The 53,086-nt window shown below is 53.6% G+C and carries 48 protein-coding genes and 1 tRNA gene (1 of these 49 cut by a window edge); 22 read left to right on the forward strand and 27 right to left on the reverse strand.

Features of this window, described 5'->3' with window-relative positions:
* The 6 genes from ACHUEV_RS04410 to ACHUEV_RS04435 form a co-directional block, all read left to right on the forward strand.
* On the forward strand, positions 1-260 hold the end of the coding sequence (locus ACHUEV_RS04410) for a LysR family transcriptional regulator (protein WP_394177853.1). The gene continues 655 nt to the left of window position 1, outside the view; the window shows 260 of its 915 coding nt (coding positions 656-915); its start codon lies beyond the left edge, outside the window; the stop codon is at positions 258-260.
* Between the two features lie 546 nt (positions 261-806).
* The gene (gene purL / locus ACHUEV_RS04415; protein ID WP_394177854.1) at positions 807-2,966 is read left to right on the forward strand and encodes a phosphoribosylformylglycinamidine synthase subunit PurL; all 2,160 of its coding nucleotides are present in this window, start codon (positions 807-809) and stop codon (positions 2,964-2,966) included.
* Between the two features lie 97 nt (positions 2,967-3,063).
* Positions 3,064-3,294 (forward strand): BolA/IbaG family iron-sulfur metabolism protein, encoded by a 231-nt coding sequence (locus tag ACHUEV_RS04420; RefSeq protein ID WP_394177855.1) that lies wholly within the window; start codon positions 3,064-3,066, stop codon positions 3,292-3,294.
* Positions 3,295-3,304: 10 nt separating this feature from the next.
* Entirely contained in the window at positions 3,305-3,538 is a 234-nt protein-coding gene (locus ACHUEV_RS04425) for a hypothetical protein (RefSeq protein WP_394177856.1), read from the forward strand.
* A gap of 3 nt (positions 3,539-3,541) precedes the next feature.
* Positions 3,542-3,901 (forward strand): Grx4 family monothiol glutaredoxin, encoded by a 360-nt coding sequence (gene grxD, locus ACHUEV_RS04430; RefSeq protein ID WP_394177857.1) that lies wholly within the window; start codon positions 3,542-3,544, stop codon positions 3,899-3,901.
* A gap of 83 nt (positions 3,902-3,984) precedes the next feature.
* Positions 3,985-4,512: a hypothetical protein gene (locus ACHUEV_RS04435; RefSeq protein WP_394177858.1), complete on the forward strand. Its 528-nt coding sequence runs from the start codon at positions 3,985-3,987 to the stop codon at positions 4,510-4,512.
* Here ACHUEV_RS04435 and ACHUEV_RS04440 read toward each other — a convergent pair.
* Both ACHUEV_RS04440 and ACHUEV_RS04445 read right to left on the reverse strand, forming a co-directional pair.
* The gene (locus tag ACHUEV_RS04440) at positions 4,509-4,898 is read right to left on the reverse strand and encodes a cell division protein ZapA (RefSeq protein WP_394177859.1); all 390 of its coding nucleotides are present in this window, start codon (positions 4,896-4,898) and stop codon (positions 4,509-4,511) included. The two genes, ACHUEV_RS04435 and ACHUEV_RS04440, sit on opposite strands and share 4 nt — an antisense overlap.
* A complete protein-coding gene (locus ACHUEV_RS04445) occupies positions 4,885-5,352 on the reverse strand; it encodes a hypothetical protein (RefSeq protein WP_394177860.1) in 468 nt (155 codons plus the stop codon). Before ACHUEV_RS04445 ends, ACHUEV_RS04440 begins: the two co-directional genes overlap by 14 nt.
* Positions 5,353-5,637: 285 nt before the next feature.
* Between ACHUEV_RS04445 and tkt the strand changes: the two genes are divergently transcribed.
* Positions 5,638-7,656, forward strand: a complete 2,019-nt coding sequence (tkt, locus tag ACHUEV_RS04450) for a transketolase (protein ID WP_394178271.1) — start codon at positions 5,638-5,640, stop codon at positions 7,654-7,656.
* Positions 7,657-7,706: 50 nt separating this feature from the next.
* Here the strand turns inward: tkt and ACHUEV_RS04455 are convergent, their stop codons facing one another.
* Complete coding sequence (locus ACHUEV_RS04455; RefSeq protein ID WP_394177861.1) at positions 7,707-8,654, reverse strand: DUF808 domain-containing protein; 948 nt, start codon at positions 8,652-8,654, stop codon at positions 7,707-7,709.
* A gap of 193 nt (positions 8,655-8,847) precedes the next feature.
* Between ACHUEV_RS04455 and gap (ACHUEV_RS04460) the strand changes: the two genes are divergently transcribed.
* From gap (ACHUEV_RS04460) to ACHUEV_RS04480, 5 genes are all read left to right on the forward strand, one after another.
* Complete coding sequence (gene gap / locus ACHUEV_RS04460) at positions 8,848-9,849, forward strand: type I glyceraldehyde-3-phosphate dehydrogenase (protein WP_394177862.1); 1,002 nt, start codon at positions 8,848-8,850, stop codon at positions 9,847-9,849.
* 115 nt (positions 9,850-9,964) lie between these two features.
* Positions 9,965-10,108, forward strand: a complete 144-nt coding sequence (locus ACHUEV_RS04465; protein WP_394177863.1) for a hypothetical protein — start codon at positions 9,965-9,967, stop codon at positions 10,106-10,108.
* 74 nt (positions 10,109-10,182) lie between these two features.
* Complete coding sequence (gap, locus tag ACHUEV_RS04470) at positions 10,183-11,184, forward strand: type I glyceraldehyde-3-phosphate dehydrogenase (protein WP_106355702.1); 1,002 nt, start codon at positions 10,183-10,185, stop codon at positions 11,182-11,184.
* A 188-nt stretch (positions 11,185-11,372) separates the two neighbouring features.
* Positions 11,373-11,531: a hypothetical protein gene (locus tag ACHUEV_RS04475; RefSeq protein ID WP_394177864.1), complete on the forward strand. Its 159-nt coding sequence runs from the start codon at positions 11,373-11,375 to the stop codon at positions 11,529-11,531.
* A gap of 86 nt (positions 11,532-11,617) precedes the next feature.
* The gene (locus ACHUEV_RS04480) at positions 11,618-13,564 is read left to right on the forward strand and encodes an acyltransferase family protein (protein WP_394177865.1); all 1,947 of its coding nucleotides are present in this window, start codon (positions 11,618-11,620) and stop codon (positions 13,562-13,564) included.
* Here ACHUEV_RS04480 and ACHUEV_RS04485 read toward each other — a convergent pair.
* The 4 genes from ACHUEV_RS04485 to ACHUEV_RS04500 form a co-directional block, all read right to left on the reverse strand.
* A complete protein-coding gene (locus tag ACHUEV_RS04485) occupies positions 13,561-14,313 on the reverse strand; it encodes an alpha/beta hydrolase family protein (RefSeq protein WP_394177866.1) in 753 nt (250 codons plus the stop codon). The genes ACHUEV_RS04480 and ACHUEV_RS04485 overlap by 4 nt on opposite strands.
* 20 nt (positions 14,314-14,333) lie before the next feature.
* Complete coding sequence (gene coaD, locus ACHUEV_RS04490; RefSeq protein WP_394177867.1) at positions 14,334-14,828, reverse strand: pantetheine-phosphate adenylyltransferase; 495 nt, start codon at positions 14,826-14,828, stop codon at positions 14,334-14,336.
* A 66-nt stretch (positions 14,829-14,894) separates the two neighbouring features.
* Positions 14,895-15,329 carry a CBS domain-containing protein gene (locus tag ACHUEV_RS04495; protein WP_394177868.1) on the reverse strand — a complete coding sequence of 145 codons (435 nt, stop codon included), beginning with the start codon at positions 15,327-15,329 and terminating at the stop codon, positions 14,895-14,897.
* A gap of 37 nt (positions 15,330-15,366) precedes the next feature.
* Positions 15,367-16,269, reverse strand: coding sequence for a LysR family transcriptional regulator (locus tag ACHUEV_RS04500; RefSeq protein WP_394177869.1), 903 nt, complete (start codon positions 16,267-16,269; stop codon positions 15,367-15,369).
* A 95-nt stretch (positions 16,270-16,364) separates the two neighbouring features.
* Here ACHUEV_RS04500 and ACHUEV_RS04505 point away from each other — a divergent pair, with 95 nt between their 5' ends.
* The gene (locus ACHUEV_RS04505) at positions 16,365-17,864 is read left to right on the forward strand and encodes a CoA-acylating methylmalonate-semialdehyde dehydrogenase (protein WP_394177870.1); all 1,500 of its coding nucleotides are present in this window, start codon (positions 16,365-16,367) and stop codon (positions 17,862-17,864) included.
* Positions 17,865-17,990: 126 nt separating this feature from the next.
* Here the strand turns inward: ACHUEV_RS04505 and uvrA are convergent, their stop codons facing one another.
* From uvrA to ACHUEV_RS04540, 7 genes are all read right to left on the reverse strand, one after another.
* Positions 17,991-20,849, reverse strand: a complete 2,859-nt coding sequence (uvrA, locus tag ACHUEV_RS04510; RefSeq protein WP_394177871.1) for an excinuclease ABC subunit UvrA — start codon at positions 20,847-20,849, stop codon at positions 17,991-17,993.
* Between the two features lie 130 nt (positions 20,850-20,979).
* A complete protein-coding gene (locus tag ACHUEV_RS04515; protein ID WP_394177872.1) occupies positions 20,980-21,735 on the reverse strand; it encodes a DNA repair protein in 756 nt (251 codons plus the stop codon).
* 301 nt (positions 21,736-22,036) lie between these two features.
* Entirely contained in the window at positions 22,037-23,431 is a 1,395-nt protein-coding gene (lpdA, locus tag ACHUEV_RS04520) for a dihydrolipoyl dehydrogenase (RefSeq protein ID WP_106355722.1), read from the reverse strand.
* Positions 23,432-23,534: 103 nt separating this feature from the next.
* Positions 23,535-24,116 carry a DUF924 family protein gene (locus ACHUEV_RS04525; protein WP_394177873.1) on the reverse strand — a complete coding sequence of 194 codons (582 nt, stop codon included), beginning with the start codon at positions 24,114-24,116 and terminating at the stop codon, positions 23,535-23,537.
* 133 nt (positions 24,117-24,249) lie between these two features.
* A complete protein-coding gene (locus ACHUEV_RS04530; RefSeq protein ID WP_394177874.1) occupies positions 24,250-25,515 on the reverse strand; it encodes an MFS transporter in 1,266 nt (421 codons plus the stop codon).
* An 87-nt stretch (positions 25,516-25,602) separates the two neighbouring features.
* Complete coding sequence (gene queA / locus ACHUEV_RS04535) at positions 25,603-26,667, reverse strand: tRNA preQ1(34) S-adenosylmethionine ribosyltransferase-isomerase QueA (RefSeq protein ID WP_394177875.1); 1,065 nt, start codon at positions 26,665-26,667, stop codon at positions 25,603-25,605.
* Positions 26,667-29,957, reverse strand: coding sequence for a YhdP family protein (locus tag ACHUEV_RS04540; protein ID WP_394177876.1), 3,291 nt, complete (start codon positions 29,955-29,957; stop codon positions 26,667-26,669). The genes queA and ACHUEV_RS04540 overlap by 1 nt, the downstream gene beginning before the upstream one ends.
* An 84-nt stretch (positions 29,958-30,041) precedes the next feature.
* Here ACHUEV_RS04540 and bcp point away from each other — a divergent pair, with 84 nt between their 5' ends.
* From bcp to ACHUEV_RS04565, 5 genes are all read left to right on the forward strand, one after another.
* On the forward strand, positions 30,042-30,509 hold the full coding sequence (gene bcp, locus ACHUEV_RS04545; protein ID WP_394177877.1) for a thioredoxin-dependent thiol peroxidase: 468 nt from the start codon (positions 30,042-30,044) through the stop codon (positions 30,507-30,509).
* Positions 30,506-31,318 (forward strand): ferritin-like domain-containing protein, encoded by an 813-nt coding sequence (locus tag ACHUEV_RS04550; RefSeq protein WP_394177878.1) that lies wholly within the window; start codon positions 30,506-30,508, stop codon positions 31,316-31,318. The genes bcp and ACHUEV_RS04550 overlap by 4 nt, the downstream gene beginning before the upstream one ends.
* 161 nt (positions 31,319-31,479) lie before the next feature.
* The gene (locus tag ACHUEV_RS04555) at positions 31,480-32,787 is read left to right on the forward strand and encodes a DUF5930 domain-containing protein (protein ID WP_394178272.1); all 1,308 of its coding nucleotides are present in this window, start codon (positions 31,480-31,482) and stop codon (positions 32,785-32,787) included.
* Positions 32,777-33,277, forward strand: coding sequence for a bactofilin family protein (locus ACHUEV_RS04560; protein ID WP_394177879.1), 501 nt, complete (start codon positions 32,777-32,779; stop codon positions 33,275-33,277). Before ACHUEV_RS04555 ends, ACHUEV_RS04560 begins: the two co-directional genes overlap by 11 nt.
* Positions 33,278-33,498: 221 nt before the next feature.
* Positions 33,499-34,590: a LysM peptidoglycan-binding domain-containing protein gene (locus tag ACHUEV_RS04565; protein ID WP_394177880.1), complete on the forward strand. Its 1,092-nt coding sequence runs from the start codon at positions 33,499-33,501 to the stop codon at positions 34,588-34,590.
* 50 nt (positions 34,591-34,640) lie between these two features.
* Here ACHUEV_RS04565 and ACHUEV_RS04570 read toward each other — a convergent pair whose 3' ends face one another.
* The 5 genes from ACHUEV_RS04570 to ACHUEV_RS04590 form a co-directional block, all read right to left on the reverse strand.
* Positions 34,641-35,384: a DUF2189 domain-containing protein gene (locus ACHUEV_RS04570; protein ID WP_394177881.1), complete on the reverse strand. Its 744-nt coding sequence runs from the start codon at positions 35,382-35,384 to the stop codon at positions 34,641-34,643.
* Between the two features lie 72 nt (positions 35,385-35,456).
* Complete coding sequence (gene prfB / locus ACHUEV_RS04575) at positions 35,457-36,581, reverse strand: peptide chain release factor 2 (RefSeq protein WP_394177882.1); 1,125 nt, start codon at positions 36,579-36,581, stop codon at positions 35,457-35,459.
* A gap of 71 nt (positions 36,582-36,652) precedes the next feature.
* Complete coding sequence (locus ACHUEV_RS04580; protein WP_394177883.1) at positions 36,653-39,172, reverse strand: penicillin-binding protein 1A; 2,520 nt, start codon at positions 39,170-39,172, stop codon at positions 36,653-36,655.
* Positions 39,173-39,270: 98 nt separating this feature from the next.
* Entirely contained in the window at positions 39,271-40,413 is a 1,143-nt protein-coding gene (locus tag ACHUEV_RS04585) for an N-acetylmuramoyl-L-alanine amidase (RefSeq protein ID WP_394177884.1), read from the reverse strand.
* Complete coding sequence (locus ACHUEV_RS04590) at positions 40,410-41,555, reverse strand: pyridoxal phosphate-dependent aminotransferase (protein ID WP_394177885.1); 1,146 nt, start codon at positions 41,553-41,555, stop codon at positions 40,410-40,412. Before ACHUEV_RS04590 ends, ACHUEV_RS04585 begins: the two co-directional genes overlap by 4 nt.
* 125 nt (positions 41,556-41,680) lie before the next feature.
* Between ACHUEV_RS04590 and ACHUEV_RS04595 the strand changes: the two genes are divergently transcribed.
* Together ACHUEV_RS04595 and ACHUEV_RS04600 are read left to right on the forward strand one after the other, a co-directional pair.
* Positions 41,681-42,421 carry a DsbA family protein gene (locus ACHUEV_RS04595; protein ID WP_394177886.1) on the forward strand — a complete coding sequence of 247 codons (741 nt, stop codon included), beginning with the start codon at positions 41,681-41,683 and terminating at the stop codon, positions 42,419-42,421.
* A gap of 99 nt (positions 42,422-42,520) precedes the next feature.
* Positions 42,521-43,288, forward strand: a complete 768-nt coding sequence (locus ACHUEV_RS04600; RefSeq protein ID WP_394177887.1) for an MBL fold metallo-hydrolase — start codon at positions 42,521-42,523, stop codon at positions 43,286-43,288.
* A gap of 124 nt (positions 43,289-43,412) precedes the next feature.
* Here the strand turns inward: ACHUEV_RS04600 and ACHUEV_RS04605 are convergent, their stop codons facing one another.
* The 6 genes from ACHUEV_RS04605 to ACHUEV_RS04630 all read right to left on the reverse strand — a co-directional run bounded on the left by ACHUEV_RS04605 (position 43,413) and on the right by ACHUEV_RS04630 (position 48,968).
* Positions 43,413-43,862 carry a hypothetical protein gene (locus ACHUEV_RS04605; protein WP_394177888.1) on the reverse strand — a complete coding sequence of 150 codons (450 nt, stop codon included), beginning with the start codon at positions 43,860-43,862 and terminating at the stop codon, positions 43,413-43,415.
* 185 nt (positions 43,863-44,047) lie between these two features.
* Entirely contained in the window at positions 44,048-45,175 is a 1,128-nt protein-coding gene (gene ispG, locus ACHUEV_RS04610) for a flavodoxin-dependent (E)-4-hydroxy-3-methylbut-2-enyl-diphosphate synthase (protein ID WP_394177889.1), read from the reverse strand.
* Between the two features lie 77 nt (positions 45,176-45,252).
* Positions 45,253-46,446, reverse strand: coding sequence for a helix-turn-helix domain-containing protein (locus tag ACHUEV_RS04615; protein ID WP_394177890.1), 1,194 nt, complete (start codon positions 46,444-46,446; stop codon positions 45,253-45,255).
* 115 nt (positions 46,447-46,561) lie between these two features.
* Complete coding sequence (gene hemA / locus ACHUEV_RS04620) at positions 46,562-47,785, reverse strand: 5-aminolevulinate synthase (protein WP_394177891.1); 1,224 nt, start codon at positions 47,783-47,785, stop codon at positions 46,562-46,564.
* A 223-nt stretch (positions 47,786-48,008) separates the two neighbouring features.
* Positions 48,009-48,164, reverse strand: coding sequence for a hypothetical protein (locus ACHUEV_RS04625; RefSeq protein WP_394177892.1), 156 nt, complete (start codon positions 48,162-48,164; stop codon positions 48,009-48,011).
* Positions 48,165-48,194: 30 nt separating this feature from the next.
* Positions 48,195-48,968: a hypothetical protein gene (locus tag ACHUEV_RS04630; RefSeq protein ID WP_394177893.1), complete on the reverse strand. Its 774-nt coding sequence runs from the start codon at positions 48,966-48,968 to the stop codon at positions 48,195-48,197.
* A gap of 135 nt (positions 48,969-49,103) precedes the next feature.
* Here ACHUEV_RS04630 and ACHUEV_RS04635 point away from each other — a divergent pair, with 135 nt between their 5' ends.
* Entirely contained in the window at positions 49,104-50,477 is a 1,374-nt protein-coding gene (locus ACHUEV_RS04635) for a M20/M25/M40 family metallo-hydrolase (RefSeq protein ID WP_394177894.1), read from the forward strand.
* A 41-nt stretch (positions 50,478-50,518) separates the two neighbouring features.
* Here ACHUEV_RS04635 and ACHUEV_RS04640 read toward each other — a convergent pair whose 3' ends face one another.
* The gene (locus ACHUEV_RS04640) at positions 50,519-52,054 is read right to left on the reverse strand and encodes an alkaline phosphatase D family protein (RefSeq protein WP_394177895.1); all 1,536 of its coding nucleotides are present in this window, start codon (positions 52,052-52,054) and stop codon (positions 50,519-50,521) included.
* 209 nt (positions 52,055-52,263) lie between these two features.
* Between ACHUEV_RS04640 and ACHUEV_RS04645 the strand changes: the two genes are divergently transcribed.
* Complete coding sequence (locus tag ACHUEV_RS04645; RefSeq protein WP_394177896.1) at positions 52,264-52,812, forward strand: hypothetical protein; 549 nt, start codon at positions 52,264-52,266, stop codon at positions 52,810-52,812.
* Between the two features lie 94 nt (positions 52,813-52,906).
* On the opposite strand, the gene ACHUEV_RS04650 is transcribed toward ACHUEV_RS04645, so the two are convergent.
* A tRNA-Asp gene (locus tag ACHUEV_RS04650) sits at positions 52,907-52,983 on the reverse strand.
* Between the last annotated feature and the right edge of the window lie 103 nt (positions 52,984-53,086).

Genomic DNA, 53,086 nt, shown 5'->3' on the forward strand with positions numbered 1-53,086 from the left:
TGAACAACTATTTTGGAGTTCTCCAGGGCGTGGTGAACAACCTTGGGGTCGGCGTATTGCCGGACTACCTGATCGAAGACTTCCCTCATATGGTCAGAATTCTGCCTGATCTTGAAAGCGGCGAAGTGCCTGTGTTCCTCGCCTACCCCGAAGAACTGCGCCAATCCAAACGCATCAGCGCCTTCCGCGATTTTGTCCAAGAGGAAATCTTCGCTCACCGCCGCAAATTGCGTGAAGCAGGCGAAGGCCCGGCTGAATAGTTTCCAGCGCGGCCATGACCACGACGGGATCACTCCGGCATTTGGGTGAACGAACGCGAGCACTTCTATATCGGCACCTTGCCGTCGAACGACGATAGGGCAAGCCTTTTCAGCCATATTCATTCCAACCTCCCTGCCAGAGCGGGCCCACATTGACGAAAATGGCAACACGGTAAGCAACCCAGCGGACAAGCTTAGAGATACAATTTTGTGCGCCTCGCAAACGACCCATGCACATAGCGCATAGCGGAATTGCGTATTAATTTAGTATTTTTCCTTGAATGCTGAAAATATGAACCCTATCTCGATCCGTGAAGGCGAAGATGCTTATACGCTCATCGCTTTCACCTCCCTGTTGGACTTCGCCGGGCCTTGCGCCCGGCATTTTTTTTGCCCAGTGCAAACATCCGCGAACGCGACAACGCCCCGCGATGATCGTGCAAACTAATATCAACCGCGAACCAACCTAACAAATGACTATTTATTGACCCTTCCAACCAGCGCAACAAGGCCGTAAAAGGCCGCAACGCTGCTTGGGAGACGACCATGACCGAACCAAAGATCACCGATGAACTGATCGCTTCACACGGGCTATCGCCTGATGAGTACGAGCGCATCCTAGAGATCATCGGACGCGAGCCAACCTTCACAGAGCTCGGCATCTTTTCGGCCATGTGGAACGAGCACTGTTCTTACAAGTCTTCCAAGAAATGGCTACGTACCCTGCCAACCGAAGGTCCACAGGTTATTTGCGGCCCCGGTGAAAACGCGGGTATCGTTGATATCGGTGACGGTCAGGCCGTGGTTTTCAAGATGGAAAGCCACAACCACCCATCATACATCGAACCCTACCAAGGCGCCGCCACTGGCGTTGGCGGCATCCTGCGTGATGTCTTTACTATGGGTGCCCGCCCCATCGCTGCGATGAACTCGTTGTCGTTCGGTCAGCCTGATCACCCAAAGACACGCCAGTTGGTAAACGGCGTCGTTGCTGGTGTTGGTGGCTATGGCAACTGCTTTGGCGTTCCGACTGTCGGCGGCGAAGTACGCTTTGACCCTGCCTACAATGGCAACTGCCTTGTGAACGCATTTGCAGCTGGCTTGGCTGATACCGACAAGATTTTCTATTCCGCCGCTTCCGGCGTCGGAATGCCGGTTGTCTACCTTGGCGCAAAAACTGGTCGTGACGGCGTTGGCGGCGCGACAATGGCGTCTGCCGAATTCGACGACACAATCGAAGAAAAGCGGCCAACCGTACAGGTTGGTGACCCGTTCACTGAAAAACGCCTGATGGAAGCGACGCTGGAACTGATGGCAACCGGCGCTGTGATCTCGATCCAAGATATGGGCGCGGCTGGCCTGACATGTTCAGCCGTTGAAATGGGTGACAAAGGTGGGCTTGGTGTCACGCTACACCTTGAGAACGTTCCCCAGCGCGAAGAAAACATGACCGCCTATGAGATGATGTTGTCAGAATCTCAGGAACGTATGTTAATGGTTCTCAAGCCAGAGCTTGAAGCCGAAGCACGTGCTGTATTCGAAAAATGGGACCTCGATTTCGCAATCGTCGGTGAAACCATCGCCGAAGACCGGTTCATTATTTTGCACAACGGTGAAGTAAAAGCCGACCTGCCGCTGGCCACATTGTCTGGTTCTGCACCAGAATATGACCGCCCATGGGTCCCGACTCCAGCAGCCGAACCTTTGACTGATGTTCCCGGTGTTCTGCCAATCGATGGCCTAAAGGCCCTGATTAGCAGCCCGAACTACGCAGGCAAGCAGTGGGTTTATGAGCAATACGACCAGCAAGTCATGGGCGATACTGCACGCACACCCGGCGCAGGCTCAGGCATCGTGCGCGTCCACGGCACCGATAAATCGCTGGCCTTCACCAGCGACGTGACACCGCGCTACGTCAAAGCCAACCCTGTTGAAGGCGGCAAACAAGCCGTTGCCGAAGCATACCGCAACCTAACGGCTGTTGGCGCGACACCGCTTGCGACAACCGACAACATGAACTTTGGGAACCCAGAAAAGCCAGAAATCATGGGCCAATTCGTTGGCGCAATCCAAGGGATCGGCGAAGCAGTCAAAGCTTTGGATATGCCAATCGTATCCGGCAACGTGTCGCTCTACAACGAAACAGACGGCAAAGGGATCCTGCCAACCCCAACCATCGGTGCTGTCGGGATCATCCGCAACACAGCAGACATGATCAACGGACATATCCGCGAAGGTCACGTGCTGTTGCTTGTCGGTGAAACGGCCGGTCACCTCGGTCAGTCCGCCCTACTCGCCGAAGTGTACGGCCGTGTAGAAGGCGATGCACCGCATGTCGATCTGGCCGCAGAAAAGCGCAACGGCGACTTTATCCGTGCGAACCACGAAATGATCGCAGCCTGTACCGACCTAAGCGACGGCGGCCTTGCACTGGCGGCGTTTGAGCTGGCTGAAGCAGCGGGCGTTGGTGTCAGCATTGATGCCGAAGACACACCGACGCTATTTGGCGAAGACCAAGCGCGCTATCTGATTGGCTGTAACTTCGACATGGCCGAAGCACTGATGATCGCAGCATCTGAGGCGGGCGTTCCATTGACTATGGTTGGCAAAGTCGGGGGCGAAACGATCAGCTTTGGCCAATACGAGGCACCGCTTAGCGAACTTGCGCATACATTCAGAACATCCTTCGCCGACGCTGTCGCGTAAAAATTCTGATACCGCTAAAACTATTCAGCCGGGCGTGGCCTCTTGCCGCCCCGGTTTTGCGTGCCTAGATTATAGGTAACCGACCAAAGGACTTCTTATGCCGATCACAGCCAACGAAATCGAAACAATCCTTCGCGAGAAATTCCCGAATGCGTCCATCATTGTGCAAGGCGATGACGGTGCACATTTCGCGGCTGAGGTCATCGACGAAAGCTTTCGCGGCATGAATCGTATTCAACAGCAGCGCTCTGTAAATGCGGCGCTAAAAGAAAAGATCGACAGCGGAGAACTGCACGCGCTTGGGCTGACGACAAAGGCGCCGGAATAGGAAAGCAACGATGATCTGGGCTGCCTTATTCTACATGCTGGTAGCCTTGGCTCTCTTGGTAGCTGTCCCCTTCGCGATGATAGGGAAACGCAAGAAAAAGCAATACGACCCTCAGGAAGACTGGGAAAGACGCGTCATAGCCTTTCGTCAGACATCCAAGAGAAATACCGTAATGAAAAAGCCTCGTGCCACTTTTGGTGCGGCAAGGCATCGCCCCAAACGTTCAAACGACGACAGGACCTAAAAAATGACCGCAGAAACCAAAATCAAAGAAACCGTCACGAACAACAATGTCGTTCTGTTCATGAAGGGTACAAAATCTATGCCGCAGTGCGGGTTTTCATCGCGCGTTGCAGGCGTTTTGAACTTTATGGGCGTCGATTTTGCCGACGTTAACGTTCTGGCTGATGACGAAATTCGCCAAGGCATCAAAGACTATTCCGACTGGCCAACAATCCCTCAGCTTTACGTCAAAGGTGAATTCATCGGCGGTTGCGACATCATTACCGAAATGACCCTATCTGGCGAATTGGACACATTGTTCGCAGAAAACGGTGTAGCCTTCGACAAAGACGCCGCAGACAAAATCCGCGAAGCTAACGCTTAATGGAATATGAGGGTGCAACCCTTTTACGGTTTTTTCTAATCGGCGGCCTTTGCTACGCCGCCTTTTTTCTAGGCCGATCAATATTGCGCTCAATCCAACGCCTAGGATCAAGCGATCCTAGGATTGGAACCGAAGCAATCGACTATGTGGCGCTGAACCGTGAACGTCGGATGAGCGCTGTACGCGGCAACATGTTTGCCATGGGTGAACCCCAAAGTGGCCGAGATGACATCGACGCGACGTTTCCCCGTCATATAGATCCCCCCGAGCAAAAATATCCTGAGGGCTATGACGAAAAAGGAAGCGCGACGAACCTTGTACAAGGCATCGTGCGCGTGAACACAATCGTCGTTTTCATGCGGCGTATCGATGAATTCGATGGAACTAGCATTGATACAAAAATGCGCGAAATGCTGGACGCGACGGGCATACCCTATAAGGCAGTCGACGTCAGCAGAGACCCTACGATGCATCTGGCCTTCCCAGAAGACGGATCAGAAATTGCTTTGCCCGTGCTTTATGCGCACGGGCAAAAGATTGGGACATTTACAGAAGTAGATCAGCTATTCCGGAGCGGCTCCCTGAAAGGTGCCCTCGAGAAACCGCTTTAGCCCTGCCCGTCCACTTGATCGGCCAAAGCTTCAGCACGCGCTGCGATTTCCGCCAATGCTTCGGTAACGGACGCTGGTACAACGGGAACTTCTATCCGTTCCGGGGTTGGTGCAGGCTGCGACCGCAGGTTTTTCAGCTCTTTGCGAAGTGCTTCGACCTCAGTCTGTGCCTTAGAAAGCTTACTATCCATACCAACTGTCTTATCAGCCAACATTAAACCGGCCATAAGAAGCATACGCGCCTCTGGCATACGGCCCATTTGGTCAGCAAGATGGGACGCTTCGCTATCTAGCAACGCGGCGGCAGATTGCAGGAACTGTTCTTCGCCCGCCTGACACGCCACTTCAAAGCTGCGGCCCCCAATCGAAATCTCAACCTGCGGCATGGGATGCCTCCTCGACCAGTGGTTTTAGTTCAGACAAGATCGCATCGATCTCGGTTGCCTCGGCGCTACGTTGATCTTGCAAGGCTTGCAGCTCTGCCGCGACAGCTTCGTTGACCAACTCTGGCGACAAACCTTTGGTAACGGCGTCGCGCAGCTTAGTGTTCATTTCGCGCATTTGGGCATTTGACGCACGCAATGTTTGAAGCTGTGCATCATAGGCGGCAAGCTGCGCACGCTGCTTCTCAACACGCTCTGTCAGGCTCGCGACTTGGGTATCTTGGCGTTCTTTTAATGCCCGCACCCGTTCGACCAATTCAGCATTCGCCGCCCGCTCGCTTTGTAGCGCCGCATGCAGGGCAGGATCTGAATCGCCGCCCCCTTGGGCTTCGATCCCGCGTCGAATCCGGTCTAATGCCGTCGTAATGCGGCCCTCTAACGTACTAATATCACTCATCCGCTCGTCCTTTTCGGCCCAAACTCACCCTCGGCCTACATGCGCCGAGGCGTGCGCCCGCCATTGTGTTGATATGATCCAACCGACGCTGAATTTTTCATCCAGTCTTTCGATGTCGTGCCGAATCGTGCCTCTTGCCATTCAGACTATGCGATACGGCATGTCGCGGCAAATCACAGCAGCCTTGAAAATTGAATAGCTTAACCGTCGCGCTTGATCTTAGGGGTCACCCTGATATGACGCTGACAAGCAAGACATTCACCTTTGGAATAGGACGTGACCACCTTGGATATTAAAGCCCTGCGTACAGCCCACCCTGAACACTGGAACAAAGCTGCTGCTATTCGCACACTGACGCTCGATGCTGTCGCTGCTGCGAACTCTGGCCACTCTGGCATGCCTATGGGCATGGCCGACGTTGCCACCGTATTATTTGAAAAGCACCTTAAGTTCGACCCAAAGGCCCCTGCTTGGCCCGACCGCGACCGTTTCATCCTGTCTGCTGGCCACGGCTCTATGCTGCTTTATTCGCTGATGTACCTGACAGGCTACGAAGACATCACGCTTGATCAAATCAAGGACTTCCGCCAATGGGGCGCGAAAACCGCAGGTCACCCTGAATTCGGCCACGCACGTGGGATTGAAACAACCACTGGTCCGCTAGGCCAAGGTATCGCCAACTCTGTTGGTTTCGCGATTGCTGAGGAAATCCAGCGCGCAACTTGGGGCAAAAAGATCATTGATCACAACACTTATGTGATTGCTGGTGACGGTTGCCTGATGGAAGGCGTCAGCCAAGAGGCTATCGGTCTGGCTGGTATGCAAAAGCTAAGCCACCTTGTTGTCCTGTTTGACGACAACAACATTACCATCGACGGTACCGTTGATATGGCTGACATCACAGACCAACCTGCCCGCTTTGCGGCATCTGGCTGGCATGTTCAGTCAATTGATGGCCATGATCCAGAAGCAATTGATGTGGCAATCACAGCTGCCAAGGCTGACCCACGCCCATCTATGATCGCATGCAAAACCCACATCGCTTTGGGTCACGCGGCACAAGATACGTCTAAAGGTCACGGCGCACTTACTAACGCTGACCAATTGAAAGCCACCAAAGAGCTTTACGGCGCACCTTTGGGTGACTTCGAAGTCGCTGCTGACGTCAAAGCCCAGTGGGAAGCCATCGGCGCACGCGGTGCAGAAACCCGCGCAGCTTGGGAAGAACGCTTTGCGACCCTTTCCGGTACGAAGCAAGCCGAGTTCAACCGCGCCTACGCTGGCGAAGCACCGAAAAAGCTGTCAGCCACAATCCGTGCGCTGAAAAAGCAAGTCAGCGAAGACCAACCAAAAGTAGCGACACGCAAGTCGTCAGAACTGACACTGCAAGCTGTTAACCCGATCATGAATGAGACTATCGGCGGCTCTGCTGACTTGACGGGTTCAAACAACACGCTGACTGCGGACATGGGTATCTTCAACCCAGAGAACCGCAAAGGTCGCTACATTTACTACGGTGTGCGCGAACACGGTATGGCGGCGGCAATGAACGGCATGGCGCTGCATGGCGGCGCACGCCCTTACGGCGGTACATTCATGTGCTTTACTGACTATGCACGCGGCGCAATGCGCCTGTCAGCGCTGATGGGTATTCCGACAACCTATGTCATGACGCACGACAGCATCGGTCTTGGCGAAGATGGCCCAACCCACCAGCCGGTTGAACACCTTGCCATGATGCGCGCGACGCCAAACACCCACGTATTCCGCCCTGCGGATACCGTGGAAACGGCCGAAAGCTGGGAAATGGCCCTGACATCGACAAGCACACCTTCTGTGCTGTGCCTGTCACGTCAGAACCTGCCGACTGTCCGGACCGAGCACAAAACCAAGAACCTGACCGCCCAAGGCGCGTATGTTCTGGCCGAAGCAACCGGCAAGCGTCAAGCGATCTTGATGGCGACTGGGTCCGAAGTCGAAGTCGCACTTGCGGCACGCGAACTTCTAGAAGCTGAAGGCATCGGTACACGTGTCGTTTCAATGCCATGCTGGGAACTGTTCGAAGCCCAAGACGAATCCTACCGCAAGCGCGTCTTGCCTGCTGGCCCAGTGCGCGTGGCTATCGAAGCAGGCGTGCGCCTAGGTTGGGACAAATGGCTGATGGGCGAACGTGGCAACAACAAAAAGGCAGGCTTTGTTGGCATGCCTGGCTTTGGTGCCTCTGCCCCAGCAGAACGTCTGTTCGAAGAGTTCGGCATTACTGCCAAAGACACAGCTGATCTGGTTAAATCCCTAATCAAATAAGCTATCACCGCTCAGCCGAGGATTACCTTGGCTGAGCGGTACTTTGCTGATTATCCCGGCATTACCTTGCGCCAAATAGGTGCAATGATCTTGGTTCCCACGGGGATCAGCACGATCCCGAGCGCAAGACCAAACACCCCATCCATTCCGGCAGTTGCGAACCACTTAGTGGTAGCTTGGAACGATGCGGGCACTTGATGCGCTGCGATCTCTGCGCAGTCATGGATTTGATGGCCTAGCCACGAAAACCCTATTTCCTCTAGCCCGTGGACGATGATCGACCCGCCGACCCAAAGCATCGCAGCCGTACCAACCCACGTCAGAACCAATAGAAAAACCGGCATACCGTGAACGAGACCACGCCCCATAGCGCGGGTCGCGCCCAACCGGCCCTTACTTGCCATGGCTAGCCCAACGTCATCAGCTTTGACGATCAACGCAACTGCACCATAGACCAGCGCGGTAATCCCAAATGCGACAACAACTAATGTGCCCGCTTGCATCCAAATGCTTGGGCTATCAATCGCTGCCAGCGCAATCGTCATGATTTCAGCTGACAGAATGAAGTCTGTCTTGATGGCGCCTTGGACTTTTTCTTCTTCCAAATGCGCAGGATCGCCTACATCTTCATAACCGTCGTGGTGCGACGAAAACGCATGGGTGATCTTTTCAGCACCTTCAAAGCACAGATACCCCCCGCCCAACATCAACAGCAGTGGAATAAGCCAAGGCGCGAACGCTGACAGCAAAAGCCCCGCTGGCAGCAAAAACACCAGCTTGTTCTTAATCGACCCAAATGCAATGCGGCCAACGATTGGCAGCTCACGATCCGCAGAAAACCCGTGCACATATTTTGGGGTTACTGCGGCATCATCAATCACTGCGCCAGCGGCTTGCGCCCCTGCCTTTGTCGCCTGCCCGATCACATCATCAACCGATGCCGCCGCCACTTTGGCAATGGCCGCCACATCGTCCAGCAACGCAAGTAATCCGCTCATGTTCCGCCCCTAAGTTTGATTCGTCAGTCAATGTAGCGCAACCGCGCGATGCGCCAAGCCCTATACGTTAGCGAAAACAGTTAGCGCAACCATTAAAAGTTAACGCTAACATGTTGATTATATGACCTTTTTTCCTTTTCCAAACCCCATTCATTGCCTATGGAACCTTAACACCGCGATATGGAGCAAGAGCATGACAGTCACCATCGGTATCAATGGATTTGGGCGGATCGGCCGCTGTACGCTCGCGCATATCGCCGAAGCCGCGCGCAATGATGTTCAGGTTGTCAAAATCAATGCGACTGGCCCGATCGAGACAAATGCCCACCTTCTAAAATACGATAGCGTCCACGGTCGTTTCGGCAGCCCGATCAAGGTTGACGGGAATACACTTGATCTCGGACGTGGCCCGATTGACGTTATGTCGACGTACAATCCCGAAGAGCTTGATTGGTCAGGCGTCGATGTCGTTTTGGAATGCACTGGTAAATTCAACGACGGCGAAAAATCAAATATCCACTTAGAGCGCGGCGCAAAAAAGGTTCTGATTTCGGCACCGGCAACGAATGTTGACCGCACCGTCGTATATGGTGTGAACCACCGCGACCTATTGGCCAGCGAACGGATGGTATCGAACGGGTCGTGTACGACAAACTGTTTGGCTCCACTCGCCAAAGTCCTAAATGATGCCATCGGAATTGAACGCGGCATCATGACCACGATCCACAGCTACACTGGTGACCAACCCACTCTCGACCGCCGGCACAGCGATCTTTACCGCGCGCGCGCCGCAGCCATGGCAATGATCCCGACATCAACTGGTGCCGCCAAAGCATTGGGCGAAGTCCTACCAGAGCTGTCAGGCAAGCTAGACGGCACCGCAATGCGCGTCCCTACCCCCAACGTAAGCGCCGTAGACCTGACGTTTGAAGCTGGTAAATCCGTTTCAGTCGAAGACGTGAACGCAATCGTCGCGGAGGCCGCGAATGGTTACATGGGCATGGTCATGTCCTACGACGACGAAGCCAAAGTCAGCATCGACTTTAATCACACCACCCATAGCAGTATCTTTGCACCGGACCAAACAAAGGTCGTCGGCGGCAAAACTGTGCGCGTACTGGCATGGTACGACAACGAATGGGGCTTCTCGTCACGCATGGCTGATGTCGCCGCGACGATGGGACGTTTGAACTAAAGCGTTCACCTTTTCGAAACTTAAAATACGATAACACCTGTCTAGGCATCGGCTTTCCCGATCTTAACCTGAAACCAACTTTACGTTTCAGGCTCAAGCAAGCTAGACAGGTGGCATGACCAACACCGTTGCATTCATCCTTGCTGTACTCATCATGGGCTTTGTCGCCCTTGATCACTACGTGCTTGAGTGGGGCAGTGTTCCGTTCCTATTTCGTAAGCTAATCGATCTAATTGACTACATCGCAATCTGGCGCTGATACCGATCTACGGTTGACCTTTTCGGATAAATCGCAATGTTAGCGCCAACAGTCATCCTTTAGGAGATACCATCATGGCCGTCAAAGTCGCCATCAACGGATTTGGCCGTATTGGCCGTAACGTATTGCGTGCTATTATTGAAAGCGGACGCACCGATATTGAAGTTGTCGCAATCAACGACTTGGGACCAGTGGAAACAAACGCACACCTGCTGCGCTTTGATTCTGTTCATGGCCGCTTTCCTGCGACCGTGACCACCACAGAGACCACAATCGACGTTGGTCGCGGCCCGATGCAGGTGACTGCAATTCGCAACCCTGCTGACCTTCCGTGGTCAAATGTTGACGTTGTTCTGGAATGCACAGGTATCTTCACAAGCAAAGAAGCCTGCCAAGCGCACCTTGATAACGGTTCGAGCCGCGTTCTTATTTCTGCGCCGGGCAAAGACGCCGACAAAACAATCGTATTTGGCGTGAACGACGATGCCCTGACATCCGACGATATCGTCGTGTCTAACGCGTCTTGCACAACAAACTGCCTGTCCCCTGTTGCTAAAGTCCTGAACGATGCCATCGGCATTACCAAAGGCTTTATGACAACAATCCACAGCTACACCGGTGACCAGCCCACGCTGGATACAATGCACAAAGATCTGTACCGCGCACGCGCTGCTGCTTTGTCCATGATCCCGACATCAACAGGTGCAGCGAAAGCTGTGGGTCTGGTTCTACCAGAACTGAACGGCAAGCTGGACGGCGTTGCGATCCGCGTACCGACACCAAACGTTTCCGTTGTCGACCTGACATTCGAAGCCTCACGCGCGACAACCGTCGAAGAAGTGAACGCAGCAATCATCGCAGCCGCCGACGGCCCGCTAAAAGGCATCTTGGGCTACACCGATCTGCCCATGGTCAGCTCTGACTTTAACCATGATCCGCATTCGTCGATCTTCCACCTTGATCAAACCAAGGTTCTGGACGGCAACATGGTGCGTATCCTGACATGGTACGACAACGAATGGGGCTTCTCTAACCGGATGAGCGACACAGCCGTCGCCATGGGTAAACTGATCTAATCGACCTCAACACGATTACGAATTCGAAAGCCGGCCCTTCGGGGTCGGCTTTTTTTATGGAACGATGGCAATTGTGGGCATGCAATTCTCGCATACCGGGCCGAACTAACCGTCAGTTGTGACACAATGCAGTATCACTAACTATCAAGGACAAGATCATAATGCGCTGACTATCAAAGGAGCACGCAATGACCGCCCTAAACAACGTAATGTCCGCAGTCCAAAAACGCGTAGCATACTCACGCCTGAAATTTGAACTCCAAAACATGCCATACGAGACAGCAGTCGATCTTGGTATCTTCCGCGAAGACGCAGCAAAGATCGCGACAAAGGCAGTATACGGCTAAAATTCCGCGTCCATCGCTGGGCAAGTTGCCACAATGTGACGTGAGTGCTACGCATACTCAACTGAACAGCGACTAGGCCTTACGAATTGCAATATAGACACGATGTCGACGGACTACGCGCGCTTGCCGTTCTCTTAATACTGTTTTTTCATGCAGAGCTTGCCAATGTTCCTGGGGGATTCATCGGCGTAGACGTATTTTTCGTGATCAGCGGTTACCTAATCACAAAGCTTATTCGCCGCGAGCTTGAAACAGGCCAGTTTTCTTACAGCAATTTCTATCTACGGCGTCTACGCAGGCTTGCACCCGCCCTGCTTTTTACGCTCATTCACACACTAATTTTTGGTTGGGTTCTGCTGCCTCCAACACTCTATCAAGAAGCGGCACAATCATCGCTCGCAACGCTATTTTCAGTAAGCAACGTCTTCTTTTGGTGGCAAACTGGCTACTTCAACATTGAAGCTTACTACAAACCCCTACTGCACACGTGGTCACTGGCAGTTGAAGAACAGTTTTACCTAATCTGGCCTGCCTTTCTGGTATTGGCAGGCCGTAGGCTTTCGCAAGGAGGCTTGATGGGCGTCTTGTTAGTAATTTTTGCCGTTACTCTACTTGCCTCTCAAGGCATGCTTGCCGACCATAGCTCGGCCGCGTTCTTCCTAACACCATTCCGTATTTATGAATTCGCGATCGGCGCCATGCTGGCGATCAGTGGTATTCAGGCCCGAGGTCAAATTCTATCGAACACTGCCTCGATGATTGGCGTATTGATCATCTTTTATGCTGCGAGCATCTTCAGCGATGAAACGCCTTTCCCCGGTTTCACTGCGCTTGCCCCAACACTCGGTGCGGCACTACTCATCTTTGCGGGTCCCAGCGCTGGTATGAACCGCGCGCTTGCGCTCCCTCCAATCAGCTACATCGGGCGCATCAGCTATTCACTGTATCTCGTGCACTGGCCCGTACAGGTCTACTACCGACTAATGTACGGCCGCCCAGAAAGCTCAGCAGAGATATTGCTCGTACTGGCCATCTCAATCGTGTTTGGTGCCGCTATGTACCATCTTGTCGAAACGCCATTTCGGAAAAAGACTGGTCCGACCTTCAACATTCCATCAACCACATTGGTCCGGGGCAGCGCAATTTGTGTACTTGGCATCAGCCTCGCAAGCCTGAGCATCCACTTGTCACGTGGAGTACAAACACGGTTTTCGCCAGAAATCATTGCACTAATGGATGACCTCAGCAAAGCGATCGAACAACGGCACAATGAGGTAAGGGACTGGACCTGCAATGCCACGACAGGCTCAGTAAGCACCTATTTCGACGACTTCTCTTCGTGCCAACCAGACGAACAGGAAAACGTCATCGTCATATTGGGTGATAGCCACGCGGCGGATATCTATATGGGAATGCGCTCTGCCTACCCTAACCTCCCAATTGTGCAGCTCACTGGGAATGGGTGTCATCTAGGTAAAAGCATGCAGCACGACGACTTTTGCGTTCAATTCTTTGATCACTGGCAAAACTGGCTGCACAATAACCAAGAACGGCTTGCCGCCATCGTTTACGGTCAAAGCGGCGCGTCTATGATTACGCGCGGTGTCGGTGGAAAAGAACTCCCAGACGGTCGCATTCTCGGCCAGCTGATATCTAATCTCGATAACTTTACCCCCGGCGATGTCCCTTTCTTTTTCTGGGGTCCACGACCAGGGTTCAACCCAACAATAGATATCGCAATTGCACGTAGCGCTGATCGGGAAGACTTAAAACAGTACTATCCTAAAGCGACTTTCGAAACAGAGCGTCTGTTGGATAATTGGCTTACAAACCAATTTTCGGAAGGGCCAATCGCATATAGGTCATCAATCGAAACATTATGCAGCACCTACTGTCCTACTGTCACATCAGAGGGTGAACTCTTCGTCATCGATTACGCGCACTGGTCACCTGCAGGTGCAGAAAGCGCAGTCAGGCAAATGATCGCCGCAACGCCTGAATTGCAGGAAATTCTCGACCGCCTATCTAACTAATCCGCCGCTAACGTACTCAGAAAATCGGATATCTGCGCCGCGTATTCACGCTGGCTGGTAACGTTGTGATGGTTTGCGTTGTCTATAGATGCGAATGTGACTTCGATCTCTGCGCTCTGCATCGCGCGGACTAAACGCTTTCCCTCTGTGATCGGGATTAGGTCGTCGTCTGCCCCATGCATTACCAACACCGGTGCCTCTATATTGTCGACCAATGCCAGCGAATCCCATCGTTGGACACCCGGCAGGTAGCAGACCGGAAGCCAAGACGCGCGTGTCATGAGATTACACAATCGCGCGTATGGCGCAGTCAGGATGACACCATCTACGTCACGATTTGCTGCAACATATTGCGCCAAGCCCGTGCCCAATGAATACCCTTGGACGACGACCTGCCCGTCATGCTGTTCAGACAGCCAGTCGTATGCGTCAAGCGCTTGAGCCTTGAGCAGCGCCTCGGAAGGCGAACCGGGGATACCACCACCCCCGGGATACTCCATCGCGACGACCGTGCGGTCGGCGTCAGTGTGGACACGCAAGCTCGCCCCGAAATACGCAAGCGAACCGCCATTTCCCATAAAATACAAAATCGCTGGCTCACCAGGCGCGCCGTCTGACACCTGAAGGTGCACATTCGTTTCACCGTGTTGAACAGCCGAGAATGCGGGATCAGCAAAGCGATCATCGCCGAACGGATAAATGTACAGCGGGTGCGCAAATATCATGATGATGGCGTATAGCGCGTACATTCCGGCAGCCGCCCTAATGGTCACGTATCGAAACGCGCTTTCAAAGCGGCGTTTACCGATGGGGTAACAAATTTGGAGACGTCCCCCCCTAAGCGAGAGATCTCTTTCACTAGTTTGGATGCGATCGCTTGGTTCTTAGCGTCAGCCATCAAGAATACTGTCTCGATAGAATTATCCATTGAACGGTTCATGCCAACCATTTGAAATTCATATTCAAAATCTGCAACCGCGCGCAGACCACGGATAATGACACCCGCGCCAACTTCATGTGCGCAATCAATCAGCAGGTTCTCGAAGGGATGAACGACGACTTCGCAACCACGATCGCGCCCAAGCGGTACGCATTCCGCCTCGACCATCGCAACGCGCTCTTCCAAAGAAAACAGCGGGCTTTTGTCCCTATTGATTGCAACGCCAATGACAAGACGATCCACGAGTGAGCAAGCCCTGCGGATAATATCAATATGTCCATGCGTTACCGGGTCAAATGTACCGGGATAAAGTCCTACACGCATGGCGCACCTCGTTCTCTGCATTAGCTGCGCGCACGCAACAATATTACGCGTCAGATTGCAAGGGGCCTAGTGCCCCATAATCATACCTTCAAGGGCGTCTTTTTCCATCGACAGCTCAGCAAGCCGGCCTTTGACGACATCACCAATCGAAATGAGACCAATCATCGTTCCATTTTCCATGACAGGCATGTGACGAAAACGGCCTTTTGTCATCATTTCCAGGACATCAAGCGCGCTGTCGTCTGGGCTACAAGTGATTAACTTGGCAGTCATCATATCCGCAACTTTATCCGACAGGCAGGTTGCGCCGCGCTTGCCCATTTCACGGACAATGTCGCGTTCCGACAAAATACCATCAAGCGAAACGCCGTCAGCGGATACAACAACTGTCCCAATCCGTTTCTCGGACAGCAGACTTACGGCGGCAGCGACAGGATCACTTGGCTTGACTGACACAACGCCAGTGCTGTCTTTTGACTTAAGAATTTGGGAAACAATCATCGCGGGGTCCTTAATAGGGTTGCGGGTGTTAATGCTCTCAAATCAGGGGGCTATCTGTCAAGCACGCGATTTTCTCAAGACGCGATACTTCGGCCTGAATACCAGTGATTATTGCCGTTGCGATACGGTTCAGCCGATCAGATTGCCGGTCTGACGTGTGACGCACCAGATAGAATGATCGGGTCAGTGATATGTCATCCACCAAGACACGCCGCAACTCTGGCGCGAAAGGCAGCGCAAAATCATGAACAATTCCGATACCAGATTGTCGGATCATCTGTAACTGCACCGCGACAGAGTTCGATGCCATTTGAACGCCTTGCGCGCCTAAATCACCTAGATAGTCGAGCTCTTTGTCGAAAATCATGTCTGGAATATAGCCAACAATGGGCCGGTCACGCAGGTCATCGCGATCAGAAATCACGGGGGCATCATTGCGCGTGGCTAAGTGAAGTTTGTAGTCGGTGATCCTCTGCACCGTTAGCTTTCCTGCGGCAGGCGGGCTAACGGTGACAGCCATGTCTGCCTCGCGACGCGACAGGTTCACGACACGCGGCAGCGCGAGTATCTGAATTTCTAGTGCGGGGTTTTCTGCTTGGATGGCAGCACAAACCTGCGGAAGAAGAAAGTTCGCTGCACCATCAGGTGCACCAATCCGAATCTGTCCAGTTAACCGAGACGAACCACCCTGCCCCTCGTCTCGTGCCAATGCCAGCTGCGTTTCGGCGGCAATTGCGCGTTCACGCATCCGCTCACCCAAATCCGTAGGCGCATACCCTTGCGGCGATTTCACAAACAATGTCGCCCCAAGTGACCGCTCTAACCGGGCGATCCGGCGGCTTAGTGTGGCCGGGTCCATCTTGAGGATCGGCGCAGCCCCTGACAGGCTTTCTGCGCGAGCAACCGCAAGAAATACCCGGATGTCGTCCCAATTTTCCATCCCATACCTACATTTTTGCAAAATGGTTTTGGGATATTCGTTCTTTTACGACGAAAAACGCAAGCCTATAGTTCAGCCAACCAACGGAGGATACCATGCAAGAGCTTACCCATTACATTAACGGCGCGCATGTTAAGGGCACATCTGGCCGCTTTGCTGACGTCTACAACCCGGCAACTGGTGAAGTTCAGGCCAAAGTCCCGCTCGCGAACGCCGACGAAATGGCCCAAGCGGTTGAGATCGCGGCCAAAGCACAGATTGCATGGGCCGCCGTGAACCCACAGCGCCGCGCGCGTGTAATGATGAAATTCGTTGATCTGCTGAACCGCGACATGGACAAACTGGCAGAGGCCCTGTCGCGCGAGCACGGCAAGACCCTGCCGGACGCAGCAGGCGACGTTCAGCGCGGGCTAGAGGTCGTGGAATACTGCATCGGCGCGCCGCAAATGCTAAAGGGTGAATTCACTGACGCTGCAGGCCCCGGCATCGATATGTATTCGATGAAACAGCCTTTGGGCGTTTCAGCTGGTATTACACCGTTTAACTTCCCAGCAATGATCCCAATGTGGATGTTCGCCCCTGCCATCGTCTGCGGGAACGCCTTTATCCTTAAGCCATCTGAGCGCGACCCATCCGTCCCGCTGATGCTTGCCGAATTGATGGAAGAAGCAGGCCTTCCCAAAGGTATCCTTCAGGTCGTGAACGGGGACAAAGAAGCTGTTGATGCGATCCTTGATCACGACGTGATCCAGTCCATCGGGTTTGTCGGATCCACCCCAATTGCAGAATACATTTATGGTCGCGGCTGCTCGAACGGAAAGCGCGTGCAGTGTTTTGGTGGCGCGAAGAACCATATGATCATCATGCCAGACGCTGACATGGATCAAGCAGCGGATGCTTTAATCGGTGCGGGCTATGGTGCCGCAGGCGAACGCTGCATGGCGATCTCGGTCGCTGTGCCTGTAGGTGAGGAAACCGCTGATCGCCTGATTGAAAAGCTGGTTCCACGCATCGAAAAGCTAAAGGTTGGCCCCTACACGGGCGGCAATGATGTGGACTATGGCCCCGTCGTTACTGCGGCAGCGAAGGAAAACATCCTTGGGCTAATAGAGACAGGTATTGAGCAAGGCGCAGAACTTGTCGTTGATGGACGTGGGTTCAAGTTGCAGGGTTATGAAGACGGCTTCTTTGTCGGACCACACCTGTTTGATCGCGTGACCAAAGACATGGATATCTACAAAAAAGAAATCTTCGGACCTGTCCTGTCCTGCGTTCGTGCGCAAAGCTATGAAGAGGCAATCGGTCTTGCGATGGACCACGAATACGGCAACGGCACTGCGATCTTTACCCGTGACGGCGACGCAGCCCGCGATTTCGCGAGCCGGATCAACATCGGCATGGTCGGGATCAACGTACCGATCCCTGTTCCGCTAGCTTACCATACCTTTGGCGGCTGGAAGAAATCGGTCTTTGGTGACCTGAACCAACACGGACCCGACGCGTTCAAATTCTACACGCGCACCAAAACGGTCACGTCGCGCTGGCCGTCAGGCATCAAAGAAGGTGGCGAGTTCAACTTCAAACCAATGGACTAACGTATCCATCCTCAACACATTCCTTTGGCCGCCATTCAGGCGTCCAAAGGAATCAAGGCAACTCACTGCAGATTTCTCAGCGAAGAAATCCTTGCTAGCGATTACCGCCGATGCCCAGGCTCTTTGTTATTCCGCCGCGACTTTCTTAGGGCCCAGCATATCTTTCAGATATCTACCGGTGTGACTTTCGACGACCTCGGCCACCTCTTCTGGGGTTCCGGTTGCAACCACGCGACCACCGCCATCACCACCCTCTGGGCCGATGTCGATGATGTGGTCTGCAGTTTTCACGACATCAAGGTTGTGTTCGATCACAACAACAGAATTGCCCTGATCAACAAGCTCGTGCAGCACCTCAAGCAGTTTGCGAACGTCTTCGAAATGCAAACCAGTGGTCGGCTCATCTAAGATATACAACGTACGACCCGTAGATTGGCGCGCCAATTCTTTTGATAGTTTCACGCGTTGCGCTTCACCACCAGACAGGGTCGTCGCTTGTTGGCCGACTTTGATGTATCCCAACCCAACGCGCATCAGCGCATCCATTTTGGACCGGATCGACGGCACAGCGCTAAAGAACTCTTGCGCATCTTCTACCGTCATATCAAGCACATCGGCGATGGACTTGCCCTTAAACTTGATCTCAAGCGTCTCGCGGTTATAGCGCGCGCCCTTACACGTTTCACAGGTCACGTAGACGTCTGGCAGGAAGTGCATCTCGATCTTGATGACGCCATCGCCCTGACAGGCCTCGCAACGCCCGCCCTTCACGTTGAATGAAAAGCGGCCCGGTTTATAACCGCGCGCCTTGGATTCTGGCATGCCAGCGAACCAATCGCGGATCGGGGTAAACGCGCCCGTATAGGTCGCGGGGTTAGACCGAGGGGTTCGGCCAATTGGACGTTGATCAATGTCGATCACCTTATCCAGATGCTCGAACCCTTTGATGGTTTCACAAGGCGCTGGCCCCTGCCGCGAGCCGTTTAGCTTTTGCGACGCGTTCTTGAACAGCGTCTCAATCGTCAGGGTGGATTTCCCGCCGCCAGAAACGCCTGTCACACAAACAAACTGCCCCAGTGGGAAATCAACGGTAACGTTTTGCAGGTTGTTTCCTGTCGCCTTCACGACAGTCAGCTTCTTTTTGTTGCCCTTGCGGCGCTTGGCAGGCACGGCAATTTCGCGGGTACCCGTTAGATATTGTCCCGTAATCGATGCAGCGTTCGCCATGATTTCAGCGGGGGTACCTTTGGCCACCACCTGCCCGCCATGGACGCCCGCGCCTGGGCCAATGTCAAAGACATAGTCGGCCTCGCGAATGGCTTCCTCGTCATGTTCAACCACGATCACGGTATTGCCCTGATCGCGTAGGTTCTTCAGCGTCGTCAGCAGGCGGTCGTTATCACGCTGGTGCAGCCCGATCGACGGTTCATCCAACACATAGAGCACGCCTTGCAGGCCCGACCCGATCTGAGATGCCAACCTGATCCGCTGGCTTTCCCCCCCCGACAAAGTACCCGAATTTCGCGCGAGCGTCAGATACTCCAAACCAACGTTATTCAAGAACCCAAGACGTTCACGAATTTCCTTCAGGATCGCCCTGGCAATTTCGTTTTTTTGCGTGTTCAATTGATCAGGCACCGCAAGACACCAGTCATACGCGTCCTTGATTGACATCTGCACCACCTGACCGGCATGCAGACCACCGATCTTCACTGCCAATGCTTCTTGGCGCAGACGGTAACCGCCACAGGTGCCACAAGGCCGGTTGTTTTGGTACTGTTCAAAATCCTCGCGAATCCAGTTGCTGTCCGTCTCGCGATAGCGGCGTTCCATATTCGGGATCACGCCTTCAAACGCACGTTCAACCTGATAGACACGCCCGCCTTCGTCATAGCGGAACTTGATCTCTTCTTTACCTGATCCGTAGAGGAAAACGTTCTGCACCTTCGGATCCAGGTCTTTCCAGCGCGAATTCTTGTTGAAACCATAGTGCTTTGCGATGGCTTCGATGGTCTGCAAGAAATAAGGCGACTTTCCTTTGCGCCACGGTGCAATCGCACCATCAGCGATTTTCAACGTCACATCGGGCACACAAAGCCCCGCATCAAAGAACAGCTCTACGCCAAGACCGTCACAGCTTGGGCAGGCACCAAAAGGCGCATTGAACGAAAACAGACGCGGTTCGATCTCGGGGATCGTGAACCCCGAGACCGGACAGGCAAAGTTTTCGGAAAAGGTAATACGCTCTGGCTCGCCCTTAGATGGGGCGGTTTCCAGAACGGTGATACCATCAGCCAGATCAAGCGCGGTACGGAAACTATCAGCCAGCCGCGTTTCCAACCCTTCGCGTACAACGATCCGGTCAACGACCACATCGATGTTATGGCGGAACTTCTTATCCAACGTCGGCGGCTCGTCCAGTTCATAGAATTCGCCGTCGACCTTTACCCGCTGAAAACCCTGCTTGCGCAGCTCTAGGAATTCTTTGCGGTACTCGCCCTTACGGTCACGAATAATCGGGGCGAGCAGATACCCGCGTGTGCCTTCCTCTAGGCCCATGACACGGTCGACCATGTCTTGAACTTGCTGCGCCTCAATCGGCAGACCAGTCGCGGGGCTGAACGGCGTCCCTGCCCGCGCAAACAGCAAACGCATGTAGTCGTAAATTTCAGTGATCGTACCGACGGTCGAACGCGGGTTTTTCGACGTTGTCTTTTGTTCAATCGAAATCGCTGGCGACAAGCCACTAATGTGATCCACATCGGGCTTTTCCATCATATCAAGGAACTGCCGCGCATAGGCGGACAGGCTCTCGACATAGCGGCGTTGGCCTTCGGCATAGATCGTATCAAACGCCAGCGACGATTTCCCAGAACCAGACAGCCCGGTGATGACCACCAGCTGATCGCGTGGAATATCCACATCGATGTTTTTAAGGTTATGCTCGCGCGCGCCGCGCACTTCGATGTTCTTCAGCTCTGCCATAAGGCCCCCACGAGAAGTTCGATTAACAAATAGTGGAGACCGGCAAACTATCCAACCAAAAAGTGAGAACGTTACAAGAACATCACGGCGTAAATGAAAAAGGGCAGATCAATGTGATCTGCCCCGGGTATTATTCAGCGGCTGATAGCGGCTGGATCGGGTAAACGTTGTCGTTATGCTTGGGCAGACGCAAACCAAGTTTCTCACTAGCGATCTGGAGCCGTTCTTCTAGCTGACTAAACTGTGACGCCAAAACGCTTTCGTCCATATCAACAGCTTCGACCCATTTTTCCAGCTCGCGACAGTCATGCATCGCATCAGCAATACGTTGCTTTTGTTTTTCTACCTCTTGCTGGCGCTGGCGCAAAAACATCTTGGCCCGGCCGACATTTTCATCGGAATAGGTTTGTGCAAGCTGTTTTGCCTGCTGCGACATCTGGGCAGCGACCTCTAACACATCGGCCTCTAGGCTGCCCAAATCAGGATGGTCGCGCAAATAATTCAGACGTTCACGGACCGCGTCAAATTCAGACGCCATCGTAAATACACCTGAACGGTCGGCGGCATGGCAATAATAGTAGGCCTGCGCGATATCTTCCATTTTCAGGTGAAAGCTGCGGTGGCTCGCCTCAAGCGTGGCAACACGCGAGGTTGCGGGCAAGAATGACGCCAGCATAACAAGGACCACAGTCATTAGAATTTGCACAAACTGGCCAGCGTTCAGAAACGTAGTCTGCCCAAAGGTCGCTGAAAAACTCAACCAGGGTGCAAGGCCAACCGCACATAGAACCGCATAAACCACAGCAGCACCCGCCGCACATGCGACAAGAAACATACAAACAATATTCATTACTCTCGCGATTTCGCGAACTGATACCATATTCATCGTTAACCTCCAAAACACGGGGGTAAATATCTTTAAATATGTTGTTAATTTTATGTCTCGCACCCGCGAAATGTGGCAAAACCGTCTGTTTTTATAGGAAAATAAGCACCTAGGCGATAATTTTTGGGGATAATTCCGGTTAAAACGGCCACAATTGCCCACTAGCACAATTACAACCCTAAGAGATTCGCAAAGCAATTCGCTCTCAACCCATTCGGGTATTTAGATCGGTCATTGCTCTATAAACAAAAACGGGCAGCAACATCGTTACCGCCCGTTTTGAATTTCTTATCTCAACTTTTTAGATGTGAATGGCTTTACCATAAGCGGCCAACACACTCTCGTGCATCATCTCTGATAATGTGGGGTGCGGGAAGACTGTGTTCATCAAGTCTTCTTCGGTTGTTTCCAACTGACGACCCACGACGTAGCCTTGGATCAGCTCTGTCACTTCGGCGCCAACCATATGAGCGCCCAGTAATTCGCCGGTCTTGGCATCAAACACAGTTTTCACCATGCCTTCTGGCTCACCAAGCGCGACGGCCTTACCGTTACCGATGAATGGGAATTTACCGACCTTCACGTCGTAACCCAATTCTTTGGCTTTCGCCTCGGTGTAGCCGACGCTGGCCACCTGAGGATGGCAATATGTGCAGCCAGCGATGCTTTCCGGTTTCACGGGATGCGCGTGCTTACCTGCGATAACTTCTGCTACCATCACACCCTCATGGGATGCTTTGTGCGCAAGCCACGGTGCACCAGCAATATCGCCAATCGCATATAAACCATCAACACCAGTGCGGCAGAATTCATCTGTCACAACATGGGTGCGATCAATTTTGACACCCAAGCCTTCTAGGCCCAGACCTTCGACGTTACCAACTATGCCCACGGCACTAATAACAGTGTCGAATTCTTCTTTGATAACCTTGCCGCCCGTTTCGATGTGGGCTGTTACTTTGGTTTTTGTACGATCAAGCTGCTTGACCACGGATTTTTCCATGATCTTCATACCCTGCTTTTCGAACTGCTTTTTCGCGAAGGCACTGATTTCGGCGTCTTCTACGGGCAGCACACGGTCCATGACTTCGACCACAGTCGTATCAGCGCCTAGTGTGTTGTAAAAACTCGCGAATTCGATCCCGATCGCACCTGAGCCAATCACCAATAGCTTTTTCGGCTGGTGTGGTGGCACCAAGGCATGACGATAGGACCAAACACGTTCGCCATCGGCCTCAAGACCCGGCAGATTGCGGGCACGTGCGCCAGTTGCCAGAACGATGTTCTTGGCGGTCAGTTCTTCGGTACCGGCGTCAGATTTGACCGATACCTTACCTTTAGCCGGGATCGTGGCCTCGCCCATGATGACGGTGACCTTGTTCTTTTTCAAAAGGTGCTTCACGCCGCCTTCCATCTGCTTGGCAACACCGCGCGAACGTTTGACGACAGCATCCAAATCATAGCCAATGCCATCCGCCGACAGACCGAACTCTTTGGCACGGTGCATAAGATGAAACACCTCAGACGAACGCAGCAGCGCTTTCGTTGGGATACAGCCCCAATTCAGGCAGATACCGCCAAGGTTTTCACGCTCGATCACGGCGACGTTTAGGCCGAGTTGCGCGCCACGGATTGCAGCCACATAGCCACCCGGGCCAGCGCCGATTACGATCATGTCAAAGTTCTTCGCAGCCATGCGCTGATCCTCCAAATCTGAAATTAGTTGAACACTAAACTATTTCTCAGCGGACCTCTAGTGACCTTGGGTCATAACAGGCATTTGATCTGCGCAACGGGGGCTAAGCGACGCTTTCTAGTTGTGCCTGATAGGCCGCGCGGTAGCCGCCTGCATCCAAAAACTCTTGCTCCAACGCCGTAGTCTCACGACCTAATGCTTTGTTTCTGTATGGAAAACGGCCAAAGTCACGTATCACGGTGCGATGTGCACAGGCGTGATCAATGTTGCTTGCCCCACTAAGCGGCATTTGCGAATGGAACAACCGGACCGCGCGATCTTGGTCACTTAAACATTCAGAATGCATGAGCGGCAGATAGAAAAACTGTCGTGCAGGTTCGTCGATCTTCATATCCCAATTGCGGTCAATCGCCATTTTCGCCGCCGCGAGCGCGACACGGTCTGTTGCGAATGCCTTGCCTTCATCGCGGAACATGTTGCGCGGGAACTGATCGGTCAAGATGATGTAAGCAAGCGTGCCGCTCGGGTAAGTCAGCCAAAGCCCGCAAGCACCAGCATCCGCCTCCTCCCAGGTTTCTAGAAATCGTTCACGTATGAGCGCGTCAAACGCGGGATCCGATTTATACCAATCCGCGGGTGTGCACTCATCCAACCAAAACGCCAACACCTCTTCAGGGGTTACCATGGCTCCACTCCTCAACCAACATGTCGCTGGGTCAAGCCAAGCAGACAAGTGACGATCTGACAAGATGTTACAGACCACTATTGGTCACATGATCTTTCAGCATGTCACCAACAGTGTCGTTCTGGCATCAGAATTAGGCTGGCTCGATGGCCTCATCCTCTTCGCCAGCCTCGATATAGACCTCTTGCGCCACTTCTGCGACGATGGGCGTTGAAGCCGCTGAAACCGGCGCATAAGGCACGACCTCCATATCAAGATCAGCACGAGGACGCTGTGTCATCCGGTATAAACCGTAGCCCCCAATCGCGAGCATGAGCACCGCGGTGAACAACCAATATCCGCTGTTTCCGATCACATCCATCATCCGGCCAACGATCAGCGGGCCGGCAATTGCGCCTACCCCGTTCACGAACAAGAAACCGCCTGAACCGGCTGCCATGTCTTCTTTGTCGAGGTAATCGTTCGCATAGGCCAACAGCAGCGCATACAGCGGGTTTGACATCCCACCAACAACAGCGCCGCTAAATACGATGACCGCAAAATTATCAGTGATGAAGTATGCAACAAGCGACCCGGCGCCACCAATGAATGCAAGCCCAATGATCAGGAAACGGCGATCCATGCGATCAGACAGCCAACCGATGGGATACTGAAGAACCAGTGCACCGACATAGATAGCGGATACAAAGAATGAGATTTCTCCAACAGTCAGCCCCACCCGGTTGCCATAGACAGCGGACATGCCGAACTGGGCTGCAAACACGCCACCCAGCATAAACATCCCGAAACACGCCAGCGGAGAAGCAGCGATCAGGTCTTTGATTTTCATACGTTTTGTTGTTTCAAACGCGGGCATTGGACGCGCAGATAACAAAACCGGGGCAAACGCCAAGGACACCATCACTGACGGGATGATAAATAGCGTATAACCAGAAACATCACCGCGGCTGACGATCCACTGTGCAAAGACGATCCCTGCCATTTGAACGATCATATAGACGGACAGTGCCTTGCCACGGTTTTCGTTGGTCGCCGCATTATTCAGCCAGCTTTCTGCTGTGATATACACACCGCAAAAACAAAATCCGATGATAACCCGGCCAATCGTCCAGGCCCACGGCTCTAACAGTACGGGGTAACAGATCAAAACCGCCGAGATCAAAGACCCCATCGCGGCAAACACCCGAACATGCCCGACCCGGCGGATCAATTCTGGCGTGTAGCGTGACGAAAACAAAAAGCCCACGAAATAGGCGGACATGACAATGGACAGCGCAAGCGTACTGAACCCTTCTTGGTCACCACGCAGACCTAGCAATGTCCCCTGAAGGCCGTTTCCGACCATCAACATGAACATCCCAACAAACAAGGCCCATGAGCCAGTAAAAACCTGTAGCACCGTGCGCCCCTTTGCGATTTGGCAGATCGCTCCTATGGATGATTCTTTGCAAAGTTCATCATACGAAAACGACGCTGTCTTGTCTGTTCACGTCGCTTTCGGTTTAGGGGGCAAAAGAAGCGATGCATCGCCGTAGCTAAAGAACCGATAACCCGTTCCAATTGCATGAGAATAAATGTCCTTGATGCGCTGTACGCCCATCAGTGCAGACACCAACATCATGAGCGTCGATTTCGGCAAATGGAAGTTGGTCATGAGCCCATCAGTCACCTGAAATTGAAAACCGGGTGTGATGAAAATATCCGTTGGACCGACCCAAGGCTTTAACCCGCCATCACGCGCCGCAGTTTCGATCAACCGCAATGCAGTCGTCCCAACCGGAATGACTCGTCCACCCGCAGCTTTGGTTGCGTTGATTTCTGCGACAGCTTGCTCAGTAACCTCGCCCCATTCGGAATGCATTTTGTGGTCGCGCACGTCGTCTACTTTTACCGGCAGGAATGTTCCGGCCCCGACATGCAAGGTAACATGGGTGAAATCAACGCCGCGCGCCTTCAACGCATCCAGCAGCGGCCCGTCAAAATGGAGCGATGCTGTTGGTGCTGCGACTGCACCTGAATGCCGCGCCCAATAGGTTTGGTAATCTTCTTTGTCCGCCTCATCCGCTGGCCGTTTCGCCGCGATATATGGCGGTAGCGGCATCGCACCCACTTCAGCCAACGCCGCATCAAAATCGTCGCCCTTCAGATTGAACTGCAAAAATGCCTGCCCATCAGCCCGACCTGTCACAGTCGCTGTCAAAACGTCTGAAAACACGATATCTTCGCCATCACGAATTTTGCGCAGTGGCTTAACCAATGCCGACCATTCGCCCGTCGGGCGCGGATCCAGCAAGGTGACTTCGATCTTGGAACTTGTCAGCCCTGTTTCACCGTTACGAAAGCGTTGGCCTGTCAGACGTGCAGGAATAACCTTAGTATCATTCAGGACAAGCCGATCACCCGGCTGCAATATGTCCACCAAATCCGACACCACGCAGTCAGAAATGCCGTCGTTGTCAGCCAAAAGCAGTTTCGCAGAGCTGCGCGGCCGCGCAGGCCGCGTTGCGATCAGCTGCTCTGGCAGGTCAAAATCAAAGTCACTTAGCTTCATCAATTTGTTTCCGGTGGCGGGCGGCGAAAGATTTCCCGGAACATGCCCGGTGTCAGCGCCGAAAGTGGGTTTACGCTGACCCGAGGGGCATCTGAGGTGCCTCTGATGTTAAAGTTGAACCCAATCAGCCCTTCGCCCTTACGGGTCAAAAAGGAACCAATGCTGTTCACCAAATACAACGGAGAAACGACGCCCTGCAGGTCAATCTGCTTGTTGGCCAGCGTGTAAATGCCATCGATCGAAATGCCAAGACCCGGACCAACGGCACTAGCCTCTGAAACGATGACCTGCTGCGGCGTCAGGCGGAACTTTGCGTCGATCTCGTCAAAACTCAGCCCCTGCCCGTCCAACTGCTGCAAAAGCCCGACAACACTGATCGCATCGAGTAGTGCGGCGATAGTCGGCGCATCGCGCACGCGGATGTCGCGGACCAACAGCGTCCCATCAAAGGTTCCAGCGCCACCCGCAGGCAGCAAGGTCAGGCTGACGTTGCCTCCGCGCGCATTATTCATAAAGCCAGCTGCACGAATGACCGCACCGGCATCATTACTTGTCAGGCGCACAGCAGAGCGCCCATCACGTGGTGCGATCACCCCCTCAACCGCAGCCGCGCCGTTCATTAACCCTTGGAACTGCCCAGAAAAGCCATTGGCCCCGTTAAACGTCCCACGAAAACCGGATAGCGCGATACCTTCGGTGATCTGAAGCCTATCCAGCGCCACTTGCATCGGCCCGCCCTCACCGCCGCTTGCGCCAAATCGGGCGCGACGCAGGTCCAAGCTTCCGCCGTTTATCACGACACCAACGGGCTGCCCCCGACCTCTTCCCTGAAGCGTGATAGGCGCGTTCAGCCAGTTCCCGATTTGCAGCTTGCTGAAGGTCGCGGTTTCAAGCCCACCTGTCGACGCCAACCTTATGCGACCATCAGCCGTCAGCCCTGCGCCGCTAACTTGCAGCCGATCAACGCTAGGAACCGCGCCAAGCGTACCGCTGACGCGAAGATTGCCAGATTGGTCTGCGGGCTTTACCCAGCCCACAGCCGGAATTGCCACACGCAACCCGCGCAAATTGGACGCCAATGAAAACGCTGGTGGGCGCCCTTTAGCCAAATCGATTATCAAATCACCGCGACCATTCCCTGAAACCGAACCGGGCGGTAATGCGATGTTGAACTCATCCATAAATGACTGGGAAAGCGCGACATTCGCTGAAACCCGGCTTTGGCCTGCGTGTTCTGCGCCAAACTGCTTTGTCCAGGTGCCATCCGCTGCCACGTCGCCCACGCGCACTGGCCCTGCGATAGTGATGCCAGCATTATCAACAGCAACCTCCAAACGCGATCCGGCCAAAACACGGTCAGGCACCAGTTGATCACTGCGAATACCGCGCAGTACAGCCGCGATATTTAGGTCAATTTCATCCAGACTTGACCCGCGCTTCATTGGAAAACCGATCTGCCCAGAAACCTGCGCGCGACCATCGGCCAATGTGACGGGCCTTTCTGCCTTGTCTAAAAAGGAAAACGGTTCGTTGTTCAGTACGGATAAAATCGCAGTTACCGAACCGTCCAGCGCAAGATCGACCACGCCGTCGCTTGGCTTTTGACGCGTATCGAGGATGGTGAACGTTGTCCCTGACGCATTAATCGGCCCACCCTGCGCTGGCACGATATTCCCGTCATCAAGCGTTACGACAAACCGATGATCTATGATCGAAGCGACGCCCGCACCTTCGTGGATCAACGGCATATGACGCATAAAGCGCACATCCGCCTCTTGGAATTCAAACCCAAGCGCGAGATCACGCGGTTGTCCCGGCGCGACACGAATGCCGACATTGCCATTAGTTAAGCGGCCCTTTGACAGGTTTTCAGAAATCCACATCCGTGTGCGCGGCTTGACGTTTGGTGGCCAAAACGCGAGCAGCTGTTCGGGATCAATTTCGTTGATCTCGCTGTCAAAGGCCCCGTGCCAACCATCTTCTGCCGCGGTCATCGAACCGCGCGACAAAACTTGCAAGTCACCATTACGGACAACCATCTGGCCAAGGTCCACGCGAAACGGATCAAACCGCAGGCGTAGATCAACTGACGCCTCTTCAATCGTTGGCGCTGCCTCATACAACCCCAATGGGTTCAGCGCGACATCCTGAAAATTGAACTGCGCAATCAAGGCACGCGGCAATCCGTTCATGATCTCACGCAAGTAAGCGTCACCATTAGCGCGGAAACTGCCCCACTCTGTCTCAAGCGCAATATCAGTGAACGATATCTTATCGCGGATGGGGTCGTAGGTTAGGTATGCTTTGGCTGCTTCGAACTGTACCGGTTTGGTCGCGTCATTGGGCTGCAAGGCACCTCGGCCGATCTCCAAAGTGGCGCTAAGCGGGCCAAGTGCACCGTCATCGTCCAGCTCTGTCCGCAGTGCGGCTGAGATCGGGGCGTCCACGTCACGCAACCATGTCAGCGCTGGCGATTGCGCTGCGATGTCGCTTGTGATCGCGTCGTCTATATTGACGGCCAATTGCGCACGGCGACTGCCACGTGGACTGCTGTAAGACAGGTTCACCGTGGTGACGCCCGCCCGCCCTGACAGCAAGCTAAGGTTCCCACGCAATGCGGTTTCACCGTCACGCAAATCTAAAGCAAGCGTGCCACCATCCACGACCCAGCTGCGTCGCGCGCGTGCGTCGTCAAAATTCACGATCAGCCCTTCAGCACGCACAGTCTCAAGCGCTTCAAGCTGAGGGCGTTCAAACACCTGATCAAGTTGGTCCAACAATTCAGGCACAGACCGGGCCTGACTGACCTCTGCAGCATCAGACGCCAAAGCGACGGCCACCGTCCCATCGCGTGCGCGGCGTAAATTAATCTGCGCACCAATAAGGCGTATTTCTTGCATCAACACTTCACGGCGCAGAATCAATCCACGCGGCGACATCATGCCCTCGACCACTGGCACCCGGGTCAGCATCACGCCATCCCGATCAAACAGGCGGGTATCAACCAACCGTACATGCGGATGCAAATCACGACCAATACGCGCAGTAATCGAACCAAAGTCCAGCTGCGCACCATCCAGCACTTCGGCTGCGCGGGTTTCGATTTGTTCAACAATCCAAGACGGCGCGGTTATTTCGCGGTTGATCATCATTACCGCAGCCACCGCGACAAAAATCACGGGGGCAACGCAGATGACAAACAGCGCACGCAAACAAAACAACCACCGACGCAAATTTTTGCGCGGCTTTACCGCTGGTTGCGGTTCTGCTTGCTCCTCAGTTTCTTCCACGATCTCTCCGCTTTGGGGGCCTTGGGCCTTTATCTTTGCTTGTGCCGAGTTAAAACAAAAGCACAACGTACAAAAGGACGCATCATGACCCTTCTTTCTGTCGGCGACAAAGCCCCGGACATCACCCTGCCCCGAGACGGCGGCGAAATTGTGAACTTGGCGGTTTTCGCAGGCAAGAATGTGGTTCTTTACTTTTATCCCCGCGACAACACATCAGGCTGCACCAAAGAGGCAATCGGTTTCACCGAGAGCCTTGCTGAATTCGAAGCGCTGAACACGGTCATCCTTGGTGTGTCAAAGGACTCGGTCAAAAAGCACGACAACTTCGTCGCAAAACAAAACCTCAAGATCGCACTTCTTTCAGATGAAGAAGGCGACGTATGTGAACGGTATGGCACCTGGGTTGAGAAAAAGATGTACGGCAAAGTATTCATGGGGATCGAACGTGCGACGTTCCTTATTGGCGCTGATGGCAACATCGCGCAGGTGTGGCGCAAAGTGCGCGTACCCGGTCACGTCGAAGAGGTTCTTCAGGCAGTTCGCGATCTATGACCCTTTCGGAAATGGCAGTTGCGGTCCTAAATACCGCAGACGGTCGCGAAAAAGCGGCGCTTTCACGTACATACGCTGCGCAATGGCGCGAGGCGCGTGCAAATGGCACACCGCTCGAAATTGGCAACGCCAAACCGCCTTTGCGCCCTGCCCGCCCAGAAAAGCCAGAACTGCTGGACCCGCGTGATGTTCCACATCGCAAACCGGGTACCGAAGAAGGACGCATCGCGCTTTTGCATGCGGTCGCGCATATCGAACTAAACGCAATTGATCTGCACTGGGATATCATCCCGCGCTTTGCCCATATCAAATTACCACTTGGCTACTACGACGATTGGGTCAAATCCGCTGACGAAGAATCAAAGCACTTTAACCTGATGTGTGATTGTCTCGAAGAATTGGGCAGCCATTACGGTGCACTCCCTGCCCACGCGGGCATGTGGTGCGCGGCAGAAGACACTGTCGATGACCTGATGGGGCGGCTTGCCGTTGTGCCCATGGTGCTCGAGGCACGCGGCCTCGATGTAACACCTGGGATGATCAATATCTTCAAGCAGGCGAAAAACAAATCAGCGGTCGCCGCGCTTGAAGTTATCTATGCCGAAGAGGTTCACCACGTTTCATATGGGTCGAAATGGTTCAACTTTTTGTGTGGACGACATGACCTTGACCCGACTGGCGTCTTTCATGATCTTGTACGCAAATACTTCCACTCCGCTTTGAAACCACCTTTCAACGAAGAAAAACGTGCAGAAGCAGGCATTCCGCCTGACTTTTATTGGCCGCTTGCTGAACAACGCAAAAAATAGGCGCGTTCTTTGGCGGTCCTTCGCGCAGTAACAACCTCTAGTGGCGTAATCCCGCGGGCTATGCGCAAATTTCTTGCAGCGAGCGCCTTGGCTGCTTACAGACGTAGGCAACGCTGGTGTGGGGACCAGTAAATATTAACGGGACGACACAGGACCTCATCGTGCGATCACGCCTGACAAAAACTACACACGCCGTTTTGGAACGCTGGTTCCCTGAACGCCGCCTCTTTCTCAGATCAGATTCAGAGACACGGTTTATCCGTCTCAGTTCTGAAACCCAACTGGTCGCTTGGATCGGTTGCACTGTTGTTGTGGCATGGACCATCGTCGCCACCGCTATCTTATTGATGGACAGTATCGGCGCCGGAAACTTTCGCGCACAAGCACAGCGAGATCAGATGACATATGAACAGCGCCTAAACGCGCTTTCATCTGAACGCGATGTGCGAGCACTCGAAGCAGCAGCAGCCCAAGAACGCTTTAACTCTGCCCTGCGTCAGATTTCGATCATGCAGTCAGAACTGCTGGCCACCGAAGAAAAGCGCCGCGAACTGGAAACTGGTCTTGATGTCGTGCAAGCAACCCTGCGCGACACCATGAAAGCCCGCGAAGAAGCGCGTGCTCAAGTCGCAGCCCTGACCGAAGAAGTTGACCCTAGCGCTGTGGCCGCCATTAGCCAAGAAGCTGTCGGCACTGTTGATCTACTTGCCAACGCTTTGGCGGAAACAGCTGCTGAACGAGACATGATCGCTGCCGACGCAGAGTTCGCAATCAGTCACGCGCAAGAGATCGAACTGGAACTGCGCCTACTTCAGGAACGCAACGACCAGATTTTCCGCCAGCTAGAAGAAGCCATGTTGGTTTCAGTTGAACCGCTTGACGATATGTTCCGCGCCGCGGGCATGAACCCCGACAACATGTTGGATCAGGTTCGCCGTGGTTATTCAGGCCAAGGGGGCCCACTCACACCAATTCAGTTCTCAACACGTGGTGGTGAGCCGGATCCAGATGCGTTGCGCGCCAACGCGATCCTGTCATCTATGGACCGGATCAACCTGTACCGCATCGCTGCTGAAAAGGCCCCGTTTGATATCCCTGTCAAAGCAAACTTCCGCTTTACCTCTGGGTTTGGCCCACGCTGGGGGCGTCTACACGCTGGTACCGATTTTGCAGGACCTATCGGCACGCCAATCTACGCAACTGCTGATGGCCGTGTTGTTCATGCCGGTTGGTCGTCGGGCTATGGTCGCCTGATCAAAATCCAGCATGACTTTGGTATTGAGACAAGATACGCACACTTAAGTGCGATGAACGTAACCGTCGGGCAAAGAGTCTCGCGCGGAGAACGAATTGGTGATATGGGCAACTCAGGTCGTTCGACTGGCCCACACCTTCACTACGAGGTTCGCGTCGGAGGCGAGCCCGTTAACCCCATGATCTATATAAGAGCTGGACAAGATGTTTTCTAAATCCAAAATCAATGAACCGGGGCCCAAGTCGGCCGACACCGAAACACCCAAAGCCGCTGACGCGACAAAAACCGCTGCGTCAGGTTCGGACTTCAAGGCAGCTCCTCCTAAGGCAAAGCCAGCAGCATCGATGCTGTCTTCTGACTTGCTGATCACTGGTAACCTAAAAACCAGCGGCGACATCCAAGTCGAAGGTCAGGTAGAAGGCGACATTCGTGCGCACCTGCTGACAGTCGGCGAAGGCGCTACGATCAAGGGTGAAGTTGTTGCAGACGACGTGGTCGTAAACGGCCGCGTTGTTGGTCGTGTGCGTGGCCTGAAGGTGCGCCTGACATCGACTGCACGCGTCGAAGGTGACATCATTCACAAGACCATCGCGATAGAGAGCGGCGCCCATTTTGAAGGCTCTGTTCAGCGTCAGGATGATCCGCTTTCTACTGGCTCGAAAAAGATGCCAACAAGCGCAGCAGCTGACAGCGCAAAATCCTAAGCTACGAATAATTCACAGCTTCAAAGGGCGCCCTATCGGGCGCCCTTTTTTCGTTCACTCTCAAAAATTTCCAGCATTTTCACTGGGTGATGAAATGCCAGAAAAATGCCGCGAACGGGTCTGATTTCAGCCGCTTGTTTCGTCGATCTCTAGGATTGTCTCCGAGTAACTTTGATTAACTAGTCAATAAAAATAACGACCGCTCACAAATGGAGAAACCTGTGAACTATTATAAACCCGCCTTGCGGGCCCTATCCGTCAGCGCAGCTGCACTGGGCTTTACGATTTCAGCGCAAAGCGCCGCAGCCCAAGAAATCTCCTGCGGTGCTCCATACACGATCGCCACAGGTGATTCACTTTCCGGCATCGCCAAAAGGGTCTACGGTTCTGCGTCCGACTTCCAGATCATCTACAGTGCGAACGTTGAAAAGATTGGACCGAACCCAGGTCTTATTTCTCTTGGGCAAGTGATCGACATTCCATGTCTCGGTGGTGAAACTGAATCTCAGGCGAACGAAGCGCTCATCCGTAAGGTCATTACGACCGAGCAGCTGGCCGCCCCCACCGATGTTGGCGTCCGGGTTGTGACAGCGACCGATTGGGCCCCCTACTTTGACGAAAGCCAAGAACAAGGCGGCATGATCACCGAGCTGACCAACATGGCATTGGCCGCGGCAGACGGAAACCCAGAATACAAAATCGACTTTATCAACGACTGGGGTTCGCACCTACAGCCGCTGTTGACAGATCACGCCTATGACTTTGCGACAGCATGGTATGAACCACCTTGTGAATTGATCGACCAACTGGGCGATGACGCAAAGTTTCGCTGCAACAACTTTGAATGGTCCGACCCAATGTTCGAAATCCTCTTGGGTTACTTCGGACGCGCTGGCGAACCTTTGCCTGCGACCCACGCAGAGCTGGCAGGCAAAAGCATCTGTCGCCCCGACGGATATGAAACATTCGTTCTGGAAGAAGACGGTCTTGTCGAACCGGCGATCAAATTCGGCCAAGAGGGTCTGATCACTGGCTGCATGGCTGGTCTGCTCGATGGCACATATGATGTCGTCGTCATTGCGGTTGACCCCGGCCAAGGCGCTGTTCTGGAACTGGGCGCACAGGACCAAATCATGCTGAACGAACAGCTGACCAAGGTTCTGAACCTGAGCCCAGTCATCGCAAAATCGAACCCACACCGTGAAGAAATGCTGGCTATGATGAACAGCGGCATCGCTTCGATCAAAGCTGACGGACAGTGGTTTGAAATCGTGAACCGTCACCTGTCTGCGCACCGTGCACAAACACAGTAATCGGTCCAAAGATTGAATGAGAAAGGGCGCCGATTTGGCGCCCTTTTTGTTTACACAATCGCGCGCCGATACAAATGCCACGTCGCATGTCCAAACACCGGCAATACGACCATGAGGCCTAAGAACCACGGCACCAAAGCCGCGAGCGATAGAACGGCGATCACCGCAGCCCACATTAGCATAACGACCGGATTGCGCCGCACGACCTGCACGCTCAGGATCATCGCGGTCACGAAATCTATTTCCCGGTCCAACACCAGCGGAAGGCTGACCACGGTCAGCGAGAATAGCACAAACGCGAGCACTGCCCCTATTCCCAGTTCGGCCACGATCATGGACAAACCGTTGGGGGTTAAGAATACCTCGTAGCTTTCTGAGACATTGGTCATCGTCGACAGCCCCATGAACAACGCAAAAATCATATGTGCGAGGAAGGTCCAGAACAGAAAATAGATCACTATGATCGCCCCCAGCCACGGCAGTTGGCGTGTACGTTCATTCCAAACAATGCCAAGGATCTGCGGCCACAACAGCGGCTGGCTGGTTTCTATTCTGCGGCTGACCTCGTAAAGGCCCGCAGCGGCAAATGGTGCGATCAAAGGAAAGCCAAGCGATGTTGCCAGAACCCAGCTGACATGCCCTGCCCCAAGCCAGATCAACAGAAACCCACCCAAGACATAGACGGCACTGAAGAACAGCCCGAACTGAGGCGCGTTTCGAAAATCGGCTATGCCTGCGGCCAATACTGCCTTTAGGTCACCGAATTTGAGCTGCTGGACGACCGGCTGCGACATTCAATAAATCCTCCAATCGGGCAATACGCCCAATTGAAAAATAGGAAGCAAACGCGTGCCAGTCTATGTAAATTACTCGGCGTTGGCTTCGGCACGGCTTTTGCCAGAAACATCCATAGCCAAAGTCGCGCCCATTAGACCATCAAGATCACCATCAAGCACGCCCTTGGTGTCCGAGGTTTCAAACCCTGTGCGCAGGTCTTTGACCATCTGGTAAGGCTGAAGCACATAAGACCGGATTTGGTTGCCCCAACCTGCATCACCTGCGTTTTCATGCGCCTCGTTGACCAGTGTCGAGCGTTTATCGAGCTCCATCTGATACAGGCGCGATTTCAGTGCCTTCATCGCAATGTCGCGGTTTTGGTGTTGCGACTTTTCAGAAGACGTCACAACGATTCCAGTCGGAAAGTGGGTAATCCGAACTGCGGAATCCGTGGTGTTCACGTGCTGACCACCAGCACCCGATGAACGGTAGGTGTCCAAACGGATGTCAGATGGGTTCACTTCGATTTCGATATTATCGTCGACAACCGGATAGACCTTAACTGACGTAAACGATGTGTGGCGCTTGGCGGCACTATCGAACGGTGAAATGCGGACCAGACGGTGCACGCCACTTTCAGACTTTAGCCACCCATAGGCATTATGGCCGCTGATCTTATATGATGCAGATTTGATGCCTGCTTCATCGCCGGACTGCTCTGACTGCAATTCAACCTTGTAGCCTTTTTTCTCGGCCCAGCGAACATACATCCGCGCCAGCATATTTGCCCAATCGCAGCTTTCTGTACCGCCCGCACCCGCGTTGATTTCAAGGAACGTGTCATTGGCGTCGGCTTCGCCGTCCAACAGTGCCTCAAGCTCTTTTTGGGCTGCCTTTTCGCGTAGGGCTAGAATGCCATTTTCGGCTTCTGTCACGACCTCGGCGTCGTCTTCCATTTCACCCAATTCGATCAGCTCGACGTTGTCGGCCAATTCTTGGGCGATCCCATCATAGTTGGCCATTGCATCAACCAACATCTGACGATCACGCATCAGTTTTTGTGCCGCATCAGGATCGTCCCACAGGGTCGGATCTTCAACGCGGGCGTTGAATTCCTCTAGCCGATGTGGCGCGGTTTCGCGGTCCATCCGCTGCGCAAGCAGGGTCAGCGACTTTTCGATCGCTTCAACGGTAGTCTGGATTTCTGCGCGCATGATGCACCTACTTACGTGAATGAATTATCAGGGGGTATTACAGTGCGGCGTGCGCACCCACAAGCAGGTGGTCAGTAAAGACCACCTGTTGAAAGCGTACCAAATGTTGCTTTTGGACCTACAGTCGCAGTTTCACCTGTCGATGTCGTGACCTGACGGCCCTGACGTGGAACCTCGTCAAATAATGGCAGATCACCCGCCATCGCAAAACCACCATCAAAGGTAATGCCGAACAGCGGCTCTTCGCCGGGGCGGAAGCATTCTGCGATCACGTTTTCGCCCGATGTGCCATCCGGCAAACGCGCGCCGCTGTAGCGGTCGATATTAATGAACTGACAGTCGGCTGGTGGCGTGAATGGACCCGCACCGTAATGCTTGATCGCTTCGCCCATAAAGCGGTTAAACACAGGACCACAAATACCACCACCAGAAGCGCTGCGGCCCAAGGTACGTGGGGTATCATAACCAATGTAGCATCCAGCTACGATGTTGGACGAGAAACCAACGAACCAGACATCTTTTGCATCGTTTGTTGTACCGGTCTTGCCGGCGATGGGAACAGGCAAGTTAATGGCGCTACTCGCCGTACCGCGCTCAACAACACCGCGCATCATCGATGTCAGCTGGTAGGCAGTGATTTCGTTCATTACGCGGTCACGATTTGAAACGATCCGCGGTGCAAACCCTTCGGGGATATAGGCATTTTGACAGTCTTCGCAGATACGCTGATCATGGCGATAGACGGTGTTACCGTAACGGTCCTGCACCCGGTCAACCAATGTTGGCTCAACCCGTTCACCACCATTTGCGAACATCGCATAAGCAGCAACCATCTTGAACAGAGTGGTCTCATCGGCACCCAGTGAAGCAGCCAAACCTTGGTTCATGTTTTCATAAACCCCGAATTTCTCGGCGTATTGCGCAACAGTGTCCATCCCGATTTCCTGCGCCAAACGAATGGTCATCAGGTTCCGGGAACGTTCGATACCAGTACGCAAAGGTGTCGGGCCATAAAACTGGTTAGAAGAGTTCTTGGGCCGCCAAACACCTTGTGGTGTGTTAATCGTAATCGGCGCATCCACCACGATCGTCGCAGGCGAATACCCACTATCAAGCGCTGCTGCATAGACGAATGGCTTGAACGATGAACCCGGCTGCCGCTGCGCCTGTGTAGCACGGTTAAAGACCGAATACTGGTAGCTAAAGCCACCCTGCATTGCGATGACCCGGCCAGTGTTCACGTCCATCGCCATAAAGCCGCCCTGCACTTCTGGGACTTGACGCAGAGTCCAACGAATGAACGATCCATCATCATCGGCGATCATCTTGCGGACATGCACAACATCGCCAACTGTAAAGTTTTCAAAGAAGTCGCCACGCATCCATTCGATGTCACGACGCGGGACGACAAAGGGCTCTGCCTCTGTCTCGACCACATCTTCGATACCTAGGCGCAGCTGGTTCTCTTCAACGGCCAAAACGACCGCAGGGTACCATTTCGTTTCAAGGTCAACATCACGGGCCACGTTCACTTCACGCAGCGCAGCACGCCATTGCTCTTCCTTACCAAGCTGGTCTTCGGCAATCGTCTTGCCTGTGCCGCGCCAAATCGAAGTACCACGATCATATTCTTCCAACGCACGCTGGAGCGAATGCGCAGCGTTCACTTGCAGTTCAGGATCAACAGTCGCCCGAATAGAAAGACCACCCGAGAAGAATTCATCTTCGCCAAAGTTTTGTGAAAGCTGGCGGCGGATTTCGTCGGTAAAGTAATCGCGCGGTGGCAGGCTTTCTTGGAAGCTAGGGAAATCGCCGTTCTGCACAGTACGCAACGGATCATTCATTGCCTCAGCCAGTTCAGCTTGGGTCAGGTATCCGTTTTCAAACATTTCACGTAGAATAAAGTTACGACGCGCAATGGCCGCATCCCGGTTCCGGACCGGGTGATAGCTATATGGTGCCTTTGGGTGCACAGCCAAAAACGCGGCTTCTGCGGGGCTAAGCGAAGATAGCGGTTTGTTAAAATATGACCGCGCCGCAGCTGTCACGCCAAACGAACGCACGCCAAGGTCAATCTCAGTCAGGTACAGCTCAAGGATTTGTTCCTTGCTCATCGCGCCTTCGATTCGAGTCGCGAGAATGATTTCCTTGATTTTCCGTTCCAGCGTGGTCGATCCGTCCAACAGGAAGTTCTTCATCACCTGCTGGGTAATTGTGGACGCACCACGCAGGTTTTCACCACGCGAAGTCACACCTTCGACGATCGCAGCCAAGATACCGCGCGGATCATACCCACCGTGCGTATAGAAATTCTTATCCTCGGCCGAGATAAACGCCTGCTTCACAAGGTCAGGGATCTCTTCGGCTGGCGTGAACAAACGCCGCTCTGCCGCGAATTCATCGATGATCTGCCCTTCGTTCGAATAAATCCGGCTGATCGTCTTGGGCTGATAACGCGCAAGCGTTTCATATGTCGGCAGGTCTTGGCCATACATGTAGAACACGCCACCAAGTGTCAGCGCGCCCATGATAAGGCCCATGGTCAGCAAGGTGAAAATCCCGCCGATGAAAGAGAAAATGAAGCGCAGCACGTGTGATCTGTGTCCTATAGTTTCGGTTGGGCTTATACGCCGCCGCAGCTGAATGGTCAAAAGGCCAAATGGGAATTACGGCCTGTAATATTCACGTTTTACTGAGTAAATTCAGCAACCGCTTCCGTGATGGCAGATACAATCCGCGCACGACCGGTCGCATTGGCCAACTGTGCACGATCTTGGGCGTTCGAAAGAAACCCTACCTCTATCAAAACACTAGGAAAATCGGCTGCCGTCAGGACCGCAAGCTGACCTTCGCGATGGGGGCGACCGTTGACACGTACCCCTGCAGTTTTCATTTCTGAAATAAGTAGATCGGCGAATTGCCGCCCCCGAGGGCCGGTTTCCGCCCGCGCTAAATCCATCAAGACGGTCGCAACCCGATCCCCGTGATCGGCTAAATCAACGCCTGCCAGCAAATCGCCACGTTCGTGCCGTTCGACCATTCGACGCGAGGCACTCGACCCACCGTCTTTCGATAATGTGTATACAGAAGCGCCACTTGCGTCATCTTCTTCAAGTGCGTCAGCATGTAGTGAGATGAATAAATCCGCCCCAACAGCGCGCGCAAATGTGACCCGCGCATCCAACGGTACAAACACATCACGATCACGTGTCATGACGACTTGAACGCCATCCAGCTGATTGACCGCTTGTGCGACCTCTAAACCAAGAAGCCGCATCAACTCAGCCTCTTTCACCCCACCGCGCAGCGCACCAGGATCAATGCCCCCGTGCCCCGGATCAATCACCACAGTAAAGCCATCAACGTCGGTTTCGGGCATGGGCATAGCGACAGGTTCAAAAACTCTTGCCTGAACTGGCGCACCCGCTTCCGCACCAAATGCCCTTGCCTTCGTACGTTTCAACACGATTGCAAGGTCAGCACCTGCATCGGTCCGGGTCATTGCCGCCTCGGTCACACGCATTGGACCGGCAAGGTCAACGACCAATCGCGACCATTCTGTATCCAGTGCACCAAAATGTAGACCAGTCGCACGATCACCAGACAGCAGTTCCTCAGGCATCACATCTGGCCACTCGGCACCCTGAAAATCCACAACGAGACGCCTAGGATTATCCAATGTAAACAATCTATAAGGCGTCACACTTGATAGACCCACCTGAATCTCAAGTTGCCACCACCCATCGCGAACTACCGTCCGTTCAGGATCGACCACGACCTGCGCAGCCGCCCCATGGCATAGGAATAGCAAAGTGAAAATCAGACGGATCACAGCTTACGCGCCTCCATGAAACGTGCAATGCGATCTAGCCCTTCTTTGATATCATCCGTGCCACGCGCATATGAAAACCGGAGCCAATGGTGACCGCGCGCCGCATCGAAATCGAGCCCCGGTGTCACCGCAACGCCTGCCTCATCCAGTATTTCAGCTGCAAATTTCAGCGCGTCATCAGTGTAATCCGACACGTCGACATAGATATAGAACGCGCCATCAGGCGGCGCGAAACGCGTTAATCCGGCAGCACGCAAGCCATCAATCATAAGCGCACGGTTTACCGCATAAACGGCTTTGTTCTGTTCAAGTTCTTCGGTGCAATCCATCGCATGTAACGCAACGCGTTGCGCTGCATGTGGGGCGCAAATGAACATGTTCTGCGCCAAGCGCTCTATCCGGCGGACATGGTCATCAGGGACGATCATCCAGCCAACGCGCCAGCCAGTCATTGAGAAATACTTTGAGAAAGAGTTCACAACGTAAGCATCATCAGTCACCTGCAACGCCGTGACTGGGGCAGTGTCGTAATCAATGCCGTGATAAATCTCGTCCGAGACAAGTGCGGCATCCCTTGCCTGACAAGCATTCGACAAAGCAGTTAGCGCATCGGCGTCCAGCATGGTTCCGGTTGGGTTGGCAGGTGATGCGACGATTAACCCATCTAGGTCGTAATCCGCGACATCGCTTGGCAAGGGCTGAAACCGTTGCGCAAACGTGGTTGGAATATCAATTGGGTTCAGGCCAACGGCCTTAAGGATTTGGCGATAAGATGGATAACACGGCGTACCCAATCCAACCCGCTCACCGTTATCAAACAGCGCCGAAAACGCGAGCAGGAACGCACCCGAAGCGCCGCTCGTGACAACAACCCGCTTTGGGTCCAAGTCGACATCGTACCATTCACCATAATGTCGGGCGACCCGACTACGCAGTTCAGGCAGACCAAGACCAACGGTGTAACCCAACGGCTGTTCCAACTCCGCAATCAGCTTTTGACGTGCACCAGCTGGCGCGCCCGTGCTGGGCTGGCCAACTTCCATATGGATGATGTGGCGCCCCGCCTCTTCGGCTTTCCGGGCTGCCTCCATCACGTCCATAACAATGAATGGATCAACCTCGCCTCGGGATGAATGTCGCATATGCCTGCCTACCGTTTTTCTTTGGCCCTGTTTGCCCGTCACCAGCATGTGAGGTCAATGCACCTTGGCATTCATCGGCATATATGATCTGTCCTTCACCAAATTTACGTTAACGAGAGACCTAGATGCCCTTACGCTTTGCCCTGCCCTTGATGCTAGCCATGTCTGGCCCCGTCGCTGCCCTCGAACTGGACGCGATGACCGACGCAGAGCGAGAAGCCTTTCGCGCAGAGGTCCGCGCGTACCTGCTTGATAACCCCGAAGTGATGCAAGAAGCCTTTGCAGTGCTGCAGCAGCGCGAACAAGAAGCGCAGGTCACCACCGATATGGAGATGATCGCAACCTACTCCGATGCATTGTTCAATGATCGGTATTCCTATGTAGGCGGCAACCCGGCTGGTGACATTACAATCGTTGAATTCATGGATTACCGTTGCGGCTACTGCAAACGGGCATTTCCTGAAATCGAAGCCCTGATTGCCGCGGATACAAATATTCGGCTTATCGTGAAAGAATTTCCAATCTTGGGCGAACAATCAGTGCTGGCATCGCGGTTCGCAGTCGCAACCCTATTGGTGGCCGGTGACGACGCCTATAAATCAGTGCACGACACGCTGATGGAATTTCGCGGTGACATCACACAGGCCAGCATGACGCGATTGGCCGAAATTCTAGAACTTGATGCACAGGCCATCATCGCCAAAATGGATTCCGACGAAGTAACCAATGTGATAACCCAAAACCGCCAACTTGGTCAGCAAATGCAAATCTCAGGCACGCCAACGTTTGTGATCGAAGACCAGCTGCTGCGTGGATATGTTCCGCTGGACGCAATGGAACAGCTTGTCGCTGGTCTTCGCGAATAGTTGCAAACTTCACGTGATCGTCAGTAAGCTCTAGTCGACAATATCCGCCAGCGGGCTAGTTTTCGCTGGCAGATATTGCATCCAACAAGGAGCTGGACAATGACAACACGTCGTACCTTTCTACGCACCGCCGCAGCACTGGGAACTGTAACCTTGCTGCCTTATCGCTTGAACGCCGCTGGACACAGCGCCGATAGCTTTGAAACCGTGAACGGCACGGTCACTATTCACCCCATCGCACATGCATCATTCGTCATGGAAACGCCGGCTGGCGTTGTCTATGTCGACCCGGTCGGTGAACCATCACTTTACGAAGCATTGCCCGCGGCAGACTTCATTTTGATAACCCACGAACATGGCGACCATTATAACGCTGAAACGCTGGCCGCCTTAGCGACCGAGCAAACAGCGATGATCGCAAACCCGGCTGTCTATGACATGCTGTCAGCGGACCTACAGGCAAGCACCACAGCCATGGCCAATGGTGAAACCGCCCGCGCAGGTGAGATCGGGATTGAAGCAATCCCCGCCTATAACATCACCGAAGACAGGCTGAACTTTCACCCACAAGGCCGAGACAACGGCTACGTGCTGTCAGTCGATGGGTTGCGCATCTATATTTCAGGCGATACCGAAGACATCCCCGAAATGCGCGCGCTCGAAAACATCGACGTGGCCTTTGTCTGCATGAACCTGCCATTCACGATGGACGCCACCGCAGCTGCATCCGCAGTCGCCGAATTCGCCCCCACCTACGTCTACCCCTACCACTACCGGGGCCGCGACGGAGGCACACAAGACCCCGAAGAATTCGCAAGTCTCCTGACCAGCGAGACCGAAGTAAAAATGGGCAACTGGTATAGCTAAATCAAAGCTGCAGGGCGATATTCACTGCCCTGCAGACAATAGAGCTAGTGGCCCCTATGCGGGACGAAGCCGCCATCAAATGTCGAACGGCGAAGGTCTGTTTTGTCGATGAGAGTCTTTGCGTTTAGCCGAGAATACTATCAAGATTTCCGATAATACTGACGAGCAAGGCTATGCCGCAAATCAGTATCGCCAACCAGAACACATAATGCATCACAAGTGCTGAAACGCCGATACCAACGGCCAAATATGACAGCCGGTGTGGTTCGTTTCGGTATAATCCTATGCCACCAAGCACTACTGCAATACCCGCCACACATAGCGCGGAAAACGTGATGAACTGACGATAGTTTCGAGGCGGTGGAGTGGGCTGTGGAGCTGGCTCACCCGCCAATGCACGCGCGGCTGATTGCTTGATTTCTACTGCAATCTCGCCAATGACGGTACCGCTACTTTTTTCTTGCGGCTCAAAAAATGCAGATAATTGTATGAGAACAACGACCAGGCTTGCAATACCCAGTATGAACCCAACCAATCCAAATTTGGCTGGTCGCTCTTCGATTGTCTGTTCCATTGCATTACTCCTTCGTCGTTTAACCGCGTTCGATAAATGAAAAGGACGACCAAAATGAGGCGTCTGAACCCAGACTGTACCCCGCTGGGTGCCAGCGTCTCTTTCGTATCAAGCGCAAAAGCAGTCATTGGTGACGAACGCAGCATCATGCACTTTGGGCTCGAACCAGACATTCGACAGACACTCTATTCCGCCGCTTCCACGTTCTGCGCAGCTTCCAATTCTTCGGCCTTCTTTTCGACCTGCTCGACGATATGTTCGATCATGTCGTCGTTGGATTGTTTGTGGCTTTGCTTACCCGCAAGATAGACCATCCCTGATCCCGCGCCCCCTCCGGTGAAACCGACGTCTGTCAACAGCGCCTCACCGGGGCCGTTCACGACGCAGCCGATGATGCTTAGGCTCATTGGGGTCTTGATGTGCTCAAGCCGTTTTTCCAGCGCCTCGACAGTTTTGATTACGTCAAAGCCCTGCCGCGCGCAGGATGGGCAGGAAATGATATTGACGCCGCGGTGACGTAGGCCAAGGGATTTGAGGATTTCAAAACCCATTTTCACTTCTTCAACCGGATCAGCAGACAGGGACACGCGGATCGTGTCGCCGATCCCCATCCACAACAGGTTTCCCATCCCGATGGCAGATTTTACGGTACCGCTGATCAGCCCCCCGGCCTCTGTGATGCCAAGGTGGATTGGCGCGTCAGTCGCATCGGCGAGTTGCTGATACGCCGCAGCAGCCATGAAGACATCTGACGCCTTACAACTAATCTTAAATTCGTGGAAATCATTGTCTTGCAGGATTTTGATGTGATCCAGCCCGCTTTCGACCATCGCATCCGGGCAAGGTTCACCGTATTTATCCAGCAAATGCTTTTCGAGCGACCCAGCATTCACCCCAATCCGGATCGAACAGTTATAGTCGCGCGCGGCCTTGATCACCTCTTTGACGCGCTTTTCGTCACCGATGTTGCCGGGGTTGATGCGCAGGCAGGCAGCCCCTGCCTCTGCGGCTTCAATCCCGCGTTTATAGTGAAAGTGAATATCAGCAACGATGGGTACCGATACTTCGGGAACGATCTCGCGCAGTGCTTTGCTTGATGCCTCGTCCGGCACAGACACACGGACAATATCCGCGCCCGCATCCGCAGCCGCCTGAATTTGTGCAATTGTCCCCTTCACGTCAGTCGTCAACGTATTGGTCATGGTCTGTACAGAAATGGGCGCATCGCCCCCAACGGGCACATTGCCAACCATAATCTGACGGGATTTCCGACGCTCAATTGTGCGCCAAGGACGGATGTTGTTCAGGGACATGGTGCTGCTTTCGGGCAAACGCGATTTGCCCTCAATCTAAGCATCAATGACGGACGCAGCAACCAGTCTAACGCAGGTTATTCGCTCGCGTTATTTTCCGCGACGCGCACGACCTCTGCCAGATCATCGTCTGCAGACAAATCTGCCACAGAATAGGTTTCACGCAGGCTGTCAGCATTCAATGCAACATTCGACGTTACCACCCCACTTTGGCCAACTGGACCATAGTGAACACCGTTAACCGCAAAATACATCGCGCCGCTTTCACCAACACGCAAAGTTGCAGGTGCTTCAGTTGCAGGAACTTCGAAATTCTCGCCTGGCGCCATCACGCCTTCAAAAATCACAGTGCCGTCTGCAGAACGAACACGTACCCACGCAGGGCGCACTGCAACCAACTGCAGTTCTGGAACGTCAGGTTCGACAACTTGGACCACAGGTGGGTGTGGCGTGTCGGTCACAGCTTCAGCCAGCGCAGTAGCAGGTTCGACCTCTACAGCAGGCATAATTGAGCCGATAGAGCCCGGATTCAGTGTTGAAATCGGCGCATCGCGTGCAACCAAAACTGGCACATCTAGCGCCTGTGGGCGGTAAAGCCGGTCTAACGCCTCGCGCGATGGGGCTGTAAAGCCCGCCAAAGCGTCAGAGGTTTCAACCGCATTTGCCGCACCTGACAGTGGATCCAGCTCCGATACGATGACTGGTGCTTGCTCTACTGGTGCGAACTGAACTTTTTGAACTTCTTGCAAAACGGTCCAACCGCCATAGCCAAGACCACCGATCAAGGCGATCAACACCATGACAGACCCAACGGCCCGCGGCTCGAACTGCGCCATGACCGCATCCCCTGCTGGGATGAACGGTGTCGCTGAACCTGAAAAAATGTCTTTACCAAGGGGGGCCGCAATGGGGTCACCAGATTTCCCTTGAAGCGATGACGCCTCAGCAGACATACCATGCGCAGTCGCAAAACCGCTTTCTTTACAAAAGGTTGCGAATGCTTCGTCTGGGTCCATACGCAGATACCGCGCATAAGACCGCACGTACCCAGCAATAAAGCCTGGCGTATCAAATGCAGATGGATCTGCATTTTCAATTGCTGCGATATATGCTGCTTTGATTTTAAGTTCGCGCTGAACGTCCAACAGGCTTTTGCCCATGGTCGCACGTTCGCCGCGCATTAAATCACCGAGTCGCAATTCAAAGTCGTCAAAGCTTTTAGCTTGAACGTCCTTCTGTGCGTTTTCGCGCTTGAAGGTCTTCCTGATCATCGACTGTCCCGTCGGTTACTGCCCCGAGGTTCTCTTGTAACACGAATCAATTTCGCATGAGAACCTTTTCAATCAATAGCATACTGGCAGCAGCCATGCATACGTTGAAAAAAGGTTAACCCGCCAGTTCAGCGCGATTCAGCGCACAATGTGACCAAAGACTGTCCAAAGCACCGACTAATGCATCCATTTCACGCGGCCCATGAACGGGTGACGGGGTAAAGCGCAGACGCTCTGTTCCGCGGGGTACTGTTGGGAAGTTGATCGGCTGAACATAGATGCCAAATTCCGAAAGCAGCATGTCAGACAACTTCTTCGTATGGACCGGATCGCCAACGATCAACGGCACAATGTGGCTACCGTGATCAATGATAGGCAGCCCCATCCCCTTCAGACGCAGCTTTAGGATTTTCGCCTGTGTCTGGTGTTGTACACGCAGCGTGTCATCTTGCTTCAGGTGCGCAACGCTTGCCGCGGCACCAGCAGCGACAGCCGGCGGAAGACTTGTCGTAAAGATAAAGCCCGGCGCATAGGACCGGATCGCATCGCACATTTTTGGTGAAGCAGCAATATAACCGCCCATCACGCCATATGCTTTGGCCAAGGTTCCGTTGATAATATCAATGCGGCCCATTAGACCATCACGTGCAGCAACCCCTGCCCCACGCGGACCATACATGCCCACGGCGTGTACTTCGTCGATGTAAGTTAGCGCATTGAATTCATCTGCAAGGTCACAGATTTCCTTGATCGGGGCAAAATCCCCGTCCATCGAATAAATCGATTCAAACGCGATCAGCTTTGGTGCAGCAGGGTCATCCGCCGCTAGCAATTCGCGCAGGTGATCCAGATCATTGTGACGGAAGATGCGCTTTGCACCACCGTTGCGGCGGACACCTTCGATCATCGACGCGTGGTTCAGCGCATCTGAATAGATGATCAGGCCCGGAAACAGTTTGGGCAACGTGCTTAGCGTTGCATCATTGGCGATGTATGCTGATGTGAATAGCAGTGCCGCTTCTTTTTGGTGAAGATCCGCAAGCTCAGCCTCAAGCTGCTTGTGGTAAACCGTTGTGCCAGAAATGTTGCGCGTCCCGCCAGATCCAGCGCCAGTTGCATCAACAGCTTCGTGCATCGCAGCCAAAACAACAGGATGCTGCCCCATTCCAAGATAGTCGTTACCACACCATACTGTCACCGGTGATTCAGTTCCGTCATCCTTGCGCCATGTGGCGTGGGGGAACTGGCCACGTTTGCGTTCAATATCGATGAAGGTCCGGTAACGGCCTTCTTCGTGCAAACGGTCAATCGCGGCATCCAGTTGAGCGGTATAGTCCACTGATACTTCCTTCATCTTGCGGCTCAAAACCCAGATCAGCCCTAGGTTTTTGAATCGTTCTAAGTGTCATATAGGGCCAATCCCGTCCGAGCAATACGCTACAAACTGTCGCCCCCTAATACCTTAGTGCCGGTCAAAGATACGAAAGACGTTGACCTAGATCAATGAATACGGAGATTTGGGCGCAACGTCATCCGGTGCCCATTCGTAAGCAAGCTCCAAATTACGATAGACGACAGCCGGGCTCACGCGGCATCCGTTCTGCAAAGGCCAGGCGCTTTGCAGCACCGACAACCAGCGTGATTTCTTCGTCCGCAGATGGTTCAGGCCGCGCGCCTGGTACAACCAACTGTTTGTCGATAGCCGAATACGGATCCATTGCAATGGACTGGTCGCGTCGTTCGGTTTGTCATGATGGCGTTGCAAATGCATTATGCGGCTGCGCAGGCTCCCACGGATAGGCCGCCTCTAGATATCTGTCCGCCGCATGAATGAACCGGCCCTGACCACCATTCACTTTGAGTGACGCATCCAATTGCGTATAGGTTGGCATATTCGGGTGTGATGCGACCTGTTCAGCAGGCATACCAGTCGCCATGTAATCTTGGCTCAATTGATAACGTTTCAGGTGAATCGCTAAGGCCGACTCGATACTGGAATTCAGCTCGCCCAACCCTAACTTCTCCAACATCGACCGCAGTTCGTGACTTCGAAAAGGTGCAATGCCGCCAAAGCTGTCGAAATGCGCCAACCCGTTTGGCCCAAATACGTCATACAAAAAACCCATGATACCAACGGTTTCACGTTCGTATTCATTCATTACCTCGCCGGTACGTTTCTTTTCTTCGGCGAATGCACGCAGCGTTTCAAAATACCTGCCATCCGTCGGGCGTGGGGCCAGCCTCAGCGGCGGCGGCGGGACGAACCGGTGCGAAGGCCGATCTCTTTCCGCCTGAGTACTTGGCCCGCCAGACATTCGCTGTGGAACCGTATCCAGATAGGTCTCTCCCTCGGCACGACGTGCACGGATACGATCCCCAATAAACATCAAGATTTTGAACGGCAGACCAACAACAAGAATGCCACTGATTAAAAGTTGCGCAAACGCCATCTTACGCGCGCCTCGACTGGTGTTTTCGAAATCAAATGCGACGTCTATCAAATCCTGAAAATACTCAATCATGTCATTGGCCTATAAATCACGCTTAGCGCTAATTAATCCGCTTCGGCATGACCCAAGTCAAACAGTTATGCGTTTTGGATTGACGCCCGCGCCAATCGTGCCACCCTGACGGCAAACAAACATAGGACCTATGAAATGACCCTCGACCCCGTCCTCTCGCGTATTGATAGCGATCTGAACGCCGCCACCGAACGGCTGCTTGAATTGCTGCGCATTCCATCAATCTCGACCGATCCGGCCTACAAGGGCGATTGCGACACAGCCGCCGATTGGCTGGTCGCTGACCTGCAAAGCATCGGGTTCGAGGCATCAAAACGCCCCACCACGGGCCACCCAATGGTTGTTGCGCACTCAGGCGGCGAAGGACCACATGTGCTGTTCTACGGCCACTACGACGTGCAACCGGTTGACCCGTTGGCCCTGTGGGATCGCGACCCATTTGATCCGCAAGTCGAAGACACCGCCAAAGGCAAAGTCATTCGCGGGCGCGGATCATCCGATGATAAGGGCCAACTGATGACGTTTGTCGAGGCCTGCCGTGCATGGAAAGCCGTGCATGGCACCCTGCCCGGCAACATCACGTTGTTCTTTGAAGGCGAAGAGGAATCAGGGTCACCATCACTGACCCCGTTCATGCGCGAAAATGCGAAGGAACTTACCGCCGATGTCGCCCTTATCTGTGACACGGGGCTGTATGGCGATAGCACACCAGCAATCATCACACAGCTACGTGGCCTCTTGGGCGAAGAGCTCACCATCACCGGCCCAAACAAAGACCTGCATTCAGGCATGTACGGCGGGCTAGCGATGAACCCTGCCCGCGTGCTGGCCAAAGTCATCGCAGCCCTGCATGACGAAGATGGCCGGATCACGATCCCGAATTTCTACGACGGGGTCCCCGAGCTTTCCAACGAACTCGCCGCGGCATGGGATGACTTGAAATTCGACGAAAAGGAATTCTTGGGTGAAGTTGGGCTGTCTGAGCCTGCTGGCGAGAAGGGCCGCCGCCCGCTTGAAATGATCTGGTCGCGCCCAACCTGCGAAGTTAACGGTATCTGGTCAGGCTACACCGGTGATGGCTTCAAGACCGTACTGCCATCACAAGCCCACGCAAAAATCAGCTTCCGTCTGGTTGGCACGCAAGACCCTCTCAAAATTCGCGATAACTTTCGCAAAATGGTCCAAGACATGCTGCCCGCCGATTGCAGCGTGTCCTTCAGCGATCATGGGGCAAGCGCGGCTGGGCAAATGACCACAACCCACCCAGCATTCGACCAAGCCCGCAAAGCGCTATCCGACGAATGGCCAAATGCGGCGGCCTATGTTGGCTGCGGCGGATCAATCCCGATTGCGGGCCACTTCAAGGACATCTTGAACATGGACGCGATGCTGATCGGCTTTGGCAAAGACGACGACCAAATCCATTCACCCAACGAAAAATACGACCTATCCTCGTTCCACAAAGGGATACGGTCATGGGCACGCATCCTGCACGAAATGACGAAATAAACCACAAACGTAGGGTGGGTTTTAACCCACCCTCGCTTAACTCAAGAACGCTTCGGTTCAAGCTCAACCGACCACAATTCAACATCAGCGCGATCCATCAGGCGAACAGTCATGACGCCTGTATCGGCCGCGATATCAACCTTACCAAAAAACTGCATACCGTCAGATGGCGGCAGGTTCGCCTGCCCCGGCTCTGGATGCTTAGCAAACCGGACTTCAGGACCAAACGTATTGTCATAATCATTCGGGCCAAACGTACCTGCATGTAGCGGACCAGATACAAACTCCCAAAACGGCTCAAAGTCCTGAAACACTGCACGGTCAGGCGAATAATGATGCGCTGCCGTATAATGCACATCCGCCGTCAGCCACACGGTATTCTGGATTTGCGCATGTTTGATAAACGAAAGCATCGCCGCGATATCCTGCTCGCGCCCCAACACCGGCCCGTCACCATTGGCACCGTTCTCCATGTTTTCATCGCCATCGCGGACCATCATGCCAATCGGCATATCCGACGCAATCACCTTCCAAGTCGCCTTGGAATTCAGCATCTCACGCTTGAGCCACGCCATCTGCTCCGCACCTAGGAAGGGCGTCGGCGCGGTTTCAGTATTCGGCGAATTGTCACCGCGATAGGTGCGCATATCGATCACAAAGATATCCAACAACGGGCCATACGACACCTTCCGGTACACGCGGTTAGGTTCGTCCATAGTCTGACGGGTTGGCATCATCTCGTGGAACGCATGGGCCGCCCGCGCAGACAGGAGTGCCGCTGATTTCTCGGTATAGCGATCATCCGCACTGAGCACCTCGTTCGGATACCAGTTGTTGGTCACTTCGTGGTCATCCCACTGCGCGATGATTGGCACCTGCGCATTCAGCGCACGCACGTTATCATCCATCAGGTTATACAGATGCTGGCCGCGAAATTCGGTCAGTGTCTCGGCCACCTTGGTCTTTGCCTCGGTCACGACGTTTTTCCAGATCGTACCGTCCGCCAATTCAACCTCTTCCTGCAACGGACCATCGGCATAAACCGTGTCCCCCGAATGCAAAAAGAAGTCAGGGTTATGCTGCAGCATCGTAGCATAGGTCTGCATCCCACCGCGATCCTGATCAATACCCCAGCCCTGCCCTGCGGTATCGCCAGACCAAACAAAGCTAATGTCGCGGCTGCCATGTGGTGCCGTGCGGAAATGCCCCGTCAGCGCCTCTGACTCCACACCATCGCCGAGGCCAACCATCTTAACACGGTAGAAAATGTCCTGATCCGAAGGCAAACCAGACAGCGACATTTTACCGGTGAAATCGCTAGGGGTACCGACAGACAGTCCCGGAACAGCCTGCGCATCCGCAAAGCTTTCAGTAGTGGCCCATTCGACCATCATGCGCGACTCGCGGTCGGCACGGACCCATACAACAGCGCCATCATGGGCAACATCACCCGATTGAATTCCATGTGTCATCACAGGCCGGCTTTGCGCGCGGCTAAGCGAAGGTACAAAAAGAGTGGTTCCAAGTGCTGCGGAACCCAAAAGCGTCTGACGACGATTGAGTGTAATACGTGGCATTTTTCTGAACTTCCATGATCAAGAACTGATCCGAAAAACATCCAACCACAACGTGACACAATCACGCCAAACAGATGACAGTTTAGGAAACGTTTGATGACACTCGAGCAGGTTTTTGAAATACATCGAACGTCAATTACGAGCCCTATCTTTAAATTGAGTTTGCGTGCAAGGTTCAGCCGGAGAGCACATTACCTGCAGGAAATCAGATGAAATTTTTCTTCAAAAAGAAGGAACGTAAAGAGGCGGACACCGCCATACTTGATGGTGCATACCAATTACACCGCGAAGAAGATATTGCGCGTTTTACAAGATGCGTAGAAGACGTCTTTCCGGAGCGTGCACAGCAGTTTCGATGTTTTGGAGCAGACTGGATGGGACGTCAGTTCGCAACCGATCACAAAAGGGTGGTAAACGGCGAGCCAGAGGTCGCCCTTCTTGACCCCGCAACGAAAGAAATTTTCGAAATCCCATGTAGTTACACAGCATTCCACGAAATTGAGCTAGTTCAATATCCCGAAGAAACTGTCGACCATACAAAATTCAAAAATTGGCTTTCCTCGGGAGGCCGACGCCCTAAGTACGGGGAGTGCGTAAGCCATACCGTACCCCTGTGCCTTGGCGGGAAAGACGTTTTTAGCAACTTCGAAATTGCGGATCTAGAAGTCAGCTGGAGCATTTCAGGTCAGATATTTGCGCAAATACGCGACCTTCCTGCTGGCACTCCAATAAACAAGGTCGATATCTCTAAAGATTAAAGCACCTTAAGCTTGAATGCTGGATTCGTCACTACTGCAGACAACCAATATCCAATAACACATCAAGAGTGCTTCATTAACTATCAAGGATAAGTGGCGCGGTTGACGGGGCTCGAACCCGCGACCCCCGGCGTGACAGGCCGGTACTCTAACCAGCTGAGCTACAACCGCGCATCGTATCTAGTCACATCGGAGTTAGTGGCGCGGTTGACGGGGCTCGAACCCGCGACCCCCGGCGTGACAGGCCGGTACTCTAACCAGCTGAGCTACAACC

The sequence above is a fragment of the Yoonia maritima genome (assembly GCF_043641945.1).
Taxonomy (GTDB): Bacteria; Pseudomonadota; Alphaproteobacteria; order Rhodobacterales; family Rhodobacteraceae; genus Yoonia; species Yoonia maritima_B.

Coding starts and splice junctions, on each gene's coding strand:
- lpdA (WP_106355722.1), bottom strand. CDS start 23,431: ATGGCTGCGAAGAACTTTGACATGATCGTAATCGGCGCTGGCCCGGGT.
- purL (WP_394177854.1), top strand. CDS start 807: ATGACCGAACCAAAGATCACCGATGAACTGATCGCTTCACACGGGCTA.
- uvrA (WP_394177871.1), bottom strand. CDS start 20,849: ATGGCAGAGCTGAAGAACATCGAAGTGCGCGGCGCGCGCGAGCATAAC.
- bcp (WP_394177877.1), top strand. CDS start 30,042: ATGACCCTTCTTTCTGTCGGCGACAAAGCCCCGGACATCACCCTGCCC.
- ACHUEV_RS04525 (WP_394177873.1), bottom strand. CDS start 24,116: ATGGTAACCCCTGAAGAGGTGTTGGCGTTTTGGTTGGATGAGTGCACA.
- ACHUEV_RS04625 (WP_394177892.1), bottom strand. CDS start 48,164: ATGGATCCGTATTCGGCTATCGACAAACAGTTGGTTGTACCAGGCGCG.
- ACHUEV_RS04570 (WP_394177881.1), bottom strand. CDS start 35,384: ATGTCGCAGCCGGTCGTCCAGCAGCTCAAATTCGGTGACCTAAAGGCA.
- ACHUEV_RS04550 (WP_394177878.1), top strand. CDS start 30,506: ATGACCCTTTCGGAAATGGCAGTTGCGGTCCTAAATACCGCAGACGGT.
- ACHUEV_RS04645 (WP_394177896.1), top strand. CDS start 52,264: ATGAAATTTTTCTTCAAAAAGAAGGAACGTAAAGAGGCGGACACCGCC.
- ACHUEV_RS04560 (WP_394177879.1), top strand. CDS start 32,777: ATGTTTTCTAAATCCAAAATCAATGAACCGGGGCCCAAGTCGGCCGAC.
- ACHUEV_RS04515 (WP_394177872.1), bottom strand. CDS start 21,735: ATGAATATGGTATCAGTTCGCGAAATCGCGAGAGTAATGAATATTGTT.
- ACHUEV_RS04640 (WP_394177895.1), bottom strand. CDS start 52,054: ATGCCACGTATTACACTCAATCGTCGTCAGACGCTTTTGGGTTCCGCA.
- ispG (WP_394177889.1), bottom strand. CDS start 45,175: ATGTCCCTGAACAACATCCGTCCTTGGCGCACAATTGAGCGTCGGAAA.
- ACHUEV_RS04485 (WP_394177866.1), bottom strand. CDS start 14,313: ATGTACGCGCTATACGCCATCATCATGATATTTGCGCACCCGCTGTAC.
- ACHUEV_RS04590 (WP_394177885.1), bottom strand. CDS start 41,555: ATGCGACATTCATCCCGAGGCGAGGTTGATCCATTCATTGTTATGGAC.
- ACHUEV_RS04500 (WP_394177869.1), bottom strand. CDS start 16,269: ATGGAAAATTGGGACGACATCCGGGTATTTCTTGCGGTTGCTCGCGCA.
- ACHUEV_RS04495 (WP_394177868.1), bottom strand. CDS start 15,329: ATGATTGTTTCCCAAATTCTTAAGTCAAAAGACAGCACTGGCGTTGTG.
- prfB (WP_394177882.1), bottom strand. CDS start 36,581: ATGCGCGCAGAAATCCAGACTACCGTTGAAGCGATCGAAAAGTCGCTG.
- ACHUEV_RS04505 (WP_394177870.1), top strand. CDS start 16,365: ATGCAAGAGCTTACCCATTACATTAACGGCGCGCATGTTAAGGGCACA.
- grxD (WP_394177857.1), top strand. CDS start 3,542: ATGACCGCAGAAACCAAAATCAAAGAAACCGTCACGAACAACAATGTC.
- gap (WP_394177862.1), top strand. CDS start 8,848: ATGACAGTCACCATCGGTATCAATGGATTTGGGCGGATCGGCCGCTGT.
- ACHUEV_RS04615 (WP_394177890.1), bottom strand. CDS start 46,446: ATGATCAGGAAGACCTTCAAGCGCGAAAACGCACAGAAGGACGTTCAA.
- ACHUEV_RS04605 (WP_394177888.1), bottom strand. CDS start 43,862: ATGGAACAGACAATCGAAGAGCGACCAGCCAAATTTGGATTGGTTGGG.
- ACHUEV_RS04445 (WP_394177860.1), bottom strand. CDS start 5,352: ATGAGTGATATTAGTACGTTAGAGGGCCGCATTACGACGGCATTAGAC.
- ACHUEV_RS04440 (WP_394177859.1), bottom strand. CDS start 4,898: ATGCCGCAGGTTGAGATTTCGATTGGGGGCCGCAGCTTTGAAGTGGCG.
- ACHUEV_RS04595 (WP_394177886.1), top strand. CDS start 41,681: ATGCCCTTACGCTTTGCCCTGCCCTTGATGCTAGCCATGTCTGGCCCC.
- queA (WP_394177875.1), bottom strand. CDS start 26,667: ATGAAGCTAAGTGACTTTGATTTTGACCTGCCAGAGCAGCTGATCGCA.
- ACHUEV_RS04635 (WP_394177894.1), top strand. CDS start 49,104: ATGACCCTCGACCCCGTCCTCTCGCGTATTGATAGCGATCTGAACGCC.
- ACHUEV_RS04600 (WP_394177887.1), top strand. CDS start 42,521: ATGACAACACGTCGTACCTTTCTACGCACCGCCGCAGCACTGGGAACT.
- ACHUEV_RS04465 (WP_394177863.1), top strand. CDS start 9,965: ATGACCAACACCGTTGCATTCATCCTTGCTGTACTCATCATGGGCTTT.
- gap (WP_106355702.1), top strand. CDS start 10,183: ATGGCCGTCAAAGTCGCCATCAACGGATTTGGCCGTATTGGCCGTAAC.
- coaD (WP_394177867.1), bottom strand. CDS start 14,828: ATGCGTGTAGGACTTTATCCCGGTACATTTGACCCGGTAACGCATGGA.
- ACHUEV_RS04455 (WP_394177861.1), bottom strand. CDS start 8,654: ATGAGCGGATTACTTGCGTTGCTGGACGATGTGGCGGCCATTGCCAAA.
- ACHUEV_RS04475 (WP_394177864.1), top strand. CDS start 11,373: ATGACCGCCCTAAACAACGTAATGTCCGCAGTCCAAAAACGCGTAGCA.
- ACHUEV_RS04425 (WP_394177856.1), top strand. CDS start 3,305: ATGATCTGGGCTGCCTTATTCTACATGCTGGTAGCCTTGGCTCTCTTG.
- ACHUEV_RS04420 (WP_394177855.1), top strand. CDS start 3,064: ATGCCGATCACAGCCAACGAAATCGAAACAATCCTTCGCGAGAAATTC.
- ACHUEV_RS04630 (WP_394177893.1), bottom strand. CDS start 48,968: ATGATTGAGTATTTTCAGGATTTGATAGACGTCGCATTTGATTTCGAA.